Annotated in this window: 56 protein-coding genes; 28 read left to right on the forward strand and 28 right to left on the reverse strand. The window is 63.6% G+C overall.

Going from position 1 to position 52777, the window contains the following annotated elements; genetic code table 11:
- Nucleotides 1-125: 125 nt before the first annotated feature.
- From M653_RS0124740 to M653_RS0124750, 3 genes are all read right to left on the reverse strand, one after another.
- Nucleotides 126-776, reverse strand: coding sequence for a dihydrofolate reductase family protein (locus tag M653_RS0124740; RefSeq protein ID WP_027145746.1), 651 nt, complete (start codon nt 774-776; stop codon nt 126-128).
- A gap of 109 nt (nt 777-885) precedes the next feature.
- Nucleotides 886-1722, reverse strand: a complete 837-nt coding sequence (locus M653_RS0124745) for a protein-L-isoaspartate O-methyltransferase (protein ID WP_027145747.1) — start codon at nt 1720-1722, stop codon at nt 886-888.
- A 54-nt stretch (nt 1723-1776) separates the two neighbouring features.
- On the reverse strand, nt 1777-3141 hold the full coding sequence (locus tag M653_RS0124750; RefSeq protein ID WP_027145748.1) for an Nramp family divalent metal transporter: 1365 nt from the start codon (nt 3139-3141) through the stop codon (nt 1777-1779).
- Nucleotides 3142-3355: 214 nt separating this feature from the next.
- Here M653_RS0124750 and mntR point away from each other — a divergent pair, with 214 nt between their 5' ends.
- From mntR to M653_RS0124765, 3 genes are all read left to right on the forward strand, one after another.
- The gene (gene mntR / locus M653_RS0124755; RefSeq protein WP_027145749.1) at nt 3356-3805 is read left to right on the forward strand and encodes a manganese-binding transcriptional regulator MntR; all 450 of its coding nucleotides are present in this window, start codon (nt 3356-3358) and stop codon (nt 3803-3805) included.
- Nucleotides 3806-4012: 207 nt separating this feature from the next.
- Nucleotides 4013-4201 (forward strand): hypothetical protein, encoded by a 189-nt coding sequence (locus tag M653_RS0124760; RefSeq protein ID WP_027145750.1) that lies wholly within the window; start codon nt 4013-4015, stop codon nt 4199-4201.
- 26 nt (nt 4202-4227) lie between these two features.
- Complete coding sequence (locus M653_RS0124765; RefSeq protein ID WP_027145751.1) at nt 4228-5061, forward strand: alpha/beta hydrolase; 834 nt, start codon at nt 4228-4230, stop codon at nt 5059-5061.
- Between the two features lie 53 nt (nt 5062-5114).
- Here the strand turns inward: M653_RS0124765 and M653_RS1000000137805 are convergent, their stop codons facing one another.
- Together M653_RS1000000137805 and M653_RS1000000134680 are read right to left on the reverse strand one after the other, a co-directional pair.
- Entirely contained in the window at nt 5115-5597 is a 483-nt protein-coding gene (locus M653_RS1000000137805; RefSeq protein WP_245262311.1) for a hypothetical protein, read from the reverse strand.
- Nucleotides 5501-7183, reverse strand: a complete 1683-nt coding sequence (locus tag M653_RS1000000134680; RefSeq protein ID WP_245262313.1) for a hypothetical protein — start codon at nt 7181-7183, stop codon at nt 5501-5503. Before M653_RS1000000134680 ends, M653_RS1000000137805 begins: the two co-directional genes overlap by 97 nt.
- A gap of 190 nt (nt 7184-7373) precedes the next feature.
- Here M653_RS1000000134680 and M653_RS0124775 point away from each other — a divergent pair, with 190 nt between their 5' ends.
- The 3 genes from M653_RS0124775 to M653_RS0124785 all read left to right on the forward strand — a co-directional run bounded on the left by M653_RS0124775 (nt 7374) and on the right by M653_RS0124785 (nt 9913).
- Entirely contained in the window at nt 7374-8276 is a 903-nt protein-coding gene (locus tag M653_RS0124775) for a neutral zinc metallopeptidase (RefSeq protein ID WP_027145752.1), read from the forward strand.
- A 154-nt stretch (nt 8277-8430) separates the two neighbouring features.
- Nucleotides 8431-9696 carry a tetracycline resistance MFS efflux pump gene (locus tag M653_RS0124780; RefSeq protein WP_027145753.1) on the forward strand — a complete coding sequence of 422 codons (1266 nt, stop codon included), beginning with the start codon at nt 8431-8433 and terminating at the stop codon, nt 9694-9696.
- Nucleotides 9680-9913, forward strand: a complete 234-nt coding sequence (locus tag M653_RS0124785) for a hypothetical protein (RefSeq protein WP_027145754.1) — start codon at nt 9680-9682, stop codon at nt 9911-9913. Before M653_RS0124780 ends, M653_RS0124785 begins: the two co-directional genes overlap by 17 nt.
- 38 nt (nt 9914-9951) lie before the next feature.
- Here the strand turns inward: M653_RS0124785 and carA are convergent, their stop codons facing one another.
- On the reverse strand, nt 9952-11157 hold the full coding sequence (carA, locus tag M653_RS0124790) for a glutamine-hydrolyzing carbamoyl-phosphate synthase small subunit (RefSeq protein ID WP_027145755.1): 1206 nt from the start codon (nt 11155-11157) through the stop codon (nt 9952-9954).
- 275 nt (nt 11158-11432) lie between these two features.
- Here carA and M653_RS0124795 point away from each other — a divergent pair, with 275 nt between their 5' ends.
- Entirely contained in the window at nt 11433-11882 is a 450-nt protein-coding gene (locus M653_RS0124795; RefSeq protein WP_023781512.1) for a GatB/YqeY domain-containing protein, read from the forward strand.
- Nucleotides 11883-11941: 59 nt separating this feature from the next.
- Here M653_RS0124795 and M653_RS0124800 read toward each other — a convergent pair whose 3' ends face one another.
- Nucleotides 11942-12868, reverse strand: coding sequence for a LysR family transcriptional regulator (locus M653_RS0124800; RefSeq protein WP_027145756.1), 927 nt, complete (start codon nt 12866-12868; stop codon nt 11942-11944).
- A gap of 99 nt (nt 12869-12967) precedes the next feature.
- Between M653_RS0124800 and M653_RS0124805 the strand changes: the two genes are divergently transcribed.
- A complete protein-coding gene (locus M653_RS0124805) occupies nt 12968-13759 on the forward strand; it encodes an alpha/beta fold hydrolase (RefSeq protein ID WP_027145757.1) in 792 nt (263 codons plus the stop codon).
- A gap of 27 nt (nt 13760-13786) precedes the next feature.
- Here the strand turns inward: M653_RS0124805 and M653_RS0124810 are convergent, their stop codons facing one another.
- Entirely contained in the window at nt 13787-14770 is a 984-nt protein-coding gene (locus M653_RS0124810) for a hypothetical protein (RefSeq protein WP_027145758.1), read from the reverse strand.
- 292 nt (nt 14771-15062) lie between these two features.
- Between M653_RS0124810 and M653_RS0124815 the strand changes: the two genes are divergently transcribed.
- Nucleotides 15063-15620, forward strand: a complete 558-nt coding sequence (locus M653_RS0124815; RefSeq protein WP_027145759.1) for a GNAT family N-acetyltransferase — start codon at nt 15063-15065, stop codon at nt 15618-15620.
- 2 nt (nt 15621-15622) lie between these two features.
- Here the strand turns inward: M653_RS0124815 and M653_RS0124820 are convergent, their stop codons facing one another.
- The 4 genes from M653_RS0124820 to M653_RS0124835 form a co-directional block, all read right to left on the reverse strand.
- On the reverse strand, nt 15623-16660 hold the full coding sequence (locus tag M653_RS0124820) for a P1 family peptidase (protein WP_027145760.1): 1038 nt from the start codon (nt 16658-16660) through the stop codon (nt 15623-15625).
- Between the two features lies 1 nt (nt 16661).
- Nucleotides 16662-17846 (reverse strand): MFS transporter, encoded by a 1185-nt coding sequence (locus tag M653_RS0124825; RefSeq protein ID WP_027145761.1) that lies wholly within the window; start codon nt 17844-17846, stop codon nt 16662-16664.
- 115 nt (nt 17847-17961) lie between these two features.
- Nucleotides 17962-18171 (reverse strand): DUF2061 domain-containing protein, encoded by a 210-nt coding sequence (locus M653_RS0124830; RefSeq protein WP_027145762.1) that lies wholly within the window; start codon nt 18169-18171, stop codon nt 17962-17964.
- Between the two features lie 132 nt (nt 18172-18303).
- Entirely contained in the window at nt 18304-19968 is a 1665-nt protein-coding gene (locus tag M653_RS0124835; RefSeq protein WP_027145763.1) for a Na/Pi cotransporter family protein, read from the reverse strand.
- A gap of 379 nt (nt 19969-20347) precedes the next feature.
- On the opposite strand from M653_RS0124835, the gene M653_RS0124840 reads away from it, so the two are divergent.
- From M653_RS0124840 to M653_RS0124870, 7 genes are all read left to right on the forward strand, one after another.
- Entirely contained in the window at nt 20348-20728 is a 381-nt protein-coding gene (locus M653_RS0124840; RefSeq protein WP_027145764.1) for an RcnB family protein, read from the forward strand.
- Between the two features lie 138 nt (nt 20729-20866).
- On the forward strand, nt 20867-22822 hold the full coding sequence (dnaG, locus tag M653_RS0124845) for a DNA primase (protein ID WP_027145765.1): 1956 nt from the start codon (nt 20867-20869) through the stop codon (nt 22820-22822).
- A 426-nt stretch (nt 22823-23248) separates the two neighbouring features.
- A complete protein-coding gene (rpoD, locus tag M653_RS0124850; protein ID WP_027145766.1) occupies nt 23249-25273 on the forward strand; it encodes an RNA polymerase sigma factor RpoD in 2025 nt (674 codons plus the stop codon).
- 210 nt (nt 25274-25483) lie between these two features.
- Nucleotides 25484-25777, forward strand: coding sequence for a GYD domain-containing protein (locus tag M653_RS0124855; protein ID WP_027145767.1), 294 nt, complete (start codon nt 25484-25486; stop codon nt 25775-25777).
- Nucleotides 25778-25900: 123 nt separating this feature from the next.
- Nucleotides 25901-26167 (forward strand): DUF333 domain-containing protein, encoded by a 267-nt coding sequence (locus M653_RS0124860; RefSeq protein WP_027145768.1) that lies wholly within the window; start codon nt 25901-25903, stop codon nt 26165-26167.
- Nucleotides 26131-26556 (forward strand): DCC1-like thiol-disulfide oxidoreductase family protein, encoded by a 426-nt coding sequence (locus tag M653_RS0124865; RefSeq protein WP_198028829.1) that lies wholly within the window; start codon nt 26131-26133, stop codon nt 26554-26556. Before M653_RS0124860 ends, M653_RS0124865 begins: the two co-directional genes overlap by 37 nt.
- Nucleotides 26557-26711: 155 nt before the next feature.
- Nucleotides 26712-27404, forward strand: coding sequence for a PadR family transcriptional regulator (locus M653_RS0124870; protein WP_027145770.1), 693 nt, complete (start codon nt 26712-26714; stop codon nt 27402-27404).
- A gap of 93 nt (nt 27405-27497) precedes the next feature.
- Here the strand turns inward: M653_RS0124870 and M653_RS0124875 are convergent, their stop codons facing one another.
- Complete coding sequence (locus M653_RS0124875) at nt 27498-27758, reverse strand: YiaA/YiaB family inner membrane protein (protein WP_027145771.1); 261 nt, start codon at nt 27756-27758, stop codon at nt 27498-27500.
- 64 nt (nt 27759-27822) lie between these two features.
- On the reverse strand, nt 27823-28500 hold the full coding sequence (locus M653_RS0124880; protein ID WP_027145772.1) for a PspA/IM30 family protein: 678 nt from the start codon (nt 28498-28500) through the stop codon (nt 27823-27825).
- Between the two features lie 180 nt (nt 28501-28680).
- Here M653_RS0124880 and M653_RS0124885 point away from each other — a divergent pair, with 180 nt between their 5' ends.
- Both M653_RS0124885 and M653_RS0124890 read left to right on the forward strand, forming a co-directional pair.
- Nucleotides 28681-29322, forward strand: a complete 642-nt coding sequence (locus M653_RS0124885; protein WP_027145773.1) for a TetR/AcrR family transcriptional regulator — start codon at nt 28681-28683, stop codon at nt 29320-29322.
- Between the two features lie 44 nt (nt 29323-29366).
- Entirely contained in the window at nt 29367-29660 is a 294-nt protein-coding gene (locus M653_RS0124890; protein WP_027145774.1) for an HlyU family transcriptional regulator, read from the forward strand.
- Nucleotides 29661-29769: 109 nt separating this feature from the next.
- Here the strand turns inward: M653_RS0124890 and M653_RS0124895 are convergent, their stop codons facing one another.
- Nucleotides 29770-30804, reverse strand: a complete 1035-nt coding sequence (locus tag M653_RS0124895) for a class I SAM-dependent methyltransferase (RefSeq protein WP_027145775.1) — start codon at nt 30802-30804, stop codon at nt 29770-29772.
- Between the two features lie 199 nt (nt 30805-31003).
- Between M653_RS0124895 and M653_RS0124900 the strand changes: the two genes are divergently transcribed.
- On the forward strand, nt 31004-33097 hold the full coding sequence (locus tag M653_RS0124900; RefSeq protein WP_245262315.1) for an EAL domain-containing protein: 2094 nt from the start codon (nt 31004-31006) through the stop codon (nt 33095-33097).
- A 139-nt stretch (nt 33098-33236) separates the two neighbouring features.
- On the opposite strand, the gene M653_RS0124905 is transcribed toward M653_RS0124900, so the two are convergent.
- Together M653_RS0124905 and M653_RS0124910 are read right to left on the reverse strand one after the other, a co-directional pair.
- Nucleotides 33237-34439, reverse strand: coding sequence for an MFS transporter (locus M653_RS0124905; protein WP_027145777.1), 1203 nt, complete (start codon nt 34437-34439; stop codon nt 33237-33239).
- A gap of 171 nt (nt 34440-34610) precedes the next feature.
- Nucleotides 34611-35069 (reverse strand): Lrp/AsnC family transcriptional regulator, encoded by a 459-nt coding sequence (locus M653_RS0124910; protein WP_027145778.1) that lies wholly within the window; start codon nt 35067-35069, stop codon nt 34611-34613.
- Between the two features lie 171 nt (nt 35070-35240).
- On the opposite strand from M653_RS0124910, the gene M653_RS0124915 reads away from it, so the two are divergent.
- Together M653_RS0124915 and M653_RS0124920 are read left to right on the forward strand one after the other, a co-directional pair.
- Nucleotides 35241-35975 (forward strand): AzlC family ABC transporter permease, encoded by a 735-nt coding sequence (locus M653_RS0124915; RefSeq protein WP_027145779.1) that lies wholly within the window; start codon nt 35241-35243, stop codon nt 35973-35975.
- Nucleotides 35972-36271, forward strand: coding sequence for an AzlD family protein (locus M653_RS0124920; protein WP_027145780.1), 300 nt, complete (start codon nt 35972-35974; stop codon nt 36269-36271). The genes M653_RS0124915 and M653_RS0124920 overlap by 4 nt, the downstream gene beginning before the upstream one ends.
- Nucleotides 36272-36323: 52 nt before the next feature.
- Here M653_RS0124920 and M653_RS0124925 read toward each other — a convergent pair whose 3' ends face one another.
- Nucleotides 36324-36956: an FMN-dependent NADH-azoreductase gene (locus M653_RS0124925; protein ID WP_027145781.1), complete on the reverse strand. Its 633-nt coding sequence runs from the start codon at nt 36954-36956 to the stop codon at nt 36324-36326.
- A 107-nt stretch (nt 36957-37063) separates the two neighbouring features.
- On the opposite strand from M653_RS0124925, the gene M653_RS0124930 reads away from it, so the two are divergent.
- Nucleotides 37064-38026, forward strand: a complete 963-nt coding sequence (locus M653_RS0124930) for a LysR family transcriptional regulator (RefSeq protein ID WP_027145782.1) — start codon at nt 37064-37066, stop codon at nt 38024-38026.
- Between the two features lie 17 nt (nt 38027-38043).
- Here the strand turns inward: M653_RS0124930 and M653_RS1000000137405 are convergent, their stop codons facing one another.
- The 4 genes from M653_RS1000000137405 to M653_RS0124950 all read right to left on the reverse strand — a co-directional run bounded on the left by M653_RS1000000137405 (nt 38044) and on the right by M653_RS0124950 (nt 43249).
- Nucleotides 38044-38142 carry a putative RiPP precursor gene (locus M653_RS1000000137405; protein WP_198028830.1) on the reverse strand — a complete coding sequence of 33 codons (99 nt, stop codon included), beginning with the start codon at nt 38140-38142 and terminating at the stop codon, nt 38044-38046.
- A gap of 125 nt (nt 38143-38267) precedes the next feature.
- A complete protein-coding gene (locus M653_RS0124940; RefSeq protein WP_027145783.1) occupies nt 38268-38879 on the reverse strand; it encodes a TetR/AcrR family transcriptional regulator in 612 nt (203 codons plus the stop codon).
- A gap of 144 nt (nt 38880-39023) precedes the next feature.
- Nucleotides 39024-42134 carry an efflux RND transporter permease subunit gene (locus M653_RS0124945; RefSeq protein ID WP_027145784.1) on the reverse strand — a complete coding sequence of 1037 codons (3111 nt, stop codon included), beginning with the start codon at nt 42132-42134 and terminating at the stop codon, nt 39024-39026.
- Nucleotides 42135-42136: 2 nt separating this feature from the next.
- Nucleotides 42137-43249 carry an efflux RND transporter periplasmic adaptor subunit gene (locus tag M653_RS0124950; RefSeq protein ID WP_027145785.1) on the reverse strand — a complete coding sequence of 371 codons (1113 nt, stop codon included), beginning with the start codon at nt 43247-43249 and terminating at the stop codon, nt 42137-42139.
- Between the two features lie 84 nt (nt 43250-43333).
- On the opposite strand from M653_RS0124950, the gene M653_RS0124955 reads away from it, so the two are divergent.
- Nucleotides 43334-43909, forward strand: a complete 576-nt coding sequence (locus M653_RS0124955; protein ID WP_027145786.1) for a TetR/AcrR family transcriptional regulator — start codon at nt 43334-43336, stop codon at nt 43907-43909.
- Nucleotides 43910-43981: 72 nt separating this feature from the next.
- Nucleotides 43982-45253, forward strand: a complete 1272-nt coding sequence (gene fabF, locus M653_RS0124960; protein WP_027145787.1) for a beta-ketoacyl-ACP synthase II — start codon at nt 43982-43984, stop codon at nt 45251-45253.
- A gap of 30 nt (nt 45254-45283) precedes the next feature.
- Here fabF and M653_RS0124965 read toward each other — a convergent pair whose 3' ends face one another.
- The gene (locus tag M653_RS0124965; protein ID WP_027145788.1) at nt 45284-45877 is read right to left on the reverse strand and encodes a TetR/AcrR family transcriptional regulator; all 594 of its coding nucleotides are present in this window, start codon (nt 45875-45877) and stop codon (nt 45284-45286) included.
- Between the two features lie 66 nt (nt 45878-45943).
- Here M653_RS0124965 and M653_RS0124970 point away from each other — a divergent pair, with 66 nt between their 5' ends.
- Complete coding sequence (locus M653_RS0124970) at nt 45944-46369, forward strand: VOC family protein (protein WP_027145789.1); 426 nt, start codon at nt 45944-45946, stop codon at nt 46367-46369.
- Nucleotides 46370-46378: 9 nt separating this feature from the next.
- Here M653_RS0124970 and M653_RS0124975 read toward each other — a convergent pair whose 3' ends face one another.
- Complete coding sequence (locus M653_RS0124975; RefSeq protein WP_027145790.1) at nt 46379-47329, reverse strand: trypsin-like peptidase domain-containing protein; 951 nt, start codon at nt 47327-47329, stop codon at nt 46379-46381.
- A 226-nt stretch (nt 47330-47555) separates the two neighbouring features.
- On the opposite strand from M653_RS0124975, the gene M653_RS0124980 reads away from it, so the two are divergent.
- From M653_RS0124980 to M653_RS0124990, 3 genes are all read left to right on the forward strand, one after another.
- Nucleotides 47556-48428, forward strand: a complete 873-nt coding sequence (locus tag M653_RS0124980) for a S1C family serine protease (protein ID WP_027145791.1) — start codon at nt 47556-47558, stop codon at nt 48426-48428.
- 8 nt (nt 48429-48436) lie between these two features.
- Complete coding sequence (locus M653_RS0124985; RefSeq protein WP_027145792.1) at nt 48437-49075, forward strand: helix-turn-helix transcriptional regulator; 639 nt, start codon at nt 48437-48439, stop codon at nt 49073-49075.
- A 126-nt stretch (nt 49076-49201) separates the two neighbouring features.
- A complete protein-coding gene (locus M653_RS0124990) occupies nt 49202-50068 on the forward strand; it encodes an NAD(P)-dependent oxidoreductase (protein WP_027145793.1) in 867 nt (288 codons plus the stop codon).
- On the opposite strand, the gene M653_RS0124995 is transcribed toward M653_RS0124990, so the two are convergent.
- The 4 genes from M653_RS0124995 to M653_RS01000000133400 form a co-directional block, all read right to left on the reverse strand.
- Complete coding sequence (locus M653_RS0124995; protein WP_027145794.1) at nt 50065-50358, reverse strand: type II toxin-antitoxin system RelE/ParE family toxin; 294 nt, start codon at nt 50356-50358, stop codon at nt 50065-50067. The genes M653_RS0124990 and M653_RS0124995 overlap by 4 nt on opposite strands.
- Complete coding sequence (locus tag M653_RS0125000; RefSeq protein ID WP_027145795.1) at nt 50358-50591, reverse strand: type II toxin-antitoxin system ParD family antitoxin; 234 nt, start codon at nt 50589-50591, stop codon at nt 50358-50360. The genes M653_RS0124995 and M653_RS0125000 overlap by 1 nt, the downstream gene beginning before the upstream one ends.
- Nucleotide 50592: 1 nt before the next feature.
- The gene (locus tag M653_RS1000000137410) at nt 50593-50760 is read right to left on the reverse strand and encodes a hypothetical protein (RefSeq protein WP_198028831.1); all 168 of its coding nucleotides are present in this window, start codon (nt 50758-50760) and stop codon (nt 50593-50595) included.
- A gap of 292 nt (nt 50761-51052) precedes the next feature.
- On the reverse strand, nt 51053-52777 hold a 1725-nt coding region (locus M653_RS01000000133400; RefSeq protein ID WP_027145796.1), incomplete at its 5' end, for an OmpA family protein.

Raw genomic sequence — 52777 nt, forward strand, 5'->3', positions numbered from 1 at the left:
GTCGGGCGACTTCGCCAAGCCTCGAATCGGATGGCCATCCGGTTCGAGGCTCAGTCGCTCTTCTCGCACAAAGTTTCCTCCGTGCAGATACAAGGGGTGTTCCAGCTTGATGCCAGGGGTCGAACTCACTTCCAGTTCTTGCGCCGCTCGAGTTCGGCGTCGGAGGGCTTGCCCGTGACAAACGAGCCGACCTCGATTTCGCCCGCGCGCTCGTAGGTCGCCATGATGACGCCGGTGGTCGAAGCCTGCGATTTGACAAGCTTGAAGGCGGCCGGCATCGCGGCATCGCCGAACAGCCGCTTGCCCTTGCCCAGCAACAGCGGGAAGGTCATCAGCCGGATCTCGTCGATCAGCTCGTTGGCGAGCAAGGTCTGAATGAGATTGCCAGATCCCTGGATGAGCAGGTCAGGTCCATCTTCCTGCTTGAGGCTGCGCAAAGTCGCGATGATATCGGGCCCAAGCGCGTGCGTGTTCTGCCAGGTCAGAGTGTCCGGCCGATGCGTCGCCACATATTTGGTCGCGGGGTTGAAGGCATCCGCGATCGGATCTTTCTGGTACGGCCAATACGCGGCGAAGATGTCGTAGGTTCTGCGGCCGAGCAGCAGGGCGAAGGGTTTGGAAAATAGGTCATCCATTGCCGCGCCCGCCACCTCGTCAAAGTAGTGGAACGTCCAGCCGCCGAATTTGAAGCCGCCGACCGGATCTTCTTCCGGGCCACCGGGTGCCTGCATGACGCCATCGAGGCTGACGAAGGTTGCGGCGATGATCTTTCTCATTGTGCTCTCCCTTGCTTTCGTCCACGCCGTCGCGGCCGGACTTCGGTCCAAGGACGGACCAGCCGCGCCCATCCCGACAGCGGCCGCGAATCTGGTTCGCCATAGATACTCAATCACCGGCGCTCGGGGCTTCCGACGAGAACCAGACATGCTCGAAGATTGCGGTGGCGCTGCTGTCCGGCTGCCTGTCCTCGATCAGCCAGATCGAGCGGCTGCGCGTGGCCTCTTCGCGTGTCGGGATCTTCGCGGCGGAGTCGGCGGTCGACGCGCCGACACAAGGGATGAACCACGAGCGCATGAACGGGTGGCAGGCGAAGCCTTTTTCGCCGCGGGTCACCATCACCGCGAACGGAATGCGCTCGGCCGGACGCCACGGGAAGATCATGCGGCCGCCGGGGCGTAGCGCCTTCAGCCATCCGGCGGGAGGGGCCACGACACCGGCATTGACATAGATGATGTCGGATGGCGGCAGGGGCGAGGTCACGGCATCGCCATGGACAACAGTCGCATTGCCGTAGGCTTCGAGATTTCCGCGCGCCAGTTCGGCCATCTGATCGTCGAACTCGAAAGCAGCGACGGTGCCGCCGGGCGAAACCAGCGTGGCAAGCAAAGCCGTGTAGTAACCGCTGCCGGCGCCGACATGCGTGACGGCCTCGCCTGGCTTTGGCGCGAGTTTTCCGATCCATATGGCGTGCAGGAAGGGCTCGCCATTGTTGATGCCCTTGTCGGGATCGAGCGCCACGAGCACGTTCTGGTAGATGTGAGCCGGATCGGCGCTTGGTGTCGTGAGCGTGGCGTTGCCGGCAATGATCGTCCATGGCCCAGGACCGAGGAAGGCTTCGCGCGGCACGCTGGCGAACACGTCTTCCAGACGCGGGTCCGATGAGGCGGCGTTGGCCGCCATCAGCCGCGCATAAAATCTCCTGATGTCTTCGATGTTGCTCATGGCATCGGCAAAGATAGAGCGATCAGGCAGTTTGTCCCGGGATTAAACTGGCCTTCAACCAGCCCCGGACATGGTGTCGTAGAGCAGCTTGAAATTGAGCACCAGGATGATGGCCGCGACCACCCAGGCCAATGCCGCCACGCCGCGCGGGATGGCGAGGTTGCCCATCTTCTTCTTGTCGGAGACGAACTGCACCAGCGGGATGACCGCGAAGGGCAGCTGCATGGACAGGATCACCTGACTGAACACCAGCAGCTGGCCGGTGCCCTTCTCGCCATAGAGTGCGGTGACGACCACCACCGGAACGATGGCCAGGCCGCGCGTCAAAAGACGCCGTGCCCAGCTGGGGATGCGCAGGCGCAGAAAACCTTCCATGATGATCTGGCCGGCCAGCGTCGCCGTCACCGTCGAGTTGAGGCCCGAGGCCAGCAGTGCCACGGCAAACAGGATCGAGGCGATGCCCAAGCCAAGCAGCGGCGACAGGAGCTGGAAGGCCTGGTCGATCTCGGCGACATGATGGTGGCCGGTGTCGTGGAAGGCGACCGCCGCGACGATCAGGATGGCGGCGTTGACGAACAGCGCCAGCATGAGGGCGATGGTGGAGTCCATCGTCGCCCATTTGATGGCATCGCGCTTGCCCCCGTCGGTGCGTTCATAGGCGCGGGTCTGTACGATCGAGGAATGCAGATAGAGATTATGCGGCATCACCGTGGCGCCGATGATGCCGATGGCGATGTAGAGCATCGCCGGGTTGGTGACGATGTCGGAGGACGGCACGAACATCGAATGCAGGATCGTGCCGGCCGGCGGGGCGGCAACGAAGATCTGGATGGCAAAGCAGCTGAAGATGATGATCAGAAGCGCGACGACGAAGGCTTCCAGATAGCGGAAACCCTTGTTCATCAGGAGCAGCACCAGGAAAGCGTCGAGCGCGGTGAGCATGGCGCCGCCGATCAGCGGGATGCCGAACAAAAGCTGCAGCGCGATCGCGGTGCCGATCACCTCGGCGAGGTCGCAGGCGATGATGGCGAGCTCGCAGGCGATCCACAGCACGAAATTGACCGGGCGCGGGTAGTAAGCGCGGCAGGCCTGGGCGAGGTCGCGGCCGGTGGCGATGCCAAGCCGCGCGGCCAGCGCCTGCAGCAGGATCGCCATCAGGTTGGACAGCATGATGATGAACAAAAGCGTGTAGCCGAACTGGGCGCCGCCGGCGAGGTCGGTCGCCCAGTTGCCCGGGTCCATATAGCCGACCGAGACCATGTAGCCCGGGCCCATGAAGGCGAACAGCCGGCGGAACCAGACGCCTGACGTCGGCACCGCGATGGTGGAATTGACCTCGCGCAGGCTGGGCTGATCGTCTTCCTCCCGTCTGGCGAACCGCCATGCGGACCGGGGGGCTGTGACGTCTGCTTCTAACATGAAAAGGCTTTCCGCGGCTTCCGGAGGATACCCATAAGCTATGCCATGGCTCAACATTATGCAATAGGCTATATTTCATTGTCGGGGCTTGTTGCGAGGGCGGGCAACCGGAGACGCCGATTGCGCCTCTCGTGGAATGCAAATAAACGGCCTGAAGAATCAGAGCCCGTGCTATAAAAGCAGCGACGGCTAAACTTCCGAGGAGGAGCGCGCATTGGCGCTGAAGAACAGACCGGTCCCGCGTGAGCCGTTGCTCGATGCCGATATCCATTCGGAAGGATTCCGGCAGACGCGCGAAGCGCGCCGCAGCGCGCTGGTCGAGGATTATGTCGAGCTGATCGCCGACCTGATCGAGGACGGCAACGAGGCGCGCCAAGTCGACATCGCCGCTCGCCTCGGCGTCGCCCAGCCGACGGTGGCCAAGATGCTGACGCGGCTCTGCGCCGACGGGCTGGTGTCGCGGAAACCCTATCGCGGCGTGTTCCTGACCGAAGCCGGCCGCAAGGTCGCGGAGGAAAGCCGCATTCGCCACCAGACGGTGGAAGCCTTCCTGCGCTCCCTCGGCGTCAGCGCCGAGACGGCGCGCATCGACGCCGAGGGCATCGAGCACCATGTCAGCGCCGAGACGCTGGAAGCGTTCCGCAAGGCGATGACGGCCCGCTGAAAGGCGCTTCATTGCCGAGTTTCGAACACGTTGCAGCATGTCGCGGCGAATAGGATTCGCCCGATCTGCCGTAAGCTTCTGATTTGATCCATGTCGCTATCCCGGAACCGAGGACACTTCCGGGCGACATGCTTTAGCTGCTGGAACCGTCGGCGCTTATGCGCGTTGGCTCTCATCGCGCGCTTGTTGCGCGCCAGGGAGGAAGCCATGGGCGTCGAGCAGGCACCGACCGCAAAAGGCAAGCAGGCAGCCACGGGATTGAAACAGGCGGCCGCCAAGGACGAGCGCAGGACCGAGGCCGAAACCGGACATCCGCTGAAGAAAGGCGCCGATCGTTTCGAGGAACGCTCGAAGAGCTCGGACGGCAAGAGCGCCGGCGCCAAGCAGAAAGAGTAGGCGGCGGTAGTTCCGGATCGATGCAGATGACGATCGAGTGGTGCCCGCCCGAACGCTTTGTCTTTCAAGGACATTCCATCGCCTGGGGCGTGATGGGGGAAGGACCGCCCGCCATCGTTCTCCATGGCACGCCCTTCTCCTCGGTCGAGTGGCGCCGTATCGCGCCATGGCTCGCCAAGCACCGACGCGTCCACTATTTCGACATGCTTGGCTATGGCTGGTCGGACAAGCCGGACGGCGACGTGTCGCGCGGCATCCAGAACGAACTGTTCGCGGCGCTCTATGCCCACTGGAAGCTGGAACGGCCCGATGTGGTCGCGCATGATTTCGGCGGATCGACCGCTCTGCGCGGTCATCTGCTCAACGGGTTGGATTTCGGCTCGCTGGTGCTGATCGATCCGGTGGCGATCAGCCCGCAAGGCTCGCCGCTCGTCCAGGCAGCCAAACAGAACGAGAAGGTTTTTGCCGGGCTGCCCGCCTATGTTCACGAAGCGATCTTGCGCGCCTATGTCAACGGCGCGACGTACAATCCGTTACGCAAGGACGAGATGCAGGCCTATCTGCGTCCATGGCTTGGCGACGAGGGCCAGAAGGCATTCTGGAGGCAAGTCGCACAGATGGATGACAAATACACCGAGGAGGTGGAGTGGCGATATGGCGAAATCCGGTGTCCGGTCACCATCCTGTGGGGCGACAATGACGATTGGATCCCGGTAAAGGACGGCCGGGAGCTGGCGCGGCGCATTCCCGGCGCGACGTTTCAGACAGTCCCTGATGCCAAGCATCTCGTCCAGGAAGATGCGCCAGAAGCGATCGCCGCTACGGTCCTTCAGTTCTGGCGAAGCATGGAAGCCGGCTAGGCCTGTTCGGAAGGAAGGTTTACTCCGGGGCTTTTGTCCAGTCCCCGGACGGCTCACTCGCTGACATCCTGTTTCCAGCTGCGCGGATGGCCGTCGACGCGGAACTGAAAAATGAAATAGGGCGGGATGCAGGTGCCTTCGCCAGGCTTGGCCTCGGGTAGATCCTCATAGCCGGCGGTGCAGATATAGTCCTCGCGGCAGGGATGCGCCTTGTCGCAGGCGCGCAGACCGGCGGTCTTGGTGAATTCCCTGGTGCAGAATTTATGGTCCTTGCCGGACGCGATGCAGTCGTTGAAGCCGGTCTTGGCTAGACGACCGCAACTTGCCTCGTCGGGGAGCTTGTCGCAGCCCGCCTTGCGCAGCATGCCGCCGGGAAAGCCGCCGGTCTTCTGGTCGGGATTGTCGTAGCGCTGGCGTGCCGCGCCATAGCCGGCGAGCTTCACCACCGGCTTCTTGTCGCGCGCCGGGTCGATGCCACAATCCTTGGCGGTGGCGGGCGACAGGCGGCAATACCGGTCGCTGCCCCAGGTCGACATCCTGATCTCGCCGAATTCCACGGGGTCGCCGACCGCAATGCCTTTTTCGCTGACGCAGGTGCCGAAGCCCGGATGGATGGCGCTTTCGTGGACACCGGCGCAGCGCAGACCGGCACCGCAGGTCCAGTCCTTGAAGCTTTCATCCTCGCCGCGATAGCAATAGAGCCCCAGCCATTGTAGAGGTCGGTGCCCTTCAGCGCCTCGGCGTAGCGGGCATCGGGGCGGGCGGCGAAGCCCCTGGTGAAATCGGGGTAGCCGCCGACGGCGAATTCCTCGACGACGGCGTGGCGGCGCGGCAGGTCGGCGAAGAAGACGGCAGAGCCCGGCACGAAGACGGCGTTGCGGCGCGGCTCGCTGGCCGGATCGGCGCCGGTGTAGTGGAAGCCGGCGATGCCATGCGTCTGGTGGCAGCCGGTGCAGGATATCTCATTGAGGCGCAGGTTGAAGCCGGCGACCGATTTGATGGTGGCGAGCGTGTTGCCCCTGGCGACATAGTCCTTCAGCGCCTTGTCGATGTCGGCGTCGTCGATCAATCCATAGACGATGTTGTTCTGCGAGCGGCTCAGGCCGCCGGGCGCCACCGACACAGCGCTCCTGGCCAGGAATTTCTCGTCGACGACCAGCCGGCCATGGTCGAGGTCATAGATGTTGCGGTCGGTGAGCAGCCATTTGGCGAAGGCTGGCCTGTCGGCCAGCACGGTTGACCGGTCGATCTCGTTTTCCATCCTGGCTTCATAGAAGCTCGACTTCTCTGGATCCCATTTGAAGATCTTCAGGAGATATTCGGCATGGCCGCCGAAATCGCGCCGTGTGGAAGCCGACAGCCTGAGCACCTGCATGTTGAGCTCGATCCGCATGATCTGCGAGGAATTCAGCATGGCGCCCGACAGCGGGCCTTCGTCGGAGCGCAGCCAGGCGGCGAGCTGTTCCGGCGGCAGGTCCTTTCGACCGGCGGCCAGCCAGCGCCGGGCGACGTCCGCGCAGGACGCGTCGGTGGCGCTGGGCAGGTTCTTCGAAGCGCGGGCCTGCGCCTTCCCGGGCTTGGCGTTGAAGACCAGGCTCATGGTCAACGGCAGGCGTGACGAAATACGCTGGCCGGGCTTGCCCTTCACCGGTTTTTCCTCGACCGAGTAGTGGAAGCGGTAGATCAGCCGGATCTCGCCGCACTCGGTGTGGCCGAGATAACCTCGGTCCATGCGGTTGACGACGCCGGTCAGGTCGAGCGTCGAGCCGTCGTCGTCTATGTACTTGGGATTGAATTTCTGGCTGGTGTCATTCGATTTCGCCATGGCCGCGACATAGGGGTCGGGGCTGGTCTTCGGCTCGTCGGCGATCTCGCGCTTGACGATGTCGCGCACCGTCGTCAGCGCCGGCACCGAAAACAGGCCGCGATTGTCCACGTCGCGGGTCAGGCCGAGGGCGGGGCCGAGCAGGCGGCTGATCGACAGGCCGCCACGCTCCAGCGCCTGCAAGGTGGCGGGATCGGTGACGGCGACGCTGGAATCGAGCGTCACGGCGCCGGCATTTTCGAGCCCGAGCCACAGCAACGCCACCAGCAGCGACAGGAAACCCCTGATCGTCCTCAAGCCTCGAACCCCCGATGCCAGCGATGCTACAGGCCTTGTGCGCTCCCGGCCAGTGTGGTGAAACGGCGATGCCCAGCGCTATCCTGGCCAGGAAAAATCCTGTGACTTGGAGCAACCATTGCGATAATTGTTTGTTGGGTTGAGCCGGCCTTGCCGGAGCAATGGGAAGTTTGCAGCGCGAGGAGTTGCCATGCTCTGGAGAGGCCGTCGTCAGAGTGACAATATCGAGGACGACCGCAGCGATGGTGGCGGCGGCGGGATCGGTGGTGGTGGCGGCCAGTTCCGCATCCCGATCGGTGGCCGCGCCGGTGGCGGCGGCAGCATATTCCTCGTCATCCTGGTGGTGCTGGCTGGTTGGTATTTCGGCTTCGATCCCTCAACAATCCTCGGCGGCGGCGACGGCGGCCAGATATCGGACAATAGCGGCGGCCAGGACAGCAGCGGCACACCCGCCAATGACGAGATGAAGCAGTTCGTGGCGACCGTGCTCGCCGAGACCGAGGACACCTGGACCGGTATCTTCAAGTCGCAAGGCCTGACCTATGAGGACCCCAAGCTGGTGCTGTTTTCCGGCCAGGTTCGCTCGGCCTGCGGTTTTGCTTCCGCCGCGGCCGGACCGTTCTATTGTCCGGGCGACCACAAAGTCTATCTCGACATGACCTTCTTCCAGCAGCTCGACCAGCAGTTCGGCGCTTCAGGCGAGTTCGCCCGTGCCTACGTCATCGCGCATGAGGTCGGTCACCACGTGCAGAACCTCACCGGTATCATGGGTAAGTTCAACCAGATGCGCCAAGGCATGAGCGAAGCCGATGCCAACCAGCTGTCGGTGCGCATCGAGCTGCAGGCCGACTGCTTCGCCGGCGTGTGGGCACACTACACCGGGCAGAAGGGCATATTGGAGCAGGGCGACTTCGAAAGTGCGCTGAACGCGGCCAAGCAGATCGGCGACGATACGCTGCAGAAGAAGATGCAGGGCTATGTCGTGCCGGAAAGCTTCAACCACGGCACCTCGCAGCAGCGGCAGACCTGGCTGACGCGCGGCTACAAGAGCGGCAAGCTGTCGGACTGCAACACGATGAGCGGTTCGCTCTAAGCAGTCGTTTTCGGATAAGGACCCGGCAGCAAGACGCCGTCAGGGAGTGTCAGGATCAAAGCTTCCTGCCTGTTCCCGCATTGTTCCTTTCCGCTGGCTCGCCTATAAGGTGCGTCCGCCCGCGCCCCAGGCGGCCAGAGGAGCTTGACCCATCATGATCGACCCCAAGACCGCCAGGCGGGGCCTCGCGCTCGTTTTCACCACGCTGCTGCTCGACATTATCGGCTTCGGCATGATCATGCCGGTATTGCCGGCTTTTCTCAGGGAATTGACCGGCGTCGGCATCAGCGAAGCGGCGATCGAGGGCGGCTGGCTGTTCTTCGTCTATGCGGCCATGCAGTTCTTTTTCGCGCCCATCATGGGCGGCCTGAGCGACCGGTTCGGGCGGCGGCCGATCCTGCTCGCCTCGGTGCTGACCTTCTCCATCGACAATTTGATCTGCGCGATCGCCTGGTCCTATCCGATGCTGTTCATCGGGCGTGTGCTGGCCGGCATTTCGGGCGCCAGCTATTCGACGACGTCGGCCTTCATCGCCGACATTTCGAACGACGAGAACCGGGCGAGGAATTTCGGCCTGCTCGGCATTGCGTTCGGCGTCGGTTTCGTCATCGGGCCGGTGCTGGGCGGCCTGCTCGGCACGTTCGGCCCGCGCGTGCCGTTCTTTTGCGCCGCTGGGCTGGCCTTCGTGAACTTCCTGATCGCGATGTTCTTCCTGCCCGAAACGCTCGATGAAAAGCATCGCCGCCGCTTCGAGTGGAAACGCGCCAATCCGGTCGGCACGCTCCTGCAGATGCGCCAGTATCAAGGCATCGGCTGGATCGGGCTGGTCTTCTTCCTGATGACGCTCGGTCACATGATGTATCCGGCGGTGTGGTCGTTCGTCTCCAACTACCGCTATGGCTGGAGCGAGCAGCAGATCGGCTTCTCGCTCGGCGCTTTCGGCCTGTGCGGGGCGATCGTCATGGGCACGGTGCTGCCGCGCGTCATCCCCAGGCTCGGCGAGTGGAGAACGGCGGTCATCGGCCTGACGTTCACGGCGGCCAGCGCCTTCGGCTATGCCTTCGCCTCGCAAGGCTGGATGGTCTACGCGGTGATCGTCGTCGGCTGCCTGGAAGCGCTGGCCGATCCGCCGCTCAGAAGCCTCGCCGCCGCCAAGGTCCCGCCTTCGGCACAGGGCGAGTTGCAAGGCGCGATGACCTCGATCTTCTCGATCACCTCAATCATCACGCCACTGCTCTATACCGCGATCTTTTCCTGGTTCACCGGGCCAAGCGCACCCGTCACCTTCGGCGGCGCGCCGTATCTGGTCGGTGCGTGCTTCCTGATGCTGGCGGTCATCGTCTTCGTTACCAAGGTGGCAAGACCGTCGCCACTCAGCAGCACCTCGACCGATGTGGCCGAGGATGGAGCACAGGCATGACAGTTGCATTCACGCTGACCACGGATGGCGTATCGCCGGCGGCGGCGATCCTGCCAGTGTCGCCATCGTCTGTGCGCTGCGCCATCCGGCCCGGGTGGTGCCTGGTTCGATGAAGGCGGAACGGTTGGCCGCCGTGGTCAAGGTGCCGGAGATCAGCCTCGACCGCCAGCAACGGTTCGCCATCCTGGCGGCGAGCGAAGGGCGGCCGGTGGCGTAAGTTTGGACCGTTCGCGACGGGAGGCGCGAGAACGCCTCTTAAGCTCGTTCCACCAGCAATTCCTCGCCGCGCTTCTGGCGGATCAGGTTGACGAAGCGGCGGAACAGATAGTGCGAATCCTGCGGGCCGGGCGAGGCCTCGGGGTGATGCTGGACCGAGAATACCGGACGGCCGGTCAGCGCGATGCCGCAGTTCGAGCCGTCGAACAGCGAGACATGGGTTTCCTCGACGCCCGCGGGCAGCGAGTCGGCATCGACGGCAAAGCCATGGTTCATCGAGACGATCTCGACCTTGCCTGTCGTGTGATCCTTGACCGGATGATTGGCGCCGTGATGGCCCTGGTGCATTTTGGCGGTCTTGCCGCCCAGCGCCAGCGCCAGCATCTGATGGCCAAGGCAGATGCCGAACACCGGGATGTCGGTCTTGAGCAGGTCCTGGATGACCGGCACGGCATAGTCGCCGGTGGCTTCCGGATCGCCGGGGCCGTTGGAGAGAAAGATGCCGTCCGGCTGCATGGCGAGGATTTCTTCCGCGTCGGTCTTGGCGGGAACGACGGTGACCTTGGCGCCGAGGCCGGCAAGCAGCCGCAAGATGTTGCGCTTGACGCCGTAGTCGATGGCGACGACATGCAGCGAAGGCTCGGCCTGTTCGCCAAAGCCTTCGTTCCACACCCATGGCGTCTCGCGCCAGACCGAGGACTGGCCCGACGTGACCTCCTTGGCGAGATCGAGCCCGATCAGGCCCGACCATGCGGCGGCGCGACGCTTCAGATCGTCGAGGTCGAAGACGCTGTCCGGCGCATGCGCGATGACAGCGTTGGGCATGCCCTTCTCGCGGATCAGCGCGGTGAGCGCGCGGGTGTCGATGCCCGAGAGCGCGACGATGCCGCGCTTCTTCAGCCATTGGTCGAGGTGGCCGGCGGTGCGGTAATTGGACGGGTTGGTGACATCGGCCTTGAACACGGCGCCGACAGCGCCGGCGCGGGCGGCCGGGTTGAGGTCTTCGATGTCCTCGCCATTGGTGCCGATATTGCCGATATGCGGGAAGGTGAAGGTGACGATCTGGCCGGCATAGGACGGGTCGGTGAGGATTTCCTGGTAGCCGGTGAGTGCGGTGTTGAAGCAGACTTCGGCGACGGCGGAGCCGGTGGCGCCGAGGCCGCGACCCTCGATGACGGTACCGTCCGCCAACACCAGAAGGGCGGTCGGCTTTTCAGTGGCCCAGGCGGGCGTCATCTCGGCCATGGCGGCACTCCTATCAGGCCGCGCGCTTCCATAGCCCGGCGGGCCTTCGCGCGGCAAACGGCGCGAAGCGGCGAATTCGCGGCCTCCACGCACCCAAGCTTCAGTTCATGCAAGGCCCAGTACATAGGGGAAGGGGGCAGGGCGGTCAATGATCATGCCAAATGCCGTCGCGATTTATTTCATTGAGGAATATCATAGGCTTGCCCTGGCATATCAGGGTTTGCGTTGACTTGCTCCCGGCGCTATTGTCCGCGCCGACCGAAGGAGAGAGAGCAATGCGCGCGAAAATCGCCGAATCCCTGAAGACCGCGATGAAGGCGCAGGACAAGCACCGGCTGCCGACATTGCGGCTGATCCAGGCCGCCATCCACGACCGCGACATCGCCAATCGCGGTGCCGGCAAGGAACCCGCCAGCGATGAGGAAATCCTGCAGATCCTGGCCAAGATGGTGAAGCAGCGCGAGGAATCGGCCAAGGCATTCGAGGACGGCAAGCGGCCGGAACTGGCGGCGCAGGAACGCGGCGAGATGGAGATCATCCGCGGCTTCCTGCCGACGCAGCTCGACGATGCGGCAGTCACGGCGGCGGCGCGCGAGGCGATTGCCGCGACCGGTGCGGCCAGCCAGAAGGACATGGGCAAGGTGATCGCCGCGCTGAAGCAGAAATATGCCGGCCAAATGGATTTCGGCAAGGCGAGCGGCATCGTCAAGGGGTTGCTGCAGTAGGGCTTTTACCGTCGCGTCAGCGACTTCCAACGGCCCACTCGACGCCAAGCCGCGGCTTGCTATTGGGCCGATTCCCGAGGCTCCAACGCGCGGCGCAATGCCGGCGCTTCCTGCTGGATATGGTCCCACAGGCGGTTGGCGATCGGCCCGTGCGGCCGGTCGCGGCGGCGCGCCACCACCAATTCGTCGGTGCGGCCCGGCAGGTGACTGCCGGCAATGGACAGTAGCTGTCCGCCGCGCAGCTCTTCCGCGATCAGGAAATGGGGTAGGTGGCCCCAGCCGAGCCCTTGCAGGATGATTTCCTTCTTCATCGCCTGATCGGGGACCATGCATTGCGGCGCCCCCTCGACCACGAAATAGTCCTGTCGTGGCGAATGCAGGGCGGTGTCGCGCATCACGCATTGGGTGAATACCTGCATCTCCTCCAGTGTGACCGGTCGTTCGATGCGCTCGGGCAGGAAGCCCGGCGCCACCACGGGAATGAACGGCACCTTGCTGAGGTCGATCCACTCGATCCGTGCGTCGCCCTTGTCGATCCAGTGCAGGATGAGATCGGCCTTGTCGTCGAAAAGGCGCTCCCACGGGCCGCCGACGGCTTCGAAATGGAGATGCAGCCGGGTGCCGGGGCACTGGGCGAAGAACCGCCCGAGCATGCCCAGCACCTGCGGGCGCGGGCAGATGTCGCCGATCACGACGTGGATTTCGCTTTCCTCGCCCATCGACAGCTGGGCGGCATGGACGCGCAGGCCTTCCAGTTCGCGCAGCAGCGATTGCGCGCGTCGATGGAAAGACAGCCCCGCTTCGGTCGCACGCACACGGTAGCCGCTGCGATCCAGCAGGACGAGGTCGAGCTGGCGTTCTAGCCTGGCGACGGCGGCGAACACCGCCGGATGCGAGCGGTGGAGCATTGCCGCGGCAGGCTGAAAGCCGCCGGTGCGGATCACGGCGTCGAAGCACTGGAGGTCGTGCAAGGTGAATTCGGCCATGTCAGCTTTGATTACAGAGATTGTCCTATCTTTGTAATATCACCAAAACCNGGCCACAGCTACGCTTTGCCTCATTCACCGTTCCAAGAGGATTTCATCATGAGTGAGCTGAATTTCGTGACTGTCGGCGACGGCACGCGCATCGCCTATCGCTTCGACGGCGATGCCGGGAAGCCTGTGCTGGTGCTGTCCAACTCGATCGCCACCACGCTGCATATGTGGGATGGGCAGGTCGGCGAATTGTCCAGGCATTTCCGCGTTCTGCGCTACGACTTTCGCGGCCATGGCGGGTCGAGCACGCCAGTCGGCGCCTATTCACTCGACCGGCTTGGCCGCGACGTGATCGAACTCATCGATGCGCTCGGCCTTGGGCGCGTGCATTTCCTCGGCCTGTCGCTGGGCGGTTTCGTCGGGCAGTGGCTCGGCATCAACGCGCGCGAGCGGATCGACCGGCTGATCCTGAGCAACACCTCGTCCCATCTCGGGCCGGCAAGTTATTTCGACGAGCGGATTGCCGTCGTGCGACAGGCGCCGGACATGTCGGAAACCGCCGACGTGTTCCTCAACAACTGGTTCCCCGCGGACATGGTGGCGGCCAACGAACCCGTCATCGAGGAATTCCGCGCTATGCTGCTTGCGATCGACCGGCAAGGCCTGGCCGGCCTGTTCGCGGCGGTTCGCGATGCCGACCTTCGCCGCACGGTGGCGCTGATCTCCCGGCCGACGCTGGTGATCGCCGGCGAGCACGACACGGTGACGGCGGCGGGCCACAGCGAGCTGATCGCGGCCGCGGTGCCCGGCGCGAAGTTTGTCGTGCTGCCCACGGTCCACCTGTCGAACGTGGAATACCCCGCCGAGTTCATGCAGGCCGTGCTCGATTTCCTGCGCTGACCCGGAGCAGGGCGCCGTGGGTACGTCTCACGGCTCCTTGCAGATCGGCAGCGGCTGCGCAGGTGGTGCGGGATGATCCTTCTTGTACTGGGCGATGACAGGCTCGAGCATTTTTCGCGGCCAAAATTTCGGCTTGCCGATTTCCTTCAGGCACGATGCGTTCCAGTAGGTGCCTGAAGCGGAATGGCCGCTGGCAACGGCGGCGATATCGCGCGATTCCGGATAGATGTAGAGCGTCGTCGGATTGTCCTTCACCATCGAGATGAGTTGCGCGGCATCGGCCGGCGACCAGCTGGTGCAGCCATTGCTGCGTCCGCCGGCATAGTCCACCAGTTTGCCGAACGGCACGAAGCCGTCATGGTCGGCATAGGAACTGTTCGGGATCTTGCGCATGCACATGCCGCGCAGCACCTGTGCCGCGTGGCCGCCGATCACGCGCTGCCTTGCGTTGGCGGCTTCGCCTTCACCGTCGAACTGGATGAATGTGCGCTGGAAAGCCACGTCCTGTTTCGCACCAGTGCGATAAAAGCCCTTGAACGAGGTTTTCGCTTCGCGGGTCATGTAGGCGCCGCCGGCGGTCAGTTCCGAATCCATGGCATTGCCGAAGTTCTTCGCGCAGCGCCTGCCGTTCGAAAAATCGACGTTGCCTTTCAGGTTCCGGCCGCCGCCGTGACCCGACGAAATCGCGCGAAACGACTGGCTGGCTTCGCATACGACATAGTAGCGGCGCCCGAGCACGCCATTGCCCAGATCGCCGGGACGGGTGGCATCCATGGCGAAGTAGCAGGGGTTCCGGACGGCGCCCTGCGCCACCTTCTTCAGGTAAAGCGCGCGGGCCCGCTCCAGCACGACTTGTGAGATCTGGCCACCGCCGTTGCCGACATGGGCCTCCAGCCAGGCCGGAACGGCCGATGGCGCGGCAAAGGACCGGGCCGATGCCATCAAGGCAACGATGATGACAAGAAGACTGAGGGTGACGACGACACCCAGCGGGACAGATCTCAACCGCACCGTACCCATTCTCCTGCCGAAGCCCTTTGTGATTCCCCGCGGAATCACCAGAGGACGATCATAAGACGCGGCGCGTCATCAGGCGAAACACATCTTGTTTAGCGCGTCGGCAAGTGCGCGAAGAGACCAGGCCGACGCGCAACCATCCATAAGCTGCCATGCCGGGCCAAGGCTTGGGGCGGAGGCCTGCAAACGTCCCCAATTTTCGATTCGCCCGGATTGCTCTTCCAGCCGGCTTGAGCGCCCTGCTGTCGAAGGCTATGCCTGCCTCGTTTATCAGGAGGCATCGATCATGGTAGAGATCGTGAAACCGGCGCTTGAACATCTGCCGTCCTACAAGGCGGCGCTCGAGCGCGGCTGGTCGCCGGACAATGTGCGGCTCATGGAGGCGACGCGCGAGCAGCTCGCGGCCATAGAAGAAAATCCCATGGCGTTCCTCGCCGACCTCGATGATCCCGAGGCCAAAGGGCCGCCCATCGCCTTGCCCGACGGCACACAGGTGCCACGCCTGCCGGGCTTCCGCCGCTGGATCTGGGACGGCGAAGCGGCGGGCTCGATCGGCTTTCGCTGGCAGAAGGGCACGGCGGAACTGCCGCCGCATGTGCTTGGCCATATCGGCTACGCGGTGGTGCCGTGGAAGCGGCGGCGCGGCTACGCCACCGAAGCGTTGCGGCTGATGCTGGACGAGGCGAGGGCGGTGGGCCTACCCTATGTCGAGATCACCGCCAAACCGGGCAATCCGGCCTCGCACAAGGTGATCCTGGCCAATGGAGGCAAGCTCGTCGAGCGCTTCTTCGAGGACGCCGCCTATGACGGGGTGGAGAGCCTTCGGTTCCGGATCGAGCTGTAGGCCTATCGCCTTTCGGCCTGGTCGCGCAGCCAGTCGGCGAGCGATGCGCGGTGCGCGCCGGCCCTGCCGGTGAAAGCCTCGGCGGACAGCATGGAGTTCAGCACCGCCTCCTGCGTCGCTTCCGCCACCGCCCGGAAGAGAATGTCGATGCGTGCTTCGTTGAGCGCGACCAGCGGCACCAGATCGCGGGTTTCATCGTGGTCGACCGGGTTGCCGGTGCTGAAGGCAATGGCTATGTCGCCGCTGCCATTGCCCCAGAAGGAGCCAAGCCTGGCGATGCCGGCCCCAGTGCGGCGCGCCACACGCTCGAGCTGGCGGTGTTCGAGCGGCACGTCCGTCGCCAGAACGATGATGATCGAGCCGCGTTCGGCCTCGGCCTGCCGCCTGGCGTCGGGCCGGCGTCCATCGGGCAGGACGAGGTCGCCGGGCCTGCCGAAATTCGACAGGACGAGAATGCCAAGATGATGTTCGTCGCCAAGCGCGATCTTCCTGGAGGCCGAGCCTATGCCACCCTTGAAGCCGAAGCAGCTCATTCCCGTTCCGGCGCCGACATTGCCCTGCTCGACCGCGCCCTCACGGGCATCCGCCAACGCGGCAAGGGCATGCTCCTCCGATATCGCCAGGGCCTGGATGTCGTTCAGCGCACCGTCATTGCATTCACCGACCACCGGATTGACCGTTCCGGTGGTGCGGCCGAGATTGGGGTTCTGGCGGATGGCGTCACGGATCAGCGCCGTGGCGCAGGTGCCGACCGAGAGCGTGTTGGTCAAGAGAACGGGCGTCTCGATGGTGCCGAGTTCCTGCACCTGCGTCAGCCCGACCGTCTTGCCGAAGCCGTTGATGACATAGCTTGCCGCCGTGACCTTCTTGCGGAACAGGTTTCCGCCATGCGGCAGGATCGCGGTCACGCCGGTGTTGATCTCGCCGTCGCGCAGCGTGCAGTGACCGACGCGCACGCCAGGCACGTCGGTGATCGCGTTGTGCGTGCCCGTCGGCAAGGTGCCGCAGGTCAGGCCGAAATTGGCGACAGTCCTTGCCATGTTATTCGGCGGCGGCCGGTACCGGCGGGCTGATGTCGCTGCGCCGTTCCCAAAGATGGGAGAGGACAGCCACAATGACGGCGACCAGCATGGCAAACGCGCCAACAGCCGGCAGGCTGCGATAGCCGTAGCCGGCATTGAGCATGGCGGCGCCGAGCGACGCGGCCAGCGCGATGCCGATATTGAAGCCGGACGGAATGAGCGAGGCGGCGAGACCGGAGGCGTCGGCCGTCCAGGACAGGATGCGGGTCTGGATCGGTGTGCCGATGGCGAAGTTGAGACCGCCCCAGACGATGATCGCGACAACCATCGGCACGGGGTAGGGGCTGACGGCATAGATGACGGCCAGCGTCACCGCCTGCAGGGCGAGCATGGTGATCAGCGACGGCATTAGCTTCCAGTCCGACAGTTTGCCGCCGAGGAAGACGCCAAGCGTGGCGCCGACGCCGTTGAGCAGCAGCACCCAGGGCACCAGGTTTTCGTCGAGCCCTGTCACCTCCAGCAGCGTCGGGGTGATGTAGGTGAACAGGCAGAACTGGCCGAGCATCAGCATCAGCATCAGGATCAGCGAGGTCCAGACCTGCTGGCGCGCCAGCACGCGGACCTCGCTGGCTAGGCTCGCCGCCTTGGCCTGATATCCGGTCGTGCGCGGCAACAGGGCCGCCATGGCCAGAGTTGCCGCCACGCCCAGTGCGCCCATCACCCAGAAGGTCGCGCGCCAGCCCCAGATGTTGCCAATGGCGGTGCCGGCCGGCACGCCGATGACGTTGGAGACGGTGAGGCCCGACAGGATGACGGCGACCGCCATGCCACGCTGATCCTCGCGCACCAGGCCGACGGCGACCACCATGGCGACGCCGAAATAGGCGCCATGCGCGACTGCCACGGCAATGCGCAGCAACAGCATCGAGGTGAAGTCGGGCGCCAGCGCGCAGGCCGCCTGGCCCAGGGTGAAGGCGACGGCGAGGCCGAGCAGCAAGGTCTTGCGCGGCAAGGACTTGGTGGCGAGCGCCAGCAGCGGACCGCCGATGGCGATGCCGCAGGCATAGCCGGAGACGAGGTAGCCGGCGGAAGGAACCGAAACGCCAAGCCCTTGCGCCACCTGCGGCAGCACGCCGGCGATGACGAATTCGGTGGTGCCGAAAGCGAAGGCGGCGACGAACAGGGCGATGAGCGGCAGCGACATGAGCAGAAACCCCCGAAATACAGGGCTCAAACCATGGATAGCCCGGGCAGGCAATCCAGAAATTGTCACGGTCGCTTTAGCTTTTCTTGACCAGATCCGTTGGGCACCGGTCCCGTCAGGTCACGGACTTACGTCCGTAAGGAACCTTCAGCCATGCCCGCTCGTGAAAATAATAAAGCAGCGACTTGGTGAAGACCTCCGTTACACCGATGGCGGCCGCAATCTTGACGCTTCCGGTCACCACCAACGAGATGATCATCGTATCGATGGTGCCGGTCACCCGCCAGGAAAGCGCCTTGGCGAAACTGCGCGAATGGGTTTCCATCGATTCCTCCCGGTGGAAACGGATTCTTAGCCGACGGATGGGTGAGTAAGCAAAGACTAATTTGGCCGTTCACGGCTGGAATGCCTACCCCTTCTTGCCAAGGTGGATGCCGCCGCGGCGAATCGTTGTCGCCTAGCTGGCCTTCAGCCGTGACCCCGTGAGCAGGCCGCGCTCTTCCAGCACGGGATAGGCCATCGAGGCCAGTAGCGAGTTGATCTGCTTCAGGTCGCGGATGGTATCGAGGTGGATCGAACTGGTTTCGACGCTTTTGGCGGTGCCTTCGCGCAGCCGCAGGAAATGGCTGGCGCTGGTTTCCTTTTCGCGGTCGCGCAGCTGGTCCTTCTCCAGCACCAGCTGGCGTGCGGTTTCGGCATCGCGCGAGACCAGCACGTTGAAGGCAAGCCGGGCATTGGCCAGCACCGAGGCGTGGAAGGCGCACAATTCGCTCCAGCCTTCGTCGGTGAATTCCAGCCCGCGTTCGAATTTCTTCTTCACATGGACCAGCATGTTGCGCACGACGATGTCGCCGACCTGCTCGAGCTTGACGCAGGCGCCGATCAGCTCCTGGCAGCGCAGCGCCTCGTCTTCGGTCATCGGGTTCCTCGTGACCTTGGCAAGGTAGAGCTTTATGGCCGCGTGCCTGCGGTCGACACGGTCGTCGAGCGCCGCCAATGCCTTGATCTTGTCCGAGTCGGCGTCCTCATAGAGTTCGATGATGCGCTTGAGCATGATCTCGACCGTCTCGCAGACCCGCACCACCTCGCGTGTGGCGTTGGCCAGAGCCTGGCTCGGCACATCGAGCGCGCTTTCGTTGAGCGCCGACAGTTCGACGACGTCGAGCGTGGCGGCCGGCGCCGGCTTGGCTCCGAGTGCCACGATCCTTTCGGAGGCTCGGTAGACCAAACCGGCCAGCGGCAGGCCGGCGAGCAGGATGAGCACGTTGAACAGGATATGGGCGTTGACGATCTGATCGGCCGCCGTCGGGCCGAGGAAGGCGACATGCGGCCGGAAGATCATGAACAGGATCAGCATGACCAGCGAGCCCAGCCCGCGCATCAGGAGGTTGCCGACCGGCACGACGCGGACTTCGGGGCTGGCCGAGCGTGTCAGCATCGGCGCGATGAGCGATGAACCGAGATTGACCCCAAGGATGAGGACGAGGCCGAGTTCGGGGCTGATCAGACCGCGGCCGGCCAGCGTGGCCATCAACAGCACCGCCGCGATGCTCGACTGGAACAGCCAGGTGATCACTGCCGCCAGCAGGTAGGCGGTGATGGAATCGCTGGAGAAGTAATTGAGGATGACCGGCAGCAACTGGCTGTTGCGCAGCGGCTCGGACGCCTGGCCGATCATTTCGAGGGACAGGATCAAGAGGCCGATGCCGACCAGGATGCGGCCGATCTGGCGCCAGTCGCGCCGCTCGGTGGCCATGAACATCACCGTGCCTGATGTCAGGCAGAGCGGCACCAGCAGCGTGAGATCGAAGGTCAGCAGCTTGACCACCAGAGCCGAGCCGATCTCGGCGCCACGCACGGCCAACTGGCCGGCGGCGCCCGAGACGATGCCGGAACCGGCGAAGGAGCCGACCAGCAAGGTGACGGCGGTTGAGCTTTGCAGCGCGATCGCAAGGCCGGTGCCGGCCAGCACCGCCATGATCGGATTGCGCATGGTGGCGCGCAGACGATGACGCAGCACGTCGCCATAGGCGCGTTCGACGCCGGTCTTGACCATGCGGGTGGCAAACAGCATCAACGCGACCGCGCCGGCCAGATGCAGAAGGACGACCGAGCCGCTCATCGCCGCGCCTGCGCGCGGGCATGGCGCGCGCTTCGGGCAGCATGGCGACAGGGGGCGAAGACGAGGGCACGAATCATGGTCATGTCAGCCTTGGAATATAGCCGGAATATTTTAGCCGAATAATAAAAATTTGTCGATTTCAAGGGGCCGCCGCGAGGCGACAGCCGGTGTCGGAAAATGGACGGGCCCGCAAATGGTTGCATGGGCCTAGGCGATGGAATCCCCAGATCCGCGACGCTTTTGGCGCCCATCTTTGCGATGATGTTCAAATCTCTGGATTAACCGGCGGAATTCATTACATAATTGTAATGCTGGCGTTCAGTTTCGGTTCATCCCCTGACCGCTATTCCCTTGGCATCGACAACCAAGGAGACTTCTGATGAAACGCATTGTCCTTTCCGCTCTCGCCTTCTCGATGCTGGCCGCCACCTCGCTCACCGGCCAGGCAGCGCCGATGAACGCGCCAGTGGCGCCGCAGTCGAACTACGCCAAGGTCGACTGGCAGAAGCCCGCCAACCGGGATGTCAAGAAGCGCATCATCCAGAAGCGGTTCGTCCAGAAGAAGGTGATCGTGAAGCGTAACCACTGGCGCAACGGCCAGAAATATTCCGGCTGGAGGCAGCACCAGCCGATCCGCGATTATGGCCGCTATGGCCTGCATCGTCCCGGCCGCGGCCAGGAATGGATCCGCGTCGGCAATGACTATGTGCTGGTCGGCATCCTCTCCGGCGTCATCTTTGGTACGCTTGCCGCGCAGTAACCGCCTGACAATCGGCTGACAAAGGAGGCGGCCCGCAATGGCCGCCTTTCTTTTTCCCTGTGGAAACCGGGCATCGTCCGCATTAGGGGTCGTCTGAAATCGCGGGCATGATTATATGGTGGCGAAACGAGTTCCCCGATGCGATTTCCGCCCGCCTTCCTTGACGAGATACGCGACCGCGTGCCGATTTCACAGGTCATCGGCCAGCGCGTTGCGTGGGATCGCAAGAAGACCAATACGTCGCGCGGCGATTATTGGGCCTGCTGTCCGTTCCATGGCGAGAAGAGCCCGTCCTTCCACTGCGAGGACAAGAAGGGCCGTTACCACTGTTTCGGCTGCTCGGTCTCGGGCGACCATTTCAAATTCCTGACCGAGCTCGAAGGACTGAGTTTTCCCGAGGCGGTCGAGAAGATCGCCGACATGGCCGGCGTGCCGATGCCGGTTCGCGACGCGCAGGAAGAGCGGCGCGAGCAGGAACGCGCCAGCCTGACCGATGTCATGGAGATGGCGACCGCCTTTTTCCAGGAGCGCCTGCAAGGGCCCGAGGGCGCCAAGGCCCGCGCCTATCTGCGCGATCGTGGGCTGACGCCGGCGACACAGCAGTCGTTCCGGCTCGGCTTCGCGCCCGACAGCCGCAACGCGCTGAAGGAGCATCTGGCGGCCAAGGGTGTGCCGAAAGCCGATATCGAGGCCTGCGGGCTGGTGCGCCACGGCGACGACATTCCGGTCTCCTATGACTGGTTTCGCGACCGCATCATGTTCCCGATCCCGGATTCGCGCGGCAAGATCATCGCCTTCGGCGGCCGCGCGCTGGCCCCCGACGCGCTCGCCAAATACATGAACTCGCCCGATACCGAGCTCTTCCACAAGGGTAACGTGCTCTACAATTTCGCCCGCGCCCGGCAAGCCCTGTCAAAGGGGGCTCTGGCCAAGGGCGGTACGGTCATCGCGGTCGAAGGCTATATGGACGTGATCGCGCTGGCGCAGGCCGGCTTCGAGAATGTCGTGGCGCCGCTGGGCACCGCGCTCACCGAAAACCAGCTCGAACTGTTGTGGCGCATGGCGCCGGAGCCGATGCTGTGCTTCGACGGCGACAAGGCCGGGCTGAAGGCGGCCTGGCGGGCCGCCGATCTCGCGCTGCCATCGGTGCAGGCCGGACGCTCGGCGCGCTTCGCGCTGCTGCCGGAAGGCAAGGATCCCGACGATCTGGTCAAGGCCGAGGGGCCGGAGGCCTTCCGCGCCGTGCTGGCCGATGCGCGGCCGCTGGTCGACCTGTTGTGGATGCGCGAGACGGCGGGCGGCGTCTTCGACACGCCCGAGCGGCGGGCGGAATTGGGACAGACACTGCGGGAACTCAGCAGCCGCATCCGCGACGAAAGCACGCGCTACCACTACCAGCAGGAAATGCGCGAGCGGGTGCTGAGCTTCTTCGGCTCCCAGCGCAATGCGCGGCAAGGCCGTCAGGATGGCGGCCGGCCCGGTCAGCGCGGCCAGGGCAAGCCCGCACCCGGCGGGCAATTCGCCAAGGCAGGCGGCGGGCGCATGGCGATCACCGAAAGCCTCGGCCAGTCGGCGCTGGTCAGGCGCGGCGAGGGGATGTCGGTGCGCGAGGCGACGATCATCGTGGCATTGGTCAACCACCCGGCGCTGATCGACGAGAATTTCGCCCATGTCGAGTTCCTCGACCTCGCCAATTCCGACCTGACGCGGCTGCACGCCGCCATCCTCGACGCGATGGCGCATAACATGGCCAATGACCGCCACGCCGTGGTGGCGACGATAGAGCGCGCCGGCTGCGCCGAGATCTGGGAGCGCGCCGTCGGCCTGATCAAGCGGGCGCGGCAATGGCCGGCGCTGGAGACGGCGGCCATCGAGGATGCCCGCGACGCTCTGAACCAGGCGTTGCACTTGCAGCGCAGCGCGCGCACCTTACATAAGGAGCTGAAACAGGCGGAAGCGGCCCTCGAAGCGGATCCTTCAGACGAAAACTTCCGCCATCTGATCGAAATTCAGGCGCAATTTCAGGATGTACAAGCGACGGAAGCGCTGATCGAAGGATTTGGTGTTTCGTCGGGCAGGGCTGGGCGAGCCTAAGTGCATGCGAGCGCGAAATGAAGGCGCGGCCACGCTTCCCCTGGGGGCGAGGCGCGCTAAGTCGGGTAATTGATTCGCTTTTTTCATGCGAATCATGCCAGAGGCGCTTGACCTTCGGACAGAATGGCGGAATCAGGACGATTCGAAACGTTAACCCGCACCCGCGTCGACGGGAAACAAGCGATGCAAGGTACTTGGTCACTGGACAGGCGGCCCGCCTGACACAGATATCAGGGTTAATCTGGACTTAATGTATGCCGCCCAAGAGTGGAACCCGGTTTTGGGACAACGGCATGCACCAAACAAAAGAGTGGATGCAGCTCATGGGCCGGGTGAAGCGCGTTTAGAAAAACGGGCGTATCCGATTTGACTGGTCCGACAGCTGACGCGGCCCCCATGGCCGGCCGCTAGGAGAAGATAAAGACTATGGCGACAAAAGAAAAGGAAGAGGTCGAGACCGAACGCGAAGGCGCCACCGATGGGCCCTTGCTCGACCTTTCCGATGATGCTGTCAAGAAGATGATCAAGGCCGCCAAGAAGCGCGGTTATGTCACCATGGACGAGCTGAATTCGGTGCTGCCTTCCGAGGAAGTGACCTCCGAGCAGATCGAGGACACGATGGCGATGCTGTCCGACATGGGCATCAACGTCGTCGAGGATGACGAGCAGGGCGAAGAGGCCGAGGCCGGCGACACAGCCGCCGATGCCGAGGAAGACGCCAACGAGCTTGCCGAGCAGACCGGCACCGCGGTCGCCGCCACCACCACCAAGAAAGAGCCGACCGACCGCACCGACGATCCGGTGCGCATGTATCTGCGCGAAATGGGCTCGGTCGAGCTGCTGTCGCGCGAGGGCGAAATCGCGATCGCCAAGCGCATCGAGGCCGGCCGCGAGACGATGATCGCAGGCCTCTGCGAAAGCCCGCTGACTTTCCAGGCGATCATCATCTGGCGCGACGAGCTCAACGAATCCAAGATCCTGCTGCGCGAGATCATCGACCTCGAAGCCACCTATGCCGGCCCCGAAGCCAAGCAGGCGCCGGTGGTCGAACGTGTCGAGGAAGCGCCCAAGGCCGAGGAAAAGCCGCGCCGCGGACGCGACGATGAAGACGACATCACCAATGTCGGCGCCGATACGCGCGGCATCGGCGACGACGACGAGGAAGACGAGGACGAGGCGAGCCTGTCGCTGGCGGCGATGGAAGCCGAACTGCGCCCGCAGGTGATGGAGACGCTCGACGTCATCGCCGACACCTACAAGAAGCTCAGGAAGCTGCAGGACCAGCAGGTCGAGAACAGGCTGGCCGCCGCCGGCACGCTGTCGCCCAGCCAGGACCGCCGGCTGAAGGAGCTGAAGGACCAGCTGATCAAGGCGGTGAAGTCGCTGTCGCTCAACACGGCGCGCATCGAGGCGCTGGTCGAGCAGCTCTACGACATCAACAAGCGCCTGGTGCAGAACGAGGGCAAGCTTTTGCGCCTCGCCGAAAGCTATGGCGTGCGCCGCGAGGAGTTCCTGAAGGAATATCAGGGCTCCGAACTCGATCCGAACTGGACGCGCTCGATCGCCAACCTGACCTCGCGCGGCTGGAAGGAATTCACCAAGAACGAGAAGGATGCGATCAAGGATCTGCGCGCCGAGATCCAGCACCTGGCCACCGAGACGGCGATCTCGATCCTGGAATTCCGGAAAATCGTCAACCAGGTGCAGAAGGGCGAACGCGAAGCCGCGATCGCCAAGAAGGAAATGGTCGAGGCCAATCTGCGCCTCGTCATCTCGATCGCCAAGAAGTACACCAATCGCGGCCTGCAGTTCCTCGACCTGATCCAGGAAGGCAATATCGGCCTGATGAAGGCGGTCGACAAATTCGAATACCGCCGCGGCTACAAGTTCTCGACCTACGCGACATGGTGGATCCGGCAGGCGATCACGCGTTCGATCGCCGACCAGGCCCGCACCATCCGCATTCCGGTGCACATGATCGAAACGATCAACAAGATCGTTCGCACCTCGCGCCAGATGCTGCACGAGATCGGCCGCGAGCCGACGCCGGAGGAACTGGCCGAAAAGCTCGCCATGCCGCTCGAAAAAGTGCGCAAGGTCCTGAAGATCGCCAAGGAGCCGATCTCGCTCGAAACGCCTGTCGGCGACGAGGAGGATTCGCATCTGGGCGATTTCATCGAGGACAAGATGGCGATCCTGCCGATCGACGCGGCGATCCAGGCCAATCTGCGCGAGACCACCACGCGCGTTCTGGCCTCGCTGACGCCGCGTGAGGAGCGCGTGCTCAGAATGCGCTTCGGCATCGGCATGAACACCGACCACACGCTGGAAGAAGTCGGCCAGCAGTTCTCGGTCACCCGCGAGCGTATCCGCCAGATCGAAGCCAAGGCGCTGCGCAAGCTCAAGCACCCGAGCCGGAGCCGCAAGCTGCGCAGCTTCCTGGACAGCTGAGACCTGCCAATCGCATTGGAGATAAAGGGCGCCACGAGCGCCCTTTTTCATAGGCGTGTTCGCTCTTGCGACCCGCGACCTTAGGGAGGATAATTTCGCGTCGGATGCATTTTCTGGGCGACAACCCCGGAAAGCCCGCCCCGGTCGAGGCCGTGTCGACAGACCCACGGCCTGAGTGCCGTGCTCCGTGGCCCCGGAGGGAGGTGTGCCATGACAAGCTACATCGTGCTGATGAACTGGACCGAGCAGGGCGCCAAGAACGTGCGCGAATCCCCGAAGCGGCTCGACGCCGCCAGGAAGCAACTGGGCGAAATGGGCGGATCGTTCAAGGCGTTCTACCTGACCATGGGCGAGTACGACATGGTGGCGGTGGTCGAGGCGCCCGACGACGCGATCCTGGCGCGTTTCTCGCTGATGCTGGCGGCGGCCGGCAACATCAGGACGCGGACGATGAAGGCCTTCCCCGAATTCGCCTATCGCGAGATCATCACCTCACTTGGATGATGAGGTTTGCGGACAGCCGGATCAGGTGCCGCCTCAACGGCTCTTGATCCGGCGCGCGTTCCGATAGATTTGACAGCTGCCTCGGGACAGGACGCCTCGCCGTGGCGGCCAAGGAGAGATCGCATGAACAATTTTTCGATACTGGCCGTCGGTCTTGCCTTGATGTTGTCGATGCCCATCGACGCCGGCGCCGCGCAAAAACCGGTCGGCATGGCCAATCCCGCATCGGTCCACTGCGGTGCGATCGGCGGCCGCTTCGCGGTCAGGAAGGACAAGGCCGGCAACGAATACGGGTTTTGCCGCTTGCCCAACGGTCGCCTGTGCGAGGAGTGGGCGCTGTTTCGCGACAACAAATGCGTCGGGCCGAAGGCGGCGATGCGCGGCAAGTGACTGGTAGCGGAACCACGCCTTTGCTGACCGTCTGGTATAACACGCGCTGTCCGGTCTGCTATGCCGGCATCGACCGGCAGAAGCGGCGGCTTATCGAGGCGGTCAAGGCCGGTCGGGTCGAATTCCGCGATATCAACCTGGAGCCGGATGCGCTGTCGTCGCATGGCGTCTCGCTGGAGGACATCCGCCGCCGGCTGCATGCCACCGATGCGGATGGCAATTTGCTGATCGGCGCCGACGTGGCGATCGCGGTTTTGCTGTTAACGCCCGGCGAGGGCTGGCTGGCGAGCCTGTTCGGCAATCGGCTCATGCTGCCGCTGACCCGCCTTGCCTATGATCGCTTCGCCGACCTGCTCTACGGCTGGAACCGGCGCAAAGGCCGCTGGTAGTCCATTCGCGCTCCATCCATTCCCATCAAGCCTGACGCTTCGATGCCACGATGTCGCTTGGCTCGCGATCAGATACATCGTAAGATACATCTTGACTCGACAGCACTGCGCGCCTAACTGAGATATATCGTAAGATAGAACTCAAGGAGCAATCAATGCACAGACACAATCATTCCGATCATCATCATTTTGGCGAGCGCATGTTCATGCACATGGCCGGCAAGTTCGGCGGCAAATTTGGTGGCAGAGGGGGCGGCGGCTTCGGTCCGTTCGGCGGCAGGGGCGGTGGCCGCGGCCCGGGCGACATGTTCCGGGCCGGACGGATGCTCGCGGACGGCGACCTCAAGCTGATCACGCTGTCGCTGCTGGCCGAGGCGCCACGCCATGGCTACGACATCATCAAGGCGCTGGAAGAGCGCACCAGCGGCATCTACAGCCCGAGCCCGGGCGTGGTCTACCCGACGCTGACCTTCCTGGAAGAGGCCGGCTACGCCGTGTCGACGAGCGAAGGCAACAAGAAGGTGTTCTCGATCACCGAGGCCGGGCAGGCGCATCTGGCCGACAACCGCGAAATGATCGACGGCGTGCTCGATCATCTCGAGCGCTTCGGCCGCAAGATGGCCAAGGCGCGCGACTGGTTCGGCTGGAACGATGACGGCGAGGACCGCCGCGGCGGCCGAGGCGGCCGTGGCGAGCGCTCGGAAACGCGCGACGAATTCCGCGCCATCCGCCACCGGCTCCGCGCGGCACTCGGCGACATCGTCGATGCCCCAGCCGAAAAGCAGGCCGAGGCGATCGCCATTCTGGAAGCCGCCGCCGAAGCGCTGGAAGCGCTGTCGCACCGCTGAGGCGGGCAAGCTTTCCTCTCACCCCGCTTTGCGAGCGCGAGGACGCAGAAAAGCCCGGGGAGACCCGGGCTTTCTCGTCAGACCGTGCCGGCATCATTCCTTGCCGACATATTCGCTGATCAGCTTTTCGTTGCGCGCCTTCTCAATCTTGGCGGTGGTTTCGGCGGAGATGCGCTCGTCGGTGCGGTACTTGACCAGGTTCACCAGGCTGCCGGTGAGCAGCAGGATGCCCATGGCCCAGTAGCCCTTGGTCGACAGGTCGACCGGCGCCAGCCACAGGGACAGGCCAAGCATGAAGTAGGCGGCGCCCACCGAGACGGTGTTGAACATGATGTAGGTCTGATTGCTGTTCATTGTCGTGTTCCTTTGACTGGATCGAAGTTGGATTTGATGTGGTCGTCGTCAGGTCCAAAAATCTTCAGTTGATGGTCTTCAGGCGCTCGAGCACGTCCCTGGCGCGCACCTTCACCGCTGGGCCGTGCCCGGCGTCGGCAAGGCGGTCGCGGATCGCGTCATGACGAAGCTCGCCGTCGATTTCGTCGAGAATGCCGGCTTCCTCGAACGGATCGCTGGCTCCCTTGATGCGGGCCAAAAGCTCCTCGGCGTCGTTGAGGCTCGCCGAATGGCCGATCGACCTGACGAGGCGTGACTGTGCCTTGCGCTCGGCATCGATGGCCCGGGCCGAGATCATGCCCTGGTTGAGATCGATGATGCGGCGGTGCGCCCGCTCCACCGAAACGCGCATCCGCAAGGTCTTTTCGCCAAGGCTTTGCACCGTGGCGCGGCGGACCTCGCGTTCATTCTCCAGTTCGGCTATGGCCGCGGCACCGCTTTCGGCCAGCCCGCTGTTGCCGGCGGCCAGCGCGCTGATGGTGCGTGTCTCCAGGTCGGCGTGGCGGCGGTCGAGATGCTCGAGGCCGGCTTGCTCGGCACGCTGGCGCACGATCAGTGAGGCAAGCGTCTGCTTGGCGGCGGCAAGTCCCGCCTCGGCATCGCGGATGCGCTGCGCCAGAAGGTCGATGGCGAAGCGATCCTTCAGGCCGTCCTCGGCCCGTGCGCTGGCGCCGTCGAGCAGTGTTCTGATCAGGCTAAGCATGATTCTTCTCCCTTCGAAGTTTCCGTGAACAATGTTCACAAACTCAACATAGCGGCAAATGAACATTGTTCAAGGGAATTCTGAACGCTGTTCACGATATCCGGCATATGGTAAACGAAGGGAAGAGTCGGGGGCGAAAAAGCGTGCCGTCGAAGGCTCGCGCATCCAAAAAGGACTGATATGGCGCTGGACAAGGAAGAGACCGGCGAGCGGGTGCTGGCCATTGCCGAGACGCTGCTCAACGAAGGCGGCATGGACAATCTGAAGGCCAGGACCATCGCCGAACAGGCGGGCATCTCGGTCGGCTCGGTCTATAATCTGTTTTCCGATCTCGACGGTGTGCACCGCGCCGTCAACATGCGGCTGCTCGACCGGCTGGGGGTCGCGGGCGCTGCGGCGATGGCCGATCTTGGCAGGCGCGGCATCACCGACGTGCGCCAACGGCTGATGGCGCTGGCCGGCGCCTATGTTCGCTTCGTCGAGGCGCATCCCGGCAGCTGGCCGGCGCTGCTGGCCTTCAACAGGCGGCGTTCTGTGCTGACCGAGCCCGACGTCTACGAGGCACGGCTCGACCAGTTGTTCGAGATCATCGCCAGCGTCCTTGCCGATGGCGGCTTCGATCTCGACGAGGACACGCGCCGGATCGCCGCGCGAACCCTCTGGTCAAGCGTGCATGGCATCGTGACCAGCGGGTATGCGGGCAGGTCCGTTAGCCGGCAGGCCGACGAGATCGACCGGCAGATCGAGCTCCTGGTCGCCGTCTTCATCAGGGGGCTGGAACGCGGCGGCACATTCGCGCATGCTGGGCCGACAGCGTCGTGAATCGCATACCGACGGCGATCGCAGACGGCAAGGAGATTTGAGCGATGTCTTTTCTGAAACGTCTTTTCGGCGGCGGTGGCGGCGAAGCGGCCGAGCCCGCAAGTGCCGCGCCCGCCAAGCAGGTCGAGCACAAGGGTTTTACGATCAGCGCCACGCCCTACAAGACCGAAGGCCAGTACCAGACCTGCGGCGTCGTCTCCAAGGAGGTCGATGGCGTGGTGAAGGAGCACAAATTCATCCGTGCCGACCGTTTCGCCGGACTGGACGACGCCGTCGACATCTCGATCAAGAAAGGCATCCAGCTCGTCGACGAGCAGGGCGATCGGATTTTCGGGTAGGGTCCAGCCGTCTCCGAAAGAGCGTGGATCGCGCGTGAGGGGGGCTTACACCCTCGAGCACTCCGTGAAGCGCTCGAGGTCCTTGGCCGGCGTGCCATCCAGGTGGGTATTAGCCGCGCTTTTGGATGACGCCGTAGAGCACGTTGCGATTCTCGCCGAAGTACACTTGCGCCTCCACGGTGTTGCGGTCGACGCTGGCATTGATGATGTTCCACATGTCGACTTCCGACCGCAGCAGCAGCACCCAGTCCATGAACGTTTCCCGGTAGCCGGCGTCAGGAGTGCCCTCGGCGTAGTTCGCAAACAGGAATGTCCCGTTCGGCTTCAGCATCTGCAGACAGGTCTTGGCGAGTTTCACGGCGACGTTGTGCTGAAGGTAGTCGTAAAGCCCGGAGGCATAGATAAGATCGAACTTGCCAAGCTTGTGGCCCCTGGTGAGCACGGTCCGTACCGAGCCGTCGACGGCCTCGACCGCGGTGCCTTGGAAATCGCGCGCGATCAGTCCGACGCTCTGGGGATCCTGGTCGAGCGCGACCCAGCGCTTGAGGCCGCCCTCGGCCAATGCGGCCGAACGGTTCGCTTCGCGCAGATGGCCGGCCGCGATAGCCAGGACTTCGGTTTCCGGTCCATTCTTGGCCGCGGTCTCATCGACATAGCGGGTCAGCAGATCGCGGCGCTCCCGTGCCGCGACGCATGACGGCACGTTCTGGGTATGGCTGTAAAGCGCCTTGCCGATCTCCGAGGCGTTCGCCACGCTCTCAGCCACGTGCGGGTCACAATAGATGTAGTCGAGCAACTGCGCGTCGCCGGAATAACCCCTGGGCTTGGTGAAGGACCAATGCGTCAGCGGATCCTCGAGAAAGTACTTCTGGATCGGGTGGTTCTGCGCCACCGGTATCAAGGCTTGCCACACGTCGGGATGAACCTTGGCACGCAACGCGTTGAGAAGCGACAGCAGCCGGCGAACGATCTCGGCGGGAAATTTTTGCTGCTCGACCTGTTGTTGTGTCGCGTGGAGGATGAGCGCCAGCTCCGCGCGAGCGGTTTCGAACGCTTCGCCATGATGCTCGGGCTTTCCTCGACGGAGACCACTGGCAATTGCCTCCGCAGTAATCAGACTCTGGCCATCAAAGACAGTTTGCACACCAAGACTCCATAGTTAACAGTCAGTTAACTTATTGCTTAGAATATTCGAATTGCCAATGTCGGGTCGCGGGCATTTTATCGGTATGATTAATTTCCCGCTAACCATGTCAATTCTTTGGGTTTTTTAAGGAGGGGATTCCGGGTTCGAGTTAACGGAAACTTGTCCTGCGTCATTGCATTTGATCGCGCGGCAAGTGATGTCGCGCCCAAGGAGTCGGTCTGCGTTGGGGGCAGAAGCTGCAAAAGAATTCGGAACGCGAGATGCCCTTCAGCCGGGATTTGTCGTGAACGAACGCGCGTCATCCAGAGTGGCCGATGCGGTCGATTCGGAACCGCACGATCCCCGCCAGGAGCTGGGGGCGGCTGAACTTCGCATCCTTTACCGTACGGAAGCCCAGGCGAAACGAAGGAAGGAAGCCAGGCCAGGCCTTTGGATCGCCGTCGTCATCTATGTCTTGTTTTCGGTATCGGATCTGCTGCTGATACCGGATGTGGCCGCCCTTACGATCACGGCCCGCTTCGCTGTCGGACTGACCGCATTGTTGGTCCTTGAAGCACAGCTTCGCCGGGGAGCCGCCACGGACTGGCTTGACGTAACCTGCGCCGCGGCCATCATCTTCGGCTATATCGGCTGGCTTTACCCCGCCTCCATGGGGGCGAACAAGGAAACCGTCGCCTATTATATGGTCTTCGGCACCATTTTCATGATGAGTGCCAATCTCTTCTTCACGTTCCGGTTCAAAGTCTCGATCATAACGTCGACTATAATCTTGTGCATCTTGTATGTGGTGAACTACTTTCTACCCGCTTCGCTGGCATACAAGATGGTCTTTGGCACTTTCTACGTTTCGTGCTTCACGTTCACATCCTATGTGAACTGGAAGCTGAACGAAGAGCGCTACAACGTCTTCCTCAACGCGCTGGAAGCCAAGATCCAGCACAATGAGGCCACCGAGCGCGGCAAGGCCCTGCTCAGGCTGTCGCGGACAGATCCGCTTACAGGCCTGGAGAACCGGCGCGCCATCGACGAGAAACTGCGCGACTACTGGAATGACTGGCAAAAGCTTGGCCATGGTTTTGCGGCGATCCTCATCGACGTCGACTTCTTCAAGAAGTTCAACGATTGCTATGGCCATCAGGAGGGTGACCGTTGCCTGATCCAGGTCGCCGAGGCGCTCAGCGACCTGATCAAGCAATATGATGGCTCCATCGGCCGCTATGGTGGGGAGGAATTCATCGTCCTGGCTCGCATGGGCAGGAAAGACCAGGTCGCGGATCTCGCGGAAGCCATTTGCCGCACGGTCGAGAATCTGGCGATCGCGCACGAGTTGCGGCGGGATGGCATCGCGATCGTGACGGCGAGCGTAGGCGCGGCATTCACCAGGAAGCAGACCGCCGCCAAGCTGGAGAAGATCATCCACGAGGCCGATCGAGCGCTCTATCTGGCAAAGGCCGGCGGCCGAAATTGTGTCCGGCTGTTCGATCCGACCGATCCCCAGAGCAGCGACGAGAGCGAGAACCTCGCGGCTTTGCTGAAGATCGCGATCGGCCAGGATCTCGTTTCGCTTGTCTATCAGCCCATCCAGGACGTCGCGTCGGGCCGGGTCGAGGCCGTGGAGGCGCTGATGCGTCTCAAGATGCTCGACGGAACCCTGGTTCCGCCGAGCCTGTTCATTCCCGTCGCTGAGCGAACCGGCGCCATCCTCGAACTCGGGCGTTGGGCAATAAGGACCGTGTGCGCCGAACTCCTGGCGCAGGATCACGTGCGCGTCGTCAGCGTCAACGTCTCGCCGATCCAGCTCAAGACGCCCGGCTTCGCGACATCGGTCGCGACCATTCTGGGCGAGACCGGCGTGACCGGCAACCGGCTGGCCTTCGAGATCACCGAGGGACTGGAGATGGAGATGCACTCCGACATCCTGCGCTGCATAAGCGATCTGAAGCTGCTCGGAATCAGAATATGGCTCGATGATTTCGGGACGGGCTTCGCCGGCCTTTCATGGCTTCGTCTCATCGATTTCGATACGGTCAAGATCGACCGTTCGTTTCTCCACGACTGCGGCACCCCCAAGGGCATGGCGATGCTGCAGGATATCATCGCGCTGGTCAGAAATCGCGGCCACAAAATCCTGGTCGAAGGGGTGGAGACCGAAGAGCAGATGCTCCTCATGCGCCAGTTTGGCATCGACAAAGTCCAGGGCTTTCATGTCGGCCGCCCGGCTCCGGCCGCGAATTTCCAGACCAAACGGGCCATTCAGAAGCGGCCGTTCACGGTTCTCAAGTCGGCGTGACGCCGAAGCAGGCGGTGGCTTGACCGGCCATGGCCCGTCAAGCCCGTTTGTTATCTGGCCACGATTGCCGTCCGGCCGTGTCTCCTCATTTTATGCAGGTCGTTATCCCGGAACCGAGGACACTTCCGGGCGACATGCATTATGCCGTCTGCAACACCGTGCGTGGCAGCGGCGGGAAGGCGATGGCTATGCCCGCGGCACCCAGGCCGATGAGAGCCGAGCCGATGAACAGCCAATGGTAGCTGGCATAGGCGTCGAAGATCATGCCGCCGGCAAGCGGCCCCAGCGCCATGCCGAGGCTGGAGAGCATGGTGGCGGCGCCGAATACGGTGCCGAGAATGCGCTGGCCGAAATATTCGCGCGCCAGCACGGCGTAGAGCGGCATGACGCCGCCATAGGTGGCGCCGAAGATGACGGCCAGCATATAGAACTGGTCGAGCTGGCTGATCGAGAGATAGGCGGCAATGACGATCGCCTGGATCGCCAGCCCCGCGATCAGCACCGGCTTGACGCCCAGCCTGTCGGCCAGCACGCCGTAGAGCAGCCGGCCGCCGAGGCCAGCCAGACCCTCGACACTGTAGATGGAGACAGCGGCCATCGGGGCGACGCCGCACAGCATGGCATAGCTGACCATGTGGAAGATCGGGCCGGAATGGGCCGCGCAACAGGCGAAGAAGGTTAGCCCCAGCACGATGAATTGCGGCGAGCGCAGCGCCTGCCCGACCGTCAGGCCGGCGCCTTCGGCGACTGGTGCCGCGGCCGCACCGGAGGCGGCGGGTTTCGGCGGCTGGCGCACCAGAAGGACGGCGGGCAGCAGGAGCACCCAGGCCAGGAGGCCGATGTCGAACATGGCGGCGCGCCATTCATAGGCCGAGATCAGCCAGCGCGCGAAAGGCGAGATCGTCATCGGCGCCACGCCCATGCCGGCCGAGACCAGCGATACCGCCAGCCCGCGATTGGTGTCGAACCAGCCTGATGTCAGCGCGATCATCGGTGCGAAAAAGGCGCTGGCCGCGAGCCCGACGAGCACGCCATAGGTGATCTGGAAGGTGAGAAGCGAACCGGCGCGGCTTGCCAGCACCAGCGCCAGCCCGAGCAGCACGGCGCCGATCGTGACGACGATGCGGGCGCCGAACCGGTCGGACAGGGCGCCCCAGGCGAAGCCGCCGAGGCCCATCACCAGGAAGTTGAGCGTCATGGCGCTCGAAATGCCCGCGCGCGACCAGTGGGTGTCGATCGCCATGGGTTCAAGGAAAATCGCCAGCGAAAACATCGTGCCGATGGCGACACAGGACATCAGCGCGCCAGCCGCGACGATGACCCAACGGTAGGAATGGTTCATGTTTCTTCTCCCAGCCGGGAACAGGATCGATCTTTCGACGCCGCCCGGCAATTCCGGTTGCGTCCCAAGGACGTTCAAGGCGTGCTCGGATCGACATTCCAGATGGAAATTTTCATAGGTCCAGGGGATAGCCTGCGCCTCGTCAAATGCGCTGGGAGATATTTCAAAGGCTCAGATCGGCAGTTCCGATGTGTACTTGATCGTCCAGCTGGGAACGTCGGTCTTGACGTTCTGCACGCCTTTGATGCGGCTCAGATGCTCCGACTGGAAACGGCGATAGTCGTTGACATCAGCCGCCACCACGCGCACCAGGGCGTCGCAGTCGCCCAGCATGAGATAGCATTCCATCACTTGCGGCAGCTTGGCCACCTCGGTGGCGAAGTGCTCGATCGTGTCCTCGTCCTGCGTCTTCAGCCAGATCCGGGTGAAGAAGGTGAGGCCCTTGTCGATGCTGGCCGGATTGAGCACGGCGACATAGCGGTCGATGACGCCTGCTTCCTCCAGGAGCTTGACGCGCCGCAGGCAAGGCGAGGGCGACAGGCCGACCTCATTGGCCAGATCATTGTTGGCCATGCGGCCGTCGCGCTGCAGTGCCCGCAGGATGCGCTTGTCGATGTCGTCGAGCTTCATGGCGTTGAATTCCATTTTCCTGCGGATATGTGACATTCAATGCCAAAATTTAGCGAAAGACAACAATCTTCGCAACCAAATTGCGGGGAGGTGTAGGTATGTTTCGCCCCTGACATCACGAAATTTCCAAACGCAGGGCAGGGCGGCTGCGAGGCCGGCCTATGGCAGACCATGAGCATTTCACAGGCAGTCGAGGCAGCCGGCAATGGTTCGGAATCCGAGTTCCGCCGTGGTGTGATGTCCTGCGCGCCGGTGCTGCTCGGCACCATTCCCTACGCGCTGGTGCTTGGCGCCCAGGCCACGCAGAAGGGGCTGAGCACGGTCGAGTTATCCCTGATGACCGGCCTGAACTTCGCCGGCGGTTCGGAATTCGCGGCGATCCAGTTATGGACGTCGCCGCCGCACATCCTGCTCATCGTCGCCATCACCTTCCTGGTCAACAGCCGTCATCTACTGATGGGGGCGGCGCTCGCGCCGTTCCTGCGCGAGCTACCGCGGCGCAAGGTTTTCCCGGCACTGTTCTTCATGTGCGACGAAAGCTGGGCACTTGGCCTGGCCGATGCCAAACAGCGTGCCGCCGCGGGCATCGGCCCGGCCTTCAGCCCGCGCTATTATATGGGCGCGGCGCTGGCGATGTATCTCACCTGGGTAGCCTTCACGACGCTCGGCGCCTTGCTCGGCCCGATGCTGGGCGATGTCGGGACCTATGGTTTCGACATGGCGTTTCCGGCCGTCTTCCTGGTGCTGATGCGCGGCATGTGGAAAGGCTTTGCCGCCGCGCGACCGTGGCTCGTCAGCCTGGCAGTCGCCGCGCTTGTCTATCTCTTCGTTCCCGGCGCCTGGTATGTCGCGGCGGGTGCTGTGTCGGGGCTGGTCGCGGCCTGGTTGCTGGCAGGTGATGCATGATCGACATGACAACCCTTCTCACCATCGTGCTGATGGCCGGCGTCACCTATCTGACGCGGGTCGGCGGCTATGTCGTGCTGCGCAACCGCGTGCTCAGCACCCGCGCCACGGCGGTGATGGAGGCAGCGCCCGGCTGCGTGCTGATCTCTATCATCGCGCCGGCCTTCGTGTCGCGGAATCCGGCTGATCTTGCGGCATTGGCCATCACGCTGGCGGCGGCAACGCGGCTTTCCATGCTGCCGACCGTGCTGATCGGGGTCGCTTCGGCCGGCCTCTTGCGGCATCTGATCGGCTGAAACGAAAAGGCAGGCGCGAACGCCTGCCTTCGAGTTCAGATGATCGAGAGCCTTACGCGGCAGCAGCAGCCTGCTGGCTGGCCACGACGGCGTCGACCTTGGCGGTCGCGTTGGCGAGCGCGGCAGTGACCGCGTCCGGGCCCATGCCAACGCCTTCGATGCGGATGACATCGACATCGGTCATGCCGAGGAAGCCGAGCACGCCGCGCAGATACGGAATGGCGTGATCGAACTGCACGGCCGCGCCCTCGGAATAGATGCCGCCCGAAGCCAGCACGATATAGACCTTCTTGCCGGTGACGAGGCCCTTGGGACCATTCTCGCCATAGGCAAAGCTCCGGCCGGAGCGGGCGATGTGGTCGACCCAGGACTTCAGTGTCGAGGAGATGTTGAAGTTGATGAAGCCGGTGGCGAGGATCACCGTGTCGGCAGCAAACAGTTCATCCAGCACCGCGTCCGAAACGCCCACCACCTCGGCCTGGCGCGGGGTGCGGGCATCGGCCGGCGTGTAGATGCCGGTCGCATAGTCGGCATCGATGTGCGGCAGCGGGTTGGCGACGAGATCGCGCACGACCAGGGTGTTCGATGGGTCGGCGGCGAGAAGCTTCTGAGCGAATTCAGTTGCAATGCGGGTCGAGTGCGAGGCAGCGCCGCGGGGGCTCGAGGTAACAAGAAGAATGGACATGGCGGGTCTCTCCAGTTGAATGAATTGTCCCGACATATATGGGCTATCGATCCATCCGATAAACTGGCATATTTTCTATACAATCCATCTATAAAGTAGATACAGCGATGCAGCCGAACCCGACCCTCGACCAGCTCCAGATCCTTGTCGCCGTTGCCGACACCGGCAGTTTCTCGGCCGCCGGCCGCAAGCTCAACCGGGCACAATCCGTCATCAGTTATGGCATCGCCAATCTCGAGGCGCAGCTCGGGCTGAAGCTGTTCGAGCGCGAGGGCACGCGCGAGCCGCAACTGACCGAGATCGGCCGGGCAATGCTGGAGGATGCGCGGCGCATGGTGGGCGTGCTGCAGCGCATCCGCTCGCGCGCCGACGGCCACCATCACGGGCTGGAGGCCGAGGTGGCGCTGTCGGTCGATTCGACGTTGCCGTCTCCGGTGCTGGTGCGGGTGCTCAAGGCATTCGAGGTGCGGTTTCCGACCGTGATGCTGCGCCTGCATATCGGCACGCTCGGCCTCATTCCCGATCTCGTCGTCAATGGACAGGCCGATCTGGGCATTGGCGGCTTGCTGGGCGATGTCGACGTGCATCTCGTGCGCATCGGCTTCATGTCGCTGGTGCCGGCGGCCGCACCCAGCCATCCGCTGGCACAGCTGCCGAAGCCGGTGGCGCTCGAGGATGTGCGCGAGCACACCCAACTTGTCGTCACCGACCAGTCGGAGCGCACCAAGGGACGTGATTACGGCGTCTTCGCCTACCGCACCTGGCGGCTGACCGACGTGCGCACCAAGCACATACTGATGCGCGAGGGGCTGGGCTGGGGTGGCCTGCCGCGCTGGTTGATCGCCGACGATCTGGCCAGCGGCCGCCTGGTGGAGCTTGATCTCGAACCCTACAAGGAGGTGAGTTCGCCATTGTTCGCCATGCACCGCAACGATCGCAGCCCGAAGCCGGCGGCCGCCTGGTTGATCGACCGGTTCAAGCGCGGGCTCGGCTGCTTCAACGAGTTCGAGCCGGGCGAGGTGCCCGAAGAGGAGCCGGAGACCCATGGCGTGTCCGGCTCCGGCATCTGACCCGGGCATCCGAGAAATCACTGGATTATCGTCACCCCGGAAACCACGATCTGCGCGGTGCGGGCGGTCAATTTCCCGTGCTTGCGTAGCGTCGGTTTTTCATAGGTCTTTTTCATGTGTTGGTCCCGAATGTGAGCCTCGAGGCGGGAGTGAGCCCTGACATAACGAGATTGGAGAGTTCCGGTTGCGTCGCCGTGCCATTCCGTGCCGCGGACTGTGACACGATCACCAGCCAGCGGCCTCAGTCAGACTTTCCCAGAGCTTTCAGGATAAAGCGAATCTGCTCGCGCAGGCTCGTTTCGGTGTCTTCGCTGTTTCGAACGCAGTGCTCGATTAGAATCGGGTGGAAGAACGGCATGAATGCGGCCTTAACCGCACGCGCCGCTTCCGCCGGGTCCTCGACCTTGAATTCGCCCGCCTCGATGCCCTCGCGAATGATCGCTTTGAAGATCGTCACCATCCGCTCGAGATGCGACTTGATGACCGCCCAGTTCTCCTGCATGGCGGCGACAATCATGTCGTGCATGCACCGTTCCTTGATCAGCTTCTTCTTGTTGTGATGGTGAAGTGCGTTCAAGAGTCGGTCGAGTTTCACCGAGGCCGGTAGGTTCGTGCGTGCGATCGCAACGGCAATGTCATCAAACTCATTCAAGACCCTTCTGCAGATGGATTCGTTGATTGCATCCCTGGAGGGGAAGAAGCGGTAGACGTTCGCCGGGCTCATGCCAAGCCCGGAGGCGATGTCGGCCACCGACGTCTTGTGGCAGCCGATGCGGCGAAAGTGCTCCTCAGCAACCTCCAGGATGCGCGCGCGCATCTCGTCGGGATCAGGTGTTCGAACCGGACGATTCATGCATGTCTCCAGAATTGATGAAGCGAAACTGCCGGACTCGCGTGGAGGTGATCTGTAGGCGGTAAGTTCGTGCCGTTGGCCCCGCATGTGCCCAGACAAGGCCAATGGGCAAGAACTTGAACCGTCTCTTGCGACAACAGAGCCCTACTCGGCCGCCATAGCTGCTGGCACTTCCGGTTCCTCCGTCGAATCCTCATGGAGTTCATCCGTGGTCGGTTTGATCCGGAACCACGCCACATAGAGCGCAGGGAGAAACAGCAGGATCAGCACCGTGCCGGCCGCCGTGCCGCCGATCAGCGTGAAGGCCATCGATCCCCAGAAGACGGAGTGCGTGAGGGGGATGAAAGCCAGCACGGCGGCAAGTGCGGTCAGGATCACCGGCCTCGTGCGTTGCACCGTGGCCTCGATGACGGCGTGATAGTCGTCAAGGCCGGCGGCACGGTTCTCCTTGATCTGTTCGGTCAGGATCAGCGTGTTGCGCATCAGGATGCCCGCCAGTCCTATCAGGCCCAGAATGGCGTTGAATCCGAAGGGCTGGTTGAAGGCCAGCAACATCGGTACGACGCCAACGAGGCCGAGGGGTGCCGTCAGCATGACCATCGCCATCGTCGAGAACGATCGCACCTGCAGTATGATGACGATCAGCATGGCGGCGAGCATGGCCGGGAAGACCTTACCCAGCGCGGTGTTGGCCTTGGCCGCCTCTTCGATCGATCCACCCATTTCGATGCGATAGCCGGCAGGCAGGGATTTAATCAGCGGCTGAAGGGTCGTCATGATCTGCTTGGAAACCTCTGGAGGCTGGGTCGCCTCATTGATGTCCGAGCGAATCGTGATGACCGGGGTGCGATCACGCCGCTTCAGGATCGGCTCTTCCAGACGGATTTCCGAGTGGCCGATCTGGTCGAGCGGGATCTGGCGACCGTCCCGGCTCATCAGCGAGAAATCCGCCAGACGCGATGGATCCAGTCGCTCGCCGCCGGCGCTGCGTGCCACGATGGGGACATTGCGGATGTCCTCGCGGACCTGCGTGACCGGGATGCCGGTGAGGAGGAACTGGAGCTGCTGGGCCACCTCCGCCGGCGACAGGCCGATGAGGTTCAGTCGATCCTGATCCGGTATGAAGCGCAGTACCGGCGTGCGATTGCCCCAGTCGCGACTGGCCTGCCGCACGTCCGGCACGCCGCGCATCACATCGAGGGCTTTCTCAGAGATGGCGTACAATTGCGCGGGATCAGGCCCCATGACCCGGAACTCGACCGGGAACGGCGTGTAGGGTCCGAACACGAGTTGCGTAACGCGGACGTTAGCTTCGGGGGCAAGCCCTGTCGCAACCGCTTCACGCAGCCGGTGCTTCAAGGCCTCGCGGGCTTCCGCGTCCGGGGTCAGCACGACGATCTTTGCGAAGGCGGGATCAGGCAGTTCCGGCGCCATGGCAAAGAAGAAGCGCGGGGCGCCCTGGCCGACATAGCTCGTCACGATCTTGGCCTCGGGTTGGCCGTCAAGCCAGTGTTCCAGCTTTTCGACCGTGGCGGTCGTCGTCTCGATGCTGGTGCCTTCCGGCAGGCGAACCTCGACCAGCACTTCAGGGCGATCGGATGTCGGGAAGAACTGCTGCTTGAGACCGCCCATGCCGACAACCGAAAGCGCGAAGACGATGCCGACGGCAGCGCAGGTCACGAACTTGTGGCGCACGGCAAAGGTGATGAGCCGGCGAAGGCGCCGATAGTTCGGTGTGTCATATATTGCATGGACACCCCCTTCGATCGGTTTGATCGCGGGCAGCATCTTCACGCCCATATACGGGGTGAAGACCACAGCGACGACCCAGGAGACGATGAGGGCGAAGCCCACGACCCAGAAGATGTTTCCGGCGTATTCGCCGGCCGTCGAGCGCGCGAAGCCCACTGGTAAGAACCCGGCGATCGTCACGAGCGTGCCCGACAGCATCGGCGCCGCGGTATGGCTCCAGGCATAGGCCGCCGCCTTGATGCGGTCCATGCCTTCTTCCATTTTCACCACCATCACCTCAATGGCGATGATGGCGTCGTCCACGAGAAGGCCAAGCGCCAGGATAAGGGCGCCGAGCGTGATGCGGTCGAAGAACCGGCCGGTTTCCAGCATGATGAGGAAGACGACGGCAAGCGTCAGAGGAACGGCGGCCGCCACGACGATGCCGACGCGCCAACCCATGCTGATCAGGGCGATCAGCAGCACCACGCCGAGCGCCATCGCGAATTTGAGCATGAACTCGTTCACCGACGAGCCGATGTTCACGGCCTGGTCGCTGACCTTGGCCAGCGACATCCCGAGAGGCAGCGTTTGTGCGATCGCCGCCGATCTCTCCTCCAGTGCCTTGCCGAGTTCAAGACCATTCCAGCCCTCCTGCATCACCGCCGCGAGCATGATGGTCGGCTCGCCCTGGTGACGGATGACGTAAGTGGCAGGATCCTCGTAGCCGCGCCGGACCTCGGCGATGTCGGAGAGCTTCAACGTCCGTCCGGCAGCGACGATCGGCGTGTCGGCGATCGTCTGGACACTGTCATAAGCGCCGTTGACCCTGATGAAGACCTGCGGCCCCTTTGTGTCGATCGAGCCCGCCGGTGTGACGGTGTTCTGGCGCTGCAAAGCGGCGACGATATCCTGCGCCGACACGCCGAGTGTTGCCAGCTTGGCATAGGAAAACTCGACGAATATCTGTTCGGGACGCTCGCCGAGGATGTTGATCTTCTTGACGCCAGGCACATGCAGAAGGTCCTGGCGAATGGTCTCGGCTTGCCTGGCGAGTTCCCGCATGGGCAAGCCCTTCGCCTTGAGGGCGTAAAGAGCGAAACTCACATCGGAATATTCGTCGTTGACGAAGGGGCCGAGTACGCCGGGCGGCAGGTTGCGGGTTTCATCCCCGAGTTTCTTACGGGCCTGATAGAACTCCTCCTGAACGCTGGATGGCGGTGTGCTGTCCTTCAGCGTGACCGTCAGATACGCATAGCCTGGTCGTGTTGTCGTCTCCACCCGATCGTACCAGGTCAGCTCCTGAAGTCGCTTCTCCAACGGTTCGGCGACGAGGTCCTGCATCTCGCGCGCGGTCGCGCCCGGCCATACCGTCGTGACCGTCAGGGTCTTGATGGTGAAGTTGGGATCCTCCGCCCGTCCAAGCATGAGGAAAGCGTAGGCGCCGGCGGCGACGAGCAGAATAATGAAGAAAAGGGTGATGGCGCGCTCGCGAACGGCGATCGCGGAAAAATTGAGGTTCATCGTCAATTGCTCCCGTTTTCAGAGGCAGTCCTGACGCGAGCGCCCTCCTGCAGGAGATGAGCGCCGAGCGAAACAATCTGATCGCTGGAACTCAGTCCGGAGATCACGGCGGTTTCGCTGGTCACGCGAACAAGCTTGACGGGCCGAAAGTGTACGGTCGAGGTTGCGCCGTCCAAGCTCCAGACGCCGGTCTTCTGACCATCATCCAGCACGGCTCCGAGCGGCACCTGGACTTCGGTTTGACTTGCCTGGCTTGGAAGCCGGATGGTTACCGTCGCGCCAAGCGGTGCTGCCGCCGCCTCACCATCGAGCACATAACGGGCCTCATAGGTGCGGGTCTGGGGATCGGCGGCATCCGACAACTGCCGCAGATGCGCCGTAAAATGCCGCCCATCGCCCCCATACAAGCCCGCCTCGGCTACCGATCCGATCGCCGGCCGGATCGTTTCGGGAAGCGCGACCACAGCTTCGCGGGGGCCGGCGTTCGCGATCCGAACCACGGTTTGTCCGGCGGTGACAACCTGTCCCGGCTCGCCAAGCGTTTCGATGACCGTTCCATCGGCGTTCGCGTCTAAGATGGAATAGGCCGCCTCGTTCTCCGCGACCTTCGCATCCGCTTCCGCGGCGGCAAGCTGTGCCGTCGCGGTATCCAGTGCTGCCTTCGCCTGTTCGTAGCGCTGCGGGGTTGCCGCCAGTTCCTTCTTGACCAGAACGGCATAGCGCTTTTCGTCCGCACTGGTCTGAACCAGGACAGCGCGTGCCGCGGCGACAGCGTTGCGCTTGGCGGTGAGCGCAAGGGCCAGATCGGTATCATCGATCCGCAGCAGCGGTTGGCCCGCCTTGACCTGTTCACCGACATTTACCAGGCGTTCGATGATCTTGCCGGGAACGCGAAAGCCTAGATTGCTCTGCACCCGCGCGGCAATGGTGCCTGTAAAGCCGCGCTCGGATCCGGGCACCGGCACCGCCGTCACCAGTCTGACGATCGGTGATTCCTGCCTCGGGTCGGCCGCTGCGGAAGCTGCCTGCGTGCGAATGGAAAGTGTGACGAAGGCCGCCACACCCAATCCCGCGACCAAAACGGTCCCCAACCCAATAACGTGTTTCTTTTTCATGCCCGTCGCCTCCTGTTAAATAGATTGCATTCACACTCTATATCTGCTATTGATTACGAATGCAATCTAAAAAAGGAGATCGCGATGCGCGTAAGTCGCAGTCAGGCTGAGCAGAATCGGCAAACCGTGATCGATGTGGCAAGTCGTCTATTTCGAGAGCACGGCTTTGACGGCATCGGGCTGAAGGATCTGATGAAAGGTGCCGGGCTGACCCAAGGCGCCTTCTACAAGCAGTTCGAATCCAAGGAGGACTTGGCGGCGCAGGCATCGCGGCGAGCGATGGAGCACGCAACCCGCAGATGGTCGGCTGTTGCTGCCGGGAGCCCTGATCCCCTTGAAGCCGTTATCGGGCTCTACCTTTCGCATGGACATCGCGAAGAGAAGAGCGACGGTTGTCCGATCGTGGCGCTTGGTTCGGACGCGGCGCGTCAAAGCGAGGAAGTGAGGGGCCCCTTCCAGGATGGGATCGCAGCTCACCTTGAGGTTCTCGACGAATTGATGCCGGCGGCAGAAGGTCCAAAGACCCATCGCAAGGCGATGGCGATGCTGTCGCTCATGGTGGGTGCCGTGACGATCTCCCGTATCCTTAGAGATGAAGAGATGTCGCGGGACTTTCTCGACGCCGCCGCCGGCGAAGCCAGGCGCATCGCGACCTCGTAGGGGTCCGTGGTCGCGATCGAGCGCCGGCACGGCGCCGCCGCGCGAACGGTTCAAACAGAAGCTGGAGTAGACATGCGTCGTATCGTCATTACAGGCATGGGAGCAGTTAGCCCCCTCGGAGCCAACGCGGCGACTTCCTGGTCGCGGCTCCTCGCTGGCCGCTCGGGCATTCGGAGCCTGCCGGATGAAATGGTGGGAGACCTGCCGGCGAAAGTCGGCGGAATTGTTCCCTCCTTGCAGGAGGACCCCGAGGCCGGCTTCGATCCAGACACCGTCCTGGTTCCGAAGGAACAGCGCAGGGCGGACCGCTTCATTCTCTTCGCATTGGCAGCGGCGGAAGAGGCGCTGGCCCAGGCGAGGTGGAAGCCGGTCTCGGACGACGACAGAGCCCGCACCGCGACGATCATCGCTTCGGGTGTCGGAGGATTTCCCGCGATAACCGAAGCCGTGCGAACCGTCGATCAGCGCGGTGTTCGGCGTCTCTCGCCGTTCACGGTGCCATCGTTCCTGGTGAACATGGCGGCGGGACAGATTTCGATCCGATATGGGTTCAAAGGCCCGCTCGGCGCTCCGGTGACGGCGTGCGCGGCCGGCATCCAGGCGATCGGCGATGCGGCGCGTCTCATCCGCTCCAATGAAGCCGACATCGCGGTGTGCGGTGGAACGGAAGCCTGCATGAATGCGGTCAGCCTCGGCGGCTTTGCCGCCGCACGCTCCCTTTCGACCTCCTTCAATCACCGTCCCGATCAGGCCTCCCGTCCCTTCGACATGCTGCGTGACGGCTTCGTCATGGGCGAAGGAGCCGGAATCCTGGTCATCGAGGCATTGAGCCACGCGCTTGCGCGCGGCGCCAAGCCGCTCGCCGAGCTCGTCGGCTATGGCACGACGGCGGACGCTTATCACATCACCTCCGGCCCCGAGGATGGCGACGGTGCGCGGCGGGCCATTGAGATCGCGATCACCCAAGCCGGTATTTCGCCGCGTGAGGTCCGCCACCTCAATGCGCATGCGACCTCCACGCCGGTCGGCGATGCGGGGGAAATAGAGGCGATCAAAAGGGTCTTTGGCGCGGATTTCAGCATCGCCGTCAGCGGAACGAAGTCGGCGACCGGGCACCTGCTTGGTGCCGCCGGTGGGCTTGCAGCGATCTTCACGATCCTGGCGCTCATGGACCAGGTCGCACCGCCGACCCTCAATTTGAGCGCCCCCGATCCGGCCGGCGACGGGATTGACTTCGTCGCAAACCACGCCCGGCCATTGGATATGGACTACGCGATCTCCAATGGCTTCGGCTTTGGAGGGGTAAACGCCAGCGCGTTGTTCCGGCGCTGGACGGACAGTTGAGTAGCGTGGGCCACCTTTGGGCGACCTGCATCAGGCGCGGGACAGTCCGTCTATCAGCGCCGTCAGGACGGCGCGGTAGTCCTCGGCTGATGCGCCCGCCTCGATGGCGAGCGCAGCGCGGTCGAAAGCAGAACCGAGCAGCGCCGTCAGCGCCTCCGCCGGCAGCTTTCTCATCGATCGTGCCCGCATGGCGGCGACAAGGCCTTCACGCAGCGAGCGGTTGCCATGGCGATTATCGATCGCGTCCATGGCGGTGCGGCCGAGCACGGCCGGGCCGTCGAGCAGCAAGAGCCGCGTGCGGCCGGGCGCGCGCATGGCCATGAGATAGGCATCGGAACCGGCAATCAGCGCATCGCGGGCGCTGAGCGAAGGCGGGGAGGCGCGGTCGATCTCCCGCGCCACCGCCGCCGCTTCCTGTTCAACCACGGCGGCGAAAAGCGCCTGCTTGTCGGCAAAGTGGTGATAGAGCGCGCCGCGCGTCACGCCTGCGGCGGCAACGATCTCCGGCGTGCCGGTCTCGGCATAGGATTTTTCCGTAAACAGTTTGCGCGCCGCCGCGATCAGGTCGGCGCGCGTCGCCTCGGTGCGGTCGCGGTTCGAGCGGCGCCCCGATTCCTGTTGCATACATGCAGCCTGTATGTTAATTCGATTTACATGCAGACTGTATGTTAATTGACGGAAGAAGGAAAGATGAAGACGACGAGCTACTACCCGGTGCTGATGACCGGCGATGTCGCCGGCACGGCCGCCTTTTATGTCGAGCATTTCGGCTTCCAGCCGCTGTTTACGAGCGACTGGTACGTGCACCTCCAATCGGTGGACAACCGCAGGGTCAACCTAGGCATCGTCCAGGGCGACCACGAGACGATCCCTGAGGAGGGGCGGGGGCAGACCTCGGGGCTGCTGATCAATTTCGAGGTCCGAGATCCTGACGCAGTCTACGAACGGATCACCGCCGCCGGCTTGCCGATTCTGCGCACGCTGCGCGACGAGCCCTTCGGCCAGCGCCACTTCATCACCAAGGATCCCAACGGCGTGCTGATCGACGTCATCAAGCCGATCCCGCCCAGCGAGGAGTTCCTGGCGCAGTATGCCGAAGGCGCGGCGGGGGTGTGAGCGGCGGGCTCAACCAGCCCTTGCCACCGGCGTCACCGCCACCTGGCTGACGCCGGTGCGGCGTACCACGGTGCACAGCGTCTCGCGGCCGATGCGCTCGGCGTCGAGCATGCGCACGAGATCGTCGACGCCCGTCACCGGGCGCCCGTCGATGGCGGCGATGATGTCGCCTTCCTTGAGACCTGCCTTGGCTGCCGGGCCGTCCTTCTCGACGCTGCGCAGCCGCACGGCCGTGCTGGTCGAAACCTGCGACAGCAACGCCGCGCGGCGCGGCAGGTTTACGGTGTCGGCGGAGACGCCGATGAAGGCGCGGCGCACGCGGCCGAAGCGGATGATCTCGGAAATGACGAACCTGGCGGTGTTGGAGGCGACGGCGAAGGCAATGCCTTGCGCGCCGTGGATCATGGCGGTGTTGACGCCGATCACTTCACCCGCCGACGACACCAGCGGCCCACCGGAATTGCCGGGGTTGAGCGCGGCGTCGGTCTGGATGACGTCGTCGATCAGCCTGCCGGTCGAGGCGCGCATCGAGCGGCCGAGCGCCGAGACCACGCCCGAGGTGACCGTCCATTCGAAGCCCAGCGGATTGCCGATGGCAATCGCGATCTGGCCGCGCCGCAGCCGCTTGGAATCGCCGAGCGGCGCCACATCGGCGAAGCTGCCATCGGCGCGCACCAAGGCGATGTCGGTGTCGGGATCGCGGCCGAGCACGCGGCCCTCGCTGGAGGCGCCGTCCGGCATCGAGACGCGCACTGTTCTGGCGTCACCCACGACATGGAAATTGGTGACGACCAGCCCATCCGGCGCGATGACGAAGCCCGACCCATGGCCGCCCGGGCCGCCGATGCGCTCGATGCGGCAGACGGCCGGGCCGATGCGATCGACAGCGTCCGCTACTGTTTCGGAATAGGCGTCGAGCAAGGTGTCATCGGATTGGATTTTGGGGGCGGCGAGGGCCATGAGCGGGCTCCGTGTTTTCAGGCACAACGATGCGTTTGTTACATGCGTGTCGTTGTCCCAAAACCGGTGAGCACTTTTGCGCGACACGCACTATATGTGCGGAGCGGCCCGAACCGCCGCGACCTGACCAGATGGCCAGTCAAATCCGCAACTAGCCGTCAGGCGAGTACCCGCAAGCGCGCCGTCGAGCGATATCTGGGACATGCAAGAAACCCAGGAGACCCCTATGAGCGACTTCAATTTGAGCGCGTTTTCAGACGCCATCGCCGATCTGGCAGCGAAAGCCGCGCCGGCGACGGCGAGCTTCGCCACCCATCACCACCGCACGGCCAGCGCCTTCCATTGGCGCGACGGCTATTTCGTCACCGCCGAGGAAGCCGTCGAGGCCGGCGAGGAAATCGAGCTGACGCTGGCCTCCGGCGCGACGGTGAAGACCGAACTCATCGGCCGCGATCCTTCGACGGGCGTCGCCCTGCTGAAGCCCGCCGATGCGGCGAACGCGCCTGTCCTTGCCAGGGCCGATGCCGTTCGGCCGGGCAACATCGCCATTGCCATCGGCAGCAGCCAGGGTTCAGCACTGGCCGTGTCCGGCTCGGTCGGCGAAGTCGGGCCGGCCTGGCGCTCGATGCGCGGCGGCACCATCGACCGGCGCATCAACCTGGCCGTCGGAGCCGGCGGCCGCTTCGAGGGCGGGCCGGTGCTCGACGCCAAGGGCGCGCTGATCGGCATGCTGTTGTTCGGGCCGCGGGGCCGTGCGCTGGTCATGCCCCACGAGACGATCGAACGCGCGGTGGCCACGCTGCGTGAAAAGGGCCATGTCGCACGCGGCTATCTCGGCGCTGGCCTGCATCCGGTGCGTGATCGCGACGCGCATGGCGCAATGGTGATGAGCCTCGACGACAATGGCCCGGCCAAGGCCGCCGGCCTCTCACTCGGCGACATCATCGTGGCGTGGAACGGCGAGGCCGTGCATGGCCCGCGCGACCTGATCCGCCGGCTCGGGCCTGACAGTGCCGGTGCTTCGGTGACGTTGGGTGTCGTGCGGGGCGGCGAACAGCGCGACGTCGTGCTGACCATCGGCGAAAAGCCGCTGAGCTGAGAGGAATGATGGAAACACTCGCCAGCGACCGGATCGGGACCGACCGTGCGGCTTCGCGGCGGCTGGTGGTGCTGATCGCGCTTGGCGATGCCGGGCGCGCCGAGCGCCTGGCCGCCTCGCTTGCCGCCAGCGACGACCTGTTGCCGGTGGTCGTTGGCGGCGGCAGGGCCGATGTCGCGATCGTCGACGACAGGAGCGGTGATGCCGTGCCGGCCTCGGTGCCACGGGTGCTGCTGTCGGCGCGCGCCGGCGGCGAGCGGCCTGCCGGCGAAGTGTCTGCCGTCATGCCCGCCGGCGCGGACGACCTGCTGATCGCCGCGGCGGCGCGGTTGGCCGCCGCTGGCTACAGCATATCGGGCAATGGCCGCGCGCCCGAACATCGTGAGGATTTCCACGCCGGCGATGGCGAGCCGTTCGAGGATGAAGCTTTGGACGAGCACGCCGCCCGGCCAGCGCTGTCGCCACGCGAGGCGGAAGTGCTGGCGCTGCTCGCCGAAGGCGCGCCCAACAAGGTGATCGCGCGGCGGCTCAACATTTCCGTGCATACGGCGAAGTTCCACGTCGCCGCGATCCTGATCAAGCTCGGCGCCGCCAATCGTACCGATGCCATCGCCATTGCCATGCGACAGGGGCTGGTGCTGGTCTAAGCTCTGTTCCTATCGTCCCCATCCTGGCCTACGTTGCGTAAGCCTTATCCAGATGTGTCGGGTCTTGCGCTACGGTCTCGCGCCGCGCAAGGATTGCGCCGGTCACGTACGAGGGAGGCGCGGAAAATGTCGCTCAAGGGAAAGACGCTGTTCATCTCCGGCGGGTCGCGCGGCATCGGGCTGGCGATCGCGCTGCGCGCCGCGCGTGACGGCGCCAATGTGACGATCGCGGCCAAGACCGCAGAGCCGCATCCCAAGCTGCCGGGCACGATCTACAGCGCGGCGCAAGAGATCGAGCAGGCGGGCGGCAAGGCGCTGCCGATGCTGTGCGACATCCGCGAGGAAGCGCAGGTGGCCGAGGCGGTCGCCAGGACCGTCGAGAAATTCGGCGGCATCGATATCTGCGTCAACAATGCCAGCGCCATCCAGCTTACCGGCACGCTGGAAACCGATATGAAGCGCTACGACCTGATGCATCAGATCAACACGCGCGGCACCTTCCTCGTCTCCAAAATGTGCATCCCGCACCTGAAGTTGGCTAAAAACCCTCACATTCTGAATCTGGCGCCGCCGCTCGACATGAAGGCCAAATGGTTCAAGAACCACGTCGCCTACACCATGGCCAAGTTCGGCATGTCGATGTGCACGCTGGGCATGAGCGCGGAATTCGCTAAGGACGGCATCGCCGTCAATTCGCTGTGGCCGATCTCGACCATCGACACGGCGGCGGTGCGCAATCTGCTGGGTGGGGCGACGGTGGCGGCGATGAGCCGGTCGCCAGACATCATGGCCGATGCCGCGCATGCGATCTTCATGCGGCCGTCGCGCGAGGCGACGGGCAATTTCTACATCGACGAGGAGGTGCTGCGCGCCGAGGGCGTCAGCGATTTCTCGGTCTATGCGCCAGGCGCGACCGGGCCGTTGGCGGGAGATTTCTTTGTGCCGGATGAGGTGTTTGCGAATTCGGACACCAAGATCAGGACAGCTTTCTAAAGATGTCTTGGGTAGTCCATGCGTTGATGCAATATGCGCACGACGGTGATGGATTCGTGGCCGATCCGAAAAAACACAACATGAGACCCGGCGGCATATTTCAGTAAGCCTAGACGGACCGTCGAGGCGCTTCTCGCGATCGTCGGAAACTGGTCAACCAGATCAATCACAGCGTGAATGGTACGGACGTAGGCTTCCGCTCGCTCTGCTCCCCATTCGTTCAACGAATGGTCCCATATGTCATCCAGATCTCCCTTCGCTTTTGGCGAAAATCGGATGGTTCGCTTCATCAGCGTTTCTTAGATTCGATAAAAGCCTCAATGTCGAATGGCTCGGGATCGCCTGACATGTCTCCGTCATCGATAGCGGCTCGAAGCTGCTCGAGTTTCAACTCTTGTTCTTCCAGAAGGCGCAGCCCCGCGCGAACGGCTTCACTTGCGGAGCCGAAACGACCGTTTACGATCTGCCTCTGGATAAACGCGTCATACTGATCGCCTAGCACGATAGACGTATTCTTTGGCATATCACTCTCCGATACCAATAGATGGTATCAATTTCCCGGAAACCTGACAAGCATCGGGAACGTTTGGAATCTCGTCTTTCTTGCCTTTGCTCAGGCCCATCAGCCGGTCGATATAGACCGGCACCAGCGCTGAGACGACGAAGGCGAGATGGGTGATGGTTAGTCGCATCAACTGGTCCGTCGAACAGACCCATGAGCAAGATGGATCTGAAGCAAAAAACCCCGCCGGAGAGGGCCGGCGGGGCTCATTGCGTCCCGCTGGAGTCGGGACGGGGCAGGGAACGCCCAAACAAGAATCTGGGGTGGGAAGCCCAGTGATTCAATGAGTTGGCTCTAACGGCTGTACAATTCTTGTTGACCCGGTCCTGCTGCCCATGGCTCCAGCCCATCCCGGTTGACCGGGATGGGACCTTGTTGCCGGCCTGATTCCAGAAATTACTGCAAGCCGCTGGAAAGGCCGGTCAATTGTTGCTCGCCACCGGCGCCACCAGAGGGGTGATGCGGCGGATGGCGACACGCCGGTTCTCGCGGTTGGGCGCCGAGGTGTCGACCTTCAGATACTCCTCGCCATAACCCTGTGTCGTCAGGTTCTCGGCCGGGATGCCGAAGGCATTGGTCAGCGCTTCCGCAACCGCTTCGGCACGGCGATCCGACAAGGCAAGGTTCGCCTCCGGCGTTCCGACGGCATCGGTATGGCCTTCGATCAGGAAGGTCTCCGCCGGGTTCTTCTTCAACAGCTTCTCCATGGCGTCGGCGACACCCTGGAGCTTCTGCACCTCGGTGTCGGAGATCGAAGAGGAGCCGAATTCGAAGTTCAGCGTGTCGAGGTCGATGCGCCGGGCAATGTCACGCACGCGGGCCGAACGTTTGACCTCGTTGATCGAATAGAGGCGCTGCACCTTCTCCACCGGCGGCTGTTCGAGGAAGGTATAGTAGTCGTCGTCGCTTTCGACATCCTCGGAATCGAGAATATAATCCCGGCGCGGGATGGTCAGCCGCATGGGCGGCAGGTCATCGCCGGGATCGCGCCAGTCCTCTTCGTCCTGGTAGCTGCGCTCGTCGACATAGCTCAGCACATATTCGCGACCGTCGGGGGCGATGCGCGACCGCTGCAGGATGTCGCCGTAGCGGTTGCGGATGGTAACGATCCGGAAGCCATTGTCACGCTCGACCGTCTCGCGTGTGCGGCCCTGCGGCAGGTCCTCGTAGTAGACATCCTTGGCGCCGCGGGTCAGGCGCGGGCGGTCATTGCTCTGGACGAACGTCTGGTTGTTGAACTGGACGATGACCCGGTCACCGATCTCCTTGAGCACGTCGACGCCCTTGGGCCGGCGGCGCTCACGGATGTCCTCGTCAGGCGCGCGCTCGAGGCGCTTGCCCTGCTCCTGAGTGACCGGCACGATCTTTTCGGGCCTGATCGCCTCCTGGGCGGCCCTATCGTCGGTTGGAGGCGGGCCCTGATCCGCCGGCGCCACTACCGCCTTGCGGCCCTGCTCACCGCCCTGCTGGGCATTTTGGCCACCATTCTGCTGCCCACCATTCTGCTCTTCGCCATTCTGGTTGGCGGGCTGGTTGGCGGGCGTCCGGCCACCCTGGCCATTCTCGCCGCGACCCTTGCGCCTAGCATCCTTCTGGCTGTCGAGGATGGGGGCGGCGTTCTTGTCGGCGGGTGCTTCGCCCTGGACCGGGTTTTCGCCCTGGACAGGCGCGGCGTTCCCACCGGTAGCGGGCTGCTCTCCGGTCGCCGGCTGTTCGCCGGTGGCGGGCTGTTTGCCGGTCTGCGGCTGTTCGCCGTTCGCAGGCTGCTCGCCGGTCGCAGGCTGTTCGCCAGCCGGTTTCCTGCCGTGCTTCTTCGTCTTGTCCTGGGACTGTTCGCCCTGGGCGGGAGGCTGCTCGCCGGCCGGGGCCGGTTTAACCTTCGGCGTCGCTTCGCCGGCAGGAGCCTGCTTCGGTGTCGGGGCGGTCTCCGGCACGGCGGCCGGTGCCTCTTTCTGCTGATCCTGCTTGGGTTTCCTGCCGGGCTTGGTCGGCTGGTTGTCGTTGGCAGGGGCCGCCTCGCCAGCCGGAGCCTGCTCGGTCTGCTGCTGCTGTTGGTCGCGCTTCTTCCTGCGCGGCTGCTGCTCGTCGGTGGCGGGCGCTGCCTCACCGGCGGGAGCCTGCTCGGTCTGCTGCTGCTGCTGGTCGCG

The sequence above is a fragment of the Mesorhizobium sp. WSM3626 genome (assembly GCF_000513935.1).
GTDB lineage: Bacteria > Pseudomonadota > Alphaproteobacteria > Rhizobiales > Rhizobiaceae > Mesorhizobium > Mesorhizobium salmacidum.

Coding starts and splice junctions, on each gene's coding strand:
- M653_RS0124740 (WP_027145746.1), bottom strand. CDS start 776: ATGAGAAAGATCATCGCCGCAACCTTCGTCAGCCTCGATGGCGTCATG.
- M653_RS0124745 (WP_027145747.1), bottom strand. CDS start 1,722: ATGAGCAACATCGAAGACATCAGGAGATTTTATGCGCGGCTGATGGCG.
- M653_RS0124750 (WP_027145748.1), bottom strand. CDS start 3,141: ATGTTAGAAGCAGACGTCACAGCCCCCCGGTCCGCATGGCGGTTCGCC.
- M653_RS0124760 (WP_027145750.1), top strand. CDS start 4,013: ATGGGCGTCGAGCAGGCACCGACCGCAAAAGGCAAGCAGGCAGCCACG.
- M653_RS0124765 (WP_027145751.1), top strand. CDS start 4,228: ATGACGATCGAGTGGTGCCCGCCCGAACGCTTTGTCTTTCAAGGACAT.
- M653_RS1000000137805 (WP_245262311.1), bottom strand. CDS start 5,597: ATGTCGACCTGGGGCAGCGACCGGTATTGCCGCCTGTCGCCCGCCACC.
- M653_RS0124775 (WP_027145752.1), top strand. CDS start 7,374: ATGCTCTGGAGAGGCCGTCGTCAGAGTGACAATATCGAGGACGACCGC.
- M653_RS0124780 (WP_027145753.1), top strand. CDS start 8,431: ATGATCGACCCCAAGACCGCCAGGCGGGGCCTCGCGCTCGTTTTCACC.
- M653_RS0124785 (WP_027145754.1), top strand. CDS start 9,680: ATGGAGCACAGGCATGACAGTTGCATTCACGCTGACCACGGATGGCGT.
- carA (WP_027145755.1), bottom strand. CDS start 11,157: ATGGCCGAGATGACGCCCGCCTGGGCCACTGAAAAGCCGACCGCCCTT.
- M653_RS0124795 (WP_023781512.1), top strand. CDS start 11,433: ATGCGCGCGAAAATCGCCGAATCCCTGAAGACCGCGATGAAGGCGCAG.
- M653_RS0124800 (WP_027145756.1), bottom strand. CDS start 12,868: ATGGCCGAATTCACCTTGCACGACCTCCAGTGCTTCGACGCCGTGATC.
- M653_RS0124805 (WP_027145757.1), top strand. CDS start 12,968: ATGAGTGAGCTGAATTTCGTGACTGTCGGCGACGGCACGCGCATCGCC.
- M653_RS0124815 (WP_027145759.1), top strand. CDS start 15,063: ATGGTAGAGATCGTGAAACCGGCGCTTGAACATCTGCCGTCCTACAAG.
- M653_RS0124820 (WP_027145760.1), bottom strand. CDS start 16,660: ATGGCAAGGACTGTCGCCAATTTCGGCCTGACCTGCGGCACCTTGCCG.
- M653_RS0124825 (WP_027145761.1), bottom strand. CDS start 17,846: ATGTCGCTGCCGCTCATCGCCCTGTTCGTCGCCGCCTTCGCTTTCGGC.
- M653_RS0124830 (WP_027145762.1), bottom strand. CDS start 18,171: ATGGAAACCCATTCGCGCAGTTTCGCCAAGGCGCTTTCCTGGCGGGTG.
- M653_RS0124835 (WP_027145763.1), bottom strand. CDS start 19,968: ATGAGCGGCTCGGTCGTCCTTCTGCATCTGGCCGGCGCGGTCGCGTTG.
- M653_RS0124840 (WP_027145764.1), top strand. CDS start 20,348: ATGAAACGCATTGTCCTTTCCGCTCTCGCCTTCTCGATGCTGGCCGCC.
- dnaG (WP_027145765.1), top strand. CDS start 20,867: ATGCGATTTCCGCCCGCCTTCCTTGACGAGATACGCGACCGCGTGCCG.
- rpoD (WP_027145766.1), top strand. CDS start 23,249: ATGGCGACAAAAGAAAAGGAAGAGGTCGAGACCGAACGCGAAGGCGCC.
- M653_RS0124855 (WP_027145767.1), top strand. CDS start 25,484: ATGACAAGCTACATCGTGCTGATGAACTGGACCGAGCAGGGCGCCAAG.
- M653_RS0124860 (WP_027145768.1), top strand. CDS start 25,901: ATGAACAATTTTTCGATACTGGCCGTCGGTCTTGCCTTGATGTTGTCG.
- M653_RS0124865 (WP_198028829.1), top strand. CDS start 26,131: ATGCGTCGGGCCGAAGGCGGCGATGCGCGGCAAGTGACTGGTAGCGGA.
- M653_RS0124870 (WP_027145770.1), top strand. CDS start 26,712: ATGCACAGACACAATCATTCCGATCATCATCATTTTGGCGAGCGCATG.
- M653_RS0124875 (WP_027145771.1), bottom strand. CDS start 27,758: ATGAACAGCAATCAGACCTACATCATGTTCAACACCGTCTCGGTGGGC.
- M653_RS0124880 (WP_027145772.1), bottom strand. CDS start 28,500: ATGCTTAGCCTGATCAGAACACTGCTCGACGGCGCCAGCGCACGGGCC.
- M653_RS0124885 (WP_027145773.1), top strand. CDS start 28,681: ATGGCGCTGGACAAGGAAGAGACCGGCGAGCGGGTGCTGGCCATTGCC.
- M653_RS0124890 (WP_027145774.1), top strand. CDS start 29,367: ATGTCTTTTCTGAAACGTCTTTTCGGCGGCGGTGGCGGCGAAGCGGCC.
- M653_RS0124900 (WP_245262315.1), top strand. CDS start 31,004: ATGTCGCGCCCAAGGAGTCGGTCTGCGTTGGGGGCAGAAGCTGCAAAA.
- M653_RS0124905 (WP_027145777.1), bottom strand. CDS start 34,439: ATGAACCATTCCTACCGTTGGGTCATCGTCGCGGCTGGCGCGCTGATG.
- M653_RS0124910 (WP_027145778.1), bottom strand. CDS start 35,069: ATGAAGCTCGACGACATCGACAAGCGCATCCTGCGGGCACTGCAGCGC.
- M653_RS0124915 (WP_027145779.1), top strand. CDS start 35,241: ATGAGCATTTCACAGGCAGTCGAGGCAGCCGGCAATGGTTCGGAATCC.
- M653_RS0124920 (WP_027145780.1), top strand. CDS start 35,972: ATGATCGACATGACAACCCTTCTCACCATCGTGCTGATGGCCGGCGTC.
- M653_RS0124925 (WP_027145781.1), bottom strand. CDS start 36,956: ATGTCCATTCTTCTTGTTACCTCGAGCCCCCGCGGCGCTGCCTCGCAC.
- M653_RS0124930 (WP_027145782.1), top strand. CDS start 37,064: ATGCAGCCGAACCCGACCCTCGACCAGCTCCAGATCCTTGTCGCCGTT.
- M653_RS1000000137405 (WP_198028830.1), bottom strand. CDS start 38,142: ATGAAAAAGACCTATGAAAAACCGACGCTACGCAAGCACGGGAAATTG.
- M653_RS0124940 (WP_027145783.1), bottom strand. CDS start 38,879: ATGAATCGTCCGGTTCGAACACCTGATCCCGACGAGATGCGCGCGCGC.
- M653_RS0124945 (WP_027145784.1), bottom strand. CDS start 42,134: ATGAACCTCAATTTTTCCGCGATCGCCGTTCGCGAGCGCGCCATCACC.
- M653_RS0124950 (WP_027145785.1), bottom strand. CDS start 43,249: ATGAAAAAGAAACACGTTATTGGGTTGGGGACCGTTTTGGTCGCGGGA.
- M653_RS0124955 (WP_027145786.1), top strand. CDS start 43,334: ATGCGCGTAAGTCGCAGTCAGGCTGAGCAGAATCGGCAAACCGTGATC.
- fabF (WP_027145787.1), top strand. CDS start 43,982: ATGCGTCGTATCGTCATTACAGGCATGGGAGCAGTTAGCCCCCTCGGA.
- M653_RS0124965 (WP_027145788.1), bottom strand. CDS start 45,877: ATGCAACAGGAATCGGGGCGCCGCTCGAACCGCGACCGCACCGAGGCG.
- M653_RS0124970 (WP_027145789.1), top strand. CDS start 45,944: ATGAAGACGACGAGCTACTACCCGGTGCTGATGACCGGCGATGTCGCC.
- M653_RS0124975 (WP_027145790.1), bottom strand. CDS start 47,329: ATGGCCCTCGCCGCCCCCAAAATCCAATCCGATGACACCTTGCTCGAC.
- M653_RS0124980 (WP_027145791.1), top strand. CDS start 47,556: ATGAGCGACTTCAATTTGAGCGCGTTTTCAGACGCCATCGCCGATCTG.
- M653_RS0124985 (WP_027145792.1), top strand. CDS start 48,437: ATGGAAACACTCGCCAGCGACCGGATCGGGACCGACCGTGCGGCTTCG.
- M653_RS0124990 (WP_027145793.1), top strand. CDS start 49,202: ATGTCGCTCAAGGGAAAGACGCTGTTCATCTCCGGCGGGTCGCGCGGC.
- M653_RS0124995 (WP_027145794.1), bottom strand. CDS start 50,358: ATGAAGCGAACCATCCGATTTTCGCCAAAAGCGAAGGGAGATCTGGAT.
- M653_RS0125000 (WP_027145795.1), bottom strand. CDS start 50,591: ATGCCAAAGAATACGTCTATCGTGCTAGGCGATCAGTATGACGCGTTT.
- M653_RS1000000137410 (WP_198028831.1), bottom strand. CDS start 50,760: ATGCGACTAACCATCACCCATCTCGCCTTCGTCGTCTCAGCGCTGGTG.